The 57671-nt window shown below is 43.7% G+C and carries 60 protein-coding genes (1 of these 60 only partly in view); 5 read left to right on the forward strand and 55 right to left on the reverse strand.

Annotation, left to right across the window (positions count from 1 at the left end; genetic code table 11):
* A protein-coding gene (locus ACFOZY_RS09395) for a YecA family protein (protein ID WP_378154674.1) crosses the window boundary here: on the reverse strand, nucleotides 1-424 show its 5' end (the start). It extends 587 nt beyond the left edge of the window; only the first 424 of its 1011 coding nucleotides appear in the window; the start codon lies at nucleotides 422-424; the stop codon falls past the left edge of the window.
* Between the two features lie 214 nt (nucleotides 425-638).
* Between ACFOZY_RS09395 and ACFOZY_RS09400 the strand changes: the two genes are divergently transcribed.
* Complete coding sequence (locus ACFOZY_RS09400) at nucleotides 639-1379, forward strand: SDR family NAD(P)-dependent oxidoreductase (protein ID WP_378154676.1); 741 nt, start codon at nucleotides 639-641, stop codon at nucleotides 1377-1379.
* 119 nt (nucleotides 1380-1498) lie between these two features.
* On the opposite strand, the gene ACFOZY_RS09405 is transcribed toward ACFOZY_RS09400, so the two are convergent.
* From ACFOZY_RS09405 to ACFOZY_RS09475, 15 genes are all read right to left on the reverse strand, one after another.
* Entirely contained in the window at nucleotides 1499-1948 is a 450-nt protein-coding gene (locus ACFOZY_RS09405) for a general stress protein (protein ID WP_378154678.1), read from the reverse strand.
* Between the two features lie 355 nt (nucleotides 1949-2303).
* Entirely contained in the window at nucleotides 2304-3209 is a 906-nt protein-coding gene (locus tag ACFOZY_RS09410; RefSeq protein WP_378154680.1) for a nuclease-related domain-containing protein, read from the reverse strand.
* Between the two features lie 461 nt (nucleotides 3210-3670).
* Nucleotides 3671-4564 carry a DMT family transporter gene (locus tag ACFOZY_RS09415; protein ID WP_378154682.1) on the reverse strand — a complete coding sequence of 298 codons (894 nt, stop codon included), beginning with the start codon at nucleotides 4562-4564 and terminating at the stop codon, nucleotides 3671-3673.
* Nucleotides 4565-5446: a ribokinase gene (gene rbsK / locus ACFOZY_RS09420; protein ID WP_378154685.1), complete on the reverse strand. Its 882-nt coding sequence runs from the start codon at nucleotides 5444-5446 to the stop codon at nucleotides 4565-4567.
* 14 nt (nucleotides 5447-5460) lie between these two features.
* A complete protein-coding gene (locus tag ACFOZY_RS09425) occupies nucleotides 5461-6273 on the reverse strand; it encodes an energy-coupling factor ABC transporter ATP-binding protein (protein ID WP_378154687.1) in 813 nt (270 codons plus the stop codon).
* On the reverse strand, nucleotides 6266-7129 hold the full coding sequence (locus tag ACFOZY_RS09430) for an energy-coupling factor ABC transporter ATP-binding protein (RefSeq protein WP_378154689.1): 864 nt from the start codon (nucleotides 7127-7129) through the stop codon (nucleotides 6266-6268). Before ACFOZY_RS09430 ends, ACFOZY_RS09425 begins: the two co-directional genes overlap by 8 nt.
* Nucleotides 7126-7875 carry an energy-coupling factor transporter transmembrane component T gene (locus ACFOZY_RS09435; protein ID WP_378154691.1) on the reverse strand — a complete coding sequence of 250 codons (750 nt, stop codon included), beginning with the start codon at nucleotides 7873-7875 and terminating at the stop codon, nucleotides 7126-7128. Before ACFOZY_RS09435 ends, ACFOZY_RS09430 begins: the two co-directional genes overlap by 4 nt.
* 108 nt (nucleotides 7876-7983) lie before the next feature.
* On the reverse strand, nucleotides 7984-8583 hold the full coding sequence (locus ACFOZY_RS09440) for an ECF transporter S component (protein ID WP_378154694.1): 600 nt from the start codon (nucleotides 8581-8583) through the stop codon (nucleotides 7984-7986).
* A 22-nt stretch (nucleotides 8584-8605) separates the two neighbouring features.
* On the reverse strand, nucleotides 8606-9568 hold the full coding sequence (locus ACFOZY_RS09445) for a nucleoside hydrolase (RefSeq protein WP_378154696.1): 963 nt from the start codon (nucleotides 9566-9568) through the stop codon (nucleotides 8606-8608).
* On the reverse strand, nucleotides 9565-10578 hold the full coding sequence (locus ACFOZY_RS09450; RefSeq protein WP_378154698.1) for a LacI family DNA-binding transcriptional regulator: 1014 nt from the start codon (nucleotides 10576-10578) through the stop codon (nucleotides 9565-9567). The genes ACFOZY_RS09445 and ACFOZY_RS09450 overlap by 4 nt, the downstream gene beginning before the upstream one ends.
* Nucleotides 10579-11553: 975 nt before the next feature.
* Complete coding sequence (locus tag ACFOZY_RS09455; RefSeq protein ID WP_378154701.1) at nucleotides 11554-12837, reverse strand: HlyD family secretion protein; 1284 nt, start codon at nucleotides 12835-12837, stop codon at nucleotides 11554-11556.
* On the reverse strand, nucleotides 12830-13624 hold the full coding sequence (locus ACFOZY_RS09460; protein WP_378154703.1) for a hypothetical protein: 795 nt from the start codon (nucleotides 13622-13624) through the stop codon (nucleotides 12830-12832). Before ACFOZY_RS09460 ends, ACFOZY_RS09455 begins: the two co-directional genes overlap by 8 nt.
* Before the next feature lie 680 nt (nucleotides 13625-14304).
* The gene (locus ACFOZY_RS09465) at nucleotides 14305-17007 is read right to left on the reverse strand and encodes a DUF6359 domain-containing protein (RefSeq protein WP_378154705.1); all 2703 of its coding nucleotides are present in this window, start codon (nucleotides 17005-17007) and stop codon (nucleotides 14305-14307) included.
* Nucleotides 17008-17200: 193 nt separating this feature from the next.
* Entirely contained in the window at nucleotides 17201-17674 is a 474-nt protein-coding gene (locus ACFOZY_RS09470) for a hypothetical protein (RefSeq protein ID WP_378154707.1), read from the reverse strand.
* Between the two features lie 149 nt (nucleotides 17675-17823).
* The gene (locus ACFOZY_RS09475; protein ID WP_378154709.1) at nucleotides 17824-18177 is read right to left on the reverse strand and encodes a hypothetical protein; all 354 of its coding nucleotides are present in this window, start codon (nucleotides 18175-18177) and stop codon (nucleotides 17824-17826) included.
* Between the two features lie 206 nt (nucleotides 18178-18383).
* On the opposite strand from ACFOZY_RS09475, the gene ACFOZY_RS09480 reads away from it, so the two are divergent.
* The 3 genes from ACFOZY_RS09480 (at nucleotide 18384) to ACFOZY_RS09490 (ending at nucleotide 23253) form a co-directional block, all read left to right on the forward strand.
* Entirely contained in the window at nucleotides 18384-18818 is a 435-nt protein-coding gene (locus ACFOZY_RS09480; RefSeq protein ID WP_378154711.1) for a helix-turn-helix domain-containing protein, read from the forward strand.
* A gap of 77 nt (nucleotides 18819-18895) precedes the next feature.
* On the forward strand, nucleotides 18896-20479 hold the full coding sequence (locus tag ACFOZY_RS09485) for a hypothetical protein (RefSeq protein ID WP_378154713.1): 1584 nt from the start codon (nucleotides 18896-18898) through the stop codon (nucleotides 20477-20479).
* A 14-nt stretch (nucleotides 20480-20493) separates the two neighbouring features.
* Nucleotides 20494-23253, forward strand: coding sequence for a DEAD/DEAH box helicase (locus ACFOZY_RS09490; RefSeq protein ID WP_378154715.1), 2760 nt, complete (start codon nucleotides 20494-20496; stop codon nucleotides 23251-23253).
* Nucleotides 23254-23369: 116 nt separating this feature from the next.
* Here ACFOZY_RS09490 and ACFOZY_RS09495 read toward each other — a convergent pair whose 3' ends face one another.
* The gene (locus ACFOZY_RS09495) at nucleotides 23370-23534 is read right to left on the reverse strand and encodes a hypothetical protein (protein ID WP_378154717.1); all 165 of its coding nucleotides are present in this window, start codon (nucleotides 23532-23534) and stop codon (nucleotides 23370-23372) included.
* A 75-nt stretch (nucleotides 23535-23609) separates the two neighbouring features.
* Nucleotides 23610-24023: a single-stranded DNA-binding protein gene (locus ACFOZY_RS09500; RefSeq protein ID WP_378154719.1), complete on the reverse strand. Its 414-nt coding sequence runs from the start codon at nucleotides 24021-24023 to the stop codon at nucleotides 23610-23612.
* A 254-nt stretch (nucleotides 24024-24277) separates the two neighbouring features.
* Here ACFOZY_RS09500 and ACFOZY_RS09505 point away from each other — a divergent pair, with 254 nt between their 5' ends.
* A complete protein-coding gene (locus tag ACFOZY_RS09505) occupies nucleotides 24278-24709 on the forward strand; it encodes a YwpF family protein (protein WP_378154721.1) in 432 nt (143 codons plus the stop codon).
* 127 nt (nucleotides 24710-24836) lie between these two features.
* Here ACFOZY_RS09505 and ACFOZY_RS09510 read toward each other — a convergent pair whose 3' ends face one another.
* The 37 genes from ACFOZY_RS09510 to rpmE all read right to left on the reverse strand — a co-directional run bounded on the left by ACFOZY_RS09510 (nucleotide 24837) and on the right by rpmE (nucleotide 57451).
* Nucleotides 24837-25184, reverse strand: coding sequence for a hypothetical protein (locus tag ACFOZY_RS09510; RefSeq protein WP_378154724.1), 348 nt, complete (start codon nucleotides 25182-25184; stop codon nucleotides 24837-24839).
* Nucleotides 25185-25274: 90 nt separating this feature from the next.
* Nucleotides 25275-25664 carry a hypothetical protein gene (locus ACFOZY_RS09515; RefSeq protein WP_378154726.1) on the reverse strand — a complete coding sequence of 130 codons (390 nt, stop codon included), beginning with the start codon at nucleotides 25662-25664 and terminating at the stop codon, nucleotides 25275-25277.
* 92 nt (nucleotides 25665-25756) lie between these two features.
* Nucleotides 25757-26194, reverse strand: coding sequence for a 3-hydroxyacyl-ACP dehydratase FabZ (gene fabZ / locus ACFOZY_RS09520; protein ID WP_378154728.1), 438 nt, complete (start codon nucleotides 26192-26194; stop codon nucleotides 25757-25759).
* 265 nt (nucleotides 26195-26459) lie between these two features.
* Entirely contained in the window at nucleotides 26460-26792 is a 333-nt protein-coding gene (locus ACFOZY_RS09525; RefSeq protein WP_378154730.1) for a DNA-directed RNA polymerase subunit beta, read from the reverse strand.
* A 14-nt stretch (nucleotides 26793-26806) separates the two neighbouring features.
* Complete coding sequence (locus ACFOZY_RS09530; protein ID WP_378154732.1) at nucleotides 26807-27646, reverse strand: flagellar hook-basal body protein; 840 nt, start codon at nucleotides 27644-27646, stop codon at nucleotides 26807-26809.
* 22 nt (nucleotides 27647-27668) lie between these two features.
* A complete protein-coding gene (locus tag ACFOZY_RS09535; RefSeq protein WP_378154734.1) occupies nucleotides 27669-28508 on the reverse strand; it encodes a flagellar hook-basal body protein in 840 nt (279 codons plus the stop codon).
* 18 nt (nucleotides 28509-28526) lie between these two features.
* Complete coding sequence (mreB, locus tag ACFOZY_RS09540; protein ID WP_378154736.1) at nucleotides 28527-29513, reverse strand: rod shape-determining protein; 987 nt, start codon at nucleotides 29511-29513, stop codon at nucleotides 28527-28529.
* A gap of 215 nt (nucleotides 29514-29728) precedes the next feature.
* Nucleotides 29729-31357 carry a M20/M25/M40 family metallo-hydrolase gene (locus tag ACFOZY_RS09545; RefSeq protein ID WP_378154738.1) on the reverse strand — a complete coding sequence of 543 codons (1629 nt, stop codon included), beginning with the start codon at nucleotides 31355-31357 and terminating at the stop codon, nucleotides 29729-29731.
* Nucleotides 31358-31496: 139 nt separating this feature from the next.
* Complete coding sequence (locus ACFOZY_RS09550; protein ID WP_378154740.1) at nucleotides 31497-31790, reverse strand: sporulation transcriptional regulator SpoIIID; 294 nt, start codon at nucleotides 31788-31790, stop codon at nucleotides 31497-31499.
* Nucleotides 31791-31863: 73 nt separating this feature from the next.
* Nucleotides 31864-32517, reverse strand: a complete 654-nt coding sequence (locus ACFOZY_RS09555; RefSeq protein ID WP_378154742.1) for a peptidoglycan DD-metalloendopeptidase family protein — start codon at nucleotides 32515-32517, stop codon at nucleotides 31864-31866.
* Nucleotides 32518-32547: 30 nt separating this feature from the next.
* Entirely contained in the window at nucleotides 32548-33561 is a 1014-nt protein-coding gene (gene spoIID, locus ACFOZY_RS09560) for a stage II sporulation protein D (protein ID WP_378154744.1), read from the reverse strand.
* Between the two features lie 120 nt (nucleotides 33562-33681).
* Nucleotides 33682-34980 carry a UDP-N-acetylglucosamine 1-carboxyvinyltransferase gene (gene murA, locus ACFOZY_RS09565; RefSeq protein WP_378154746.1) on the reverse strand — a complete coding sequence of 433 codons (1299 nt, stop codon included), beginning with the start codon at nucleotides 34978-34980 and terminating at the stop codon, nucleotides 33682-33684.
* Between the two features lie 349 nt (nucleotides 34981-35329).
* Nucleotides 35330-35566, reverse strand: a complete 237-nt coding sequence (locus ACFOZY_RS09570) for a DUF1146 family protein (protein WP_378154749.1) — start codon at nucleotides 35564-35566, stop codon at nucleotides 35330-35332.
* Between the two features lie 86 nt (nucleotides 35567-35652).
* Nucleotides 35653-36060, reverse strand: a complete 408-nt coding sequence (locus tag ACFOZY_RS09575; RefSeq protein ID WP_378154751.1) for a F0F1 ATP synthase subunit epsilon — start codon at nucleotides 36058-36060, stop codon at nucleotides 35653-35655.
* Between the two features lie 24 nt (nucleotides 36061-36084).
* Nucleotides 36085-37500 carry a F0F1 ATP synthase subunit beta gene (gene atpD / locus ACFOZY_RS09580; protein ID WP_378154753.1) on the reverse strand — a complete coding sequence of 472 codons (1416 nt, stop codon included), beginning with the start codon at nucleotides 37498-37500 and terminating at the stop codon, nucleotides 36085-36087.
* Between the two features lie 34 nt (nucleotides 37501-37534).
* On the reverse strand, nucleotides 37535-38392 hold the full coding sequence (gene atpG / locus ACFOZY_RS09585; protein WP_378154755.1) for an ATP synthase F1 subunit gamma: 858 nt from the start codon (nucleotides 38390-38392) through the stop codon (nucleotides 37535-37537).
* 42 nt (nucleotides 38393-38434) lie between these two features.
* The gene (gene atpA / locus ACFOZY_RS09590) at nucleotides 38435-39943 is read right to left on the reverse strand and encodes a F0F1 ATP synthase subunit alpha (RefSeq protein ID WP_378154758.1); all 1509 of its coding nucleotides are present in this window, start codon (nucleotides 39941-39943) and stop codon (nucleotides 38435-38437) included.
* A 27-nt stretch (nucleotides 39944-39970) separates the two neighbouring features.
* Nucleotides 39971-40507 (reverse strand): F0F1 ATP synthase subunit delta, encoded by a 537-nt coding sequence (locus ACFOZY_RS09595; RefSeq protein ID WP_378154760.1) that lies wholly within the window; start codon nucleotides 40505-40507, stop codon nucleotides 39971-39973.
* Complete coding sequence (gene atpF / locus ACFOZY_RS09600; protein ID WP_378154762.1) at nucleotides 40504-41037, reverse strand: F0F1 ATP synthase subunit B; 534 nt, start codon at nucleotides 41035-41037, stop codon at nucleotides 40504-40506. Before atpF ends, ACFOZY_RS09595 begins: the two co-directional genes overlap by 4 nt.
* Nucleotides 41038-41168: 131 nt before the next feature.
* On the reverse strand, nucleotides 41169-41393 hold the full coding sequence (atpE, locus tag ACFOZY_RS09605) for a F0F1 ATP synthase subunit C (RefSeq protein ID WP_378154765.1): 225 nt from the start codon (nucleotides 41391-41393) through the stop codon (nucleotides 41169-41171).
* Nucleotides 41394-41455: 62 nt separating this feature from the next.
* Complete coding sequence (gene atpB / locus ACFOZY_RS09610; protein WP_378154767.1) at nucleotides 41456-42175, reverse strand: F0F1 ATP synthase subunit A; 720 nt, start codon at nucleotides 42173-42175, stop codon at nucleotides 41456-41458.
* Between the two features lie 30 nt (nucleotides 42176-42205).
* On the reverse strand, nucleotides 42206-42616 hold the full coding sequence (locus tag ACFOZY_RS09615; protein WP_378154770.1) for an ATP synthase subunit I: 411 nt from the start codon (nucleotides 42614-42616) through the stop codon (nucleotides 42206-42208).
* 526 nt (nucleotides 42617-43142) lie between these two features.
* Entirely contained in the window at nucleotides 43143-44243 is a 1101-nt protein-coding gene (gene wecB, locus ACFOZY_RS09620; protein ID WP_378156125.1) for a non-hydrolyzing UDP-N-acetylglucosamine 2-epimerase, read from the reverse strand.
* Between the two features lie 35 nt (nucleotides 44244-44278).
* Nucleotides 44279-44908 (reverse strand): uracil phosphoribosyltransferase, encoded by a 630-nt coding sequence (upp, locus tag ACFOZY_RS09625; protein WP_378154772.1) that lies wholly within the window; start codon nucleotides 44906-44908, stop codon nucleotides 44279-44281.
* Nucleotides 44909-45073: 165 nt separating this feature from the next.
* On the reverse strand, nucleotides 45074-47272 hold the full coding sequence (locus tag ACFOZY_RS09630; RefSeq protein WP_378154775.1) for an EAL domain-containing protein: 2199 nt from the start codon (nucleotides 47270-47272) through the stop codon (nucleotides 45074-45076).
* 115 nt (nucleotides 47273-47387) lie between these two features.
* Complete coding sequence (gene glyA / locus ACFOZY_RS09635; protein ID WP_378154777.1) at nucleotides 47388-48623, reverse strand: serine hydroxymethyltransferase; 1236 nt, start codon at nucleotides 48621-48623, stop codon at nucleotides 47388-47390.
* The gene (locus ACFOZY_RS09640; protein ID WP_378154779.1) at nucleotides 48610-49191 is read right to left on the reverse strand and encodes a TIGR01440 family protein; all 582 of its coding nucleotides are present in this window, start codon (nucleotides 49189-49191) and stop codon (nucleotides 48610-48612) included. The genes glyA and ACFOZY_RS09640 overlap by 14 nt, the downstream gene beginning before the upstream one ends.
* Nucleotides 49192-49208: 17 nt before the next feature.
* Entirely contained in the window at nucleotides 49209-49646 is a 438-nt protein-coding gene (gene rpiB / locus ACFOZY_RS09645; protein WP_378154781.1) for a ribose 5-phosphate isomerase B, read from the reverse strand.
* Nucleotides 49647-50285: 639 nt separating this feature from the next.
* Entirely contained in the window at nucleotides 50286-51587 is a 1302-nt protein-coding gene (locus tag ACFOZY_RS09650; RefSeq protein WP_378154783.1) for a methyl-accepting chemotaxis protein, read from the reverse strand.
* Nucleotides 51588-51589: 2 nt separating this feature from the next.
* The gene (locus ACFOZY_RS09655; protein ID WP_378154785.1) at nucleotides 51590-52030 is read right to left on the reverse strand and encodes a low molecular weight protein arginine phosphatase; all 441 of its coding nucleotides are present in this window, start codon (nucleotides 52028-52030) and stop codon (nucleotides 51590-51592) included.
* Between the two features lie 57 nt (nucleotides 52031-52087).
* Nucleotides 52088-52588 (reverse strand): manganese efflux pump, encoded by a 501-nt coding sequence (locus ACFOZY_RS09660; RefSeq protein WP_378154788.1) that lies wholly within the window; start codon nucleotides 52586-52588, stop codon nucleotides 52088-52090.
* Nucleotides 52589-52681: 93 nt separating this feature from the next.
* A complete protein-coding gene (locus tag ACFOZY_RS09665) occupies nucleotides 52682-53713 on the reverse strand; it encodes an L-threonylcarbamoyladenylate synthase (protein ID WP_378154791.1) in 1032 nt (343 codons plus the stop codon).
* A 15-nt stretch (nucleotides 53714-53728) separates the two neighbouring features.
* Nucleotides 53729-54304: a stage II sporulation protein R gene (locus tag ACFOZY_RS09670; protein WP_378154793.1), complete on the reverse strand. Its 576-nt coding sequence runs from the start codon at nucleotides 54302-54304 to the stop codon at nucleotides 53729-53731.
* A gap of 49 nt (nucleotides 54305-54353) precedes the next feature.
* Entirely contained in the window at nucleotides 54354-55208 is an 855-nt protein-coding gene (prmC, locus tag ACFOZY_RS09675; RefSeq protein WP_378154796.1) for a peptide chain release factor N(5)-glutamine methyltransferase, read from the reverse strand.
* Nucleotides 55201-56277 carry a peptide chain release factor 1 gene (prfA, locus tag ACFOZY_RS09680; protein ID WP_378154798.1) on the reverse strand — a complete coding sequence of 359 codons (1077 nt, stop codon included), beginning with the start codon at nucleotides 56275-56277 and terminating at the stop codon, nucleotides 55201-55203. The genes prmC and prfA overlap by 8 nt, the downstream gene beginning before the upstream one ends.
* 133 nt (nucleotides 56278-56410) lie before the next feature.
* Nucleotides 56411-57028: a thymidine kinase gene (locus tag ACFOZY_RS09685; RefSeq protein WP_378154800.1), complete on the reverse strand. Its 618-nt coding sequence runs from the start codon at nucleotides 57026-57028 to the stop codon at nucleotides 56411-56413.
* Between the two features lie 207 nt (nucleotides 57029-57235).
* Complete coding sequence (gene rpmE, locus ACFOZY_RS09690; RefSeq protein WP_378154802.1) at nucleotides 57236-57451, reverse strand: 50S ribosomal protein L31; 216 nt, start codon at nucleotides 57449-57451, stop codon at nucleotides 57236-57238.
* Nucleotides 57452-57671 lie beyond the last annotated feature (220 nt).

Raw genomic sequence — 57671 nt, forward strand, 5'->3', positions numbered from 1 at the left:
CGACATCTTTCAGGGTAAGGAATTCCTGTTCCACTGCAGTCACTTCAGCAATTGTAATTTGAGGAGTTGTCCAATGCGCCAACACTTCTTTGATGATCGGACGGTTAGATTGTTGGATTTCCTTCTCGATATAGTCATTCCAAGATTCCTGCTGTTGGATGAATAAATAATATGTAATGGGCAGCGACTCGGTAGCTTCATCTTCCCAAAGCCCTTCCAACTTACTTTTCCACTCTGCAACAATTTGTTGCAGTTCTTGGACATCCCGTTCACCTGCATATCCAAATAGATAGCGTTCCATGATTGCGGATAATTCATCATCAATCACTGCATCGACCGAAGCCGTATTTTCTCTTCCATGGCATTTCTTAAACTTCTTCCCACTGCCGCACGGACATGGGTCATTCCTTTCGGCAATATACATACAATTCACTCCTAATACAGTTTGGTCCATCTTGCATTATAGGGGAGGAATCGCAAGAGTAAAAGAACAATAGGTGGGATAGATGGATTGAAATGTAAAAAATGATTCTAAAGTATAATAAATAGTTTTAATTCGAGACATTTTATTTGAAATTACCTAAAAAGAGGCATAGCATTGTCAGTAGCAACACAAATCCCATTTAGGAGGCATCATAATGAACTTACAAGATAAAGTAGCAGTTGTAACAGGTGGCGCATCGGGAATCGGTTTAGCGACAGCAAAAGCATTTTTGGATAAAGGTGCCAAAGTGGTAATTGCTGATTACAATGAAGAAGCTGGCAACGCCGTTGAAAAACAACTAAAAGAAACTTACGAAAACGTGAAGTTCGTACAAACGAACGTTGCAGATGAGCAAGCTGTTGAAAACGCTGTAAAAACGGCGGTTGATACATTTGGTCAATTAGATGTCATTTTCAACAATGCCGGGATTGGTATTCAAAAACCTACTCATGAACTTACAGACGAAGAATACAAACGTGTCATCGCTGTGAACCAAGACGGCGTGTTCTATGGCATTAAATATGCACTACGTGAAATGCTGAAAACAGGTGGCGGTGCGATCATCAACACATCCTCCATTTTAGGAACTGTTGGTGAACCAAATTCCATCCCTTATGCAGCAAGTAAAGGTGCCGTTAATTTAATTACAAAATCCGTTGCATTGGAATATGCGGACCGCAACATCCGTGTGAACGCTGTTGCTCCTGGCTTCATCGAATCCGGTTTGGTCAACAAAGAAGCATTAGGTGATTTCTACGATGGATTAGTGGCAAAACACCCAATCGGTCGACTCGGCGCTCCGGAAGAAATTGCTCATGCCGTTGTGTTCCTTGCTGAAAACGATTTTTTCACAGGTACAACAATCCACGTGGATGGCGGTTATACTGCGAAATAATCATAACAAAAGCTTATTGAGAGAGAGGAATCTTCTGCAGATTCCTCTTTTTCTTTGAAGAATCCATTAAGAAAGCCATCCCGCGGTCCTCGGGATGGCTACTTTTGATTGATTTCTACTTACAATACTGGTCCTCGCGTATCTTCATCTACAAGCACTAAAATCTTGCCAGCTTCGAAGTACTCATTGTAACGTTTTGCTTCATCTTCTGGAACACCCATACCGATCAATGCACCGGCTAAGCCACCTACACCTGCTCCAGCAGCTGCACCAGTTAGACCCGCAACAATCGGTCCTGCTGCGACGACCGGTCCAATACCCGGAATCGCCAATGCGCCAAGTCCAGCTAACACACCGCCAATACCGCCGAGTGCACCACCTGTAGCCGCTCCCGTAACCGCGCCTTCCGCAACATTCGTACCCGTTTCATCCGTTACCGTTGCTGCTTCCTCGCTGCTTTTACTAATTACCGAGATGTCTTCCGAGCGATACCCTTGACGCTTTAAATCCTCAATCGCTTCAATTGCTGCTGTTTCCGTGTCATAATAACCTACTACTACTTTTGCCATTCTTAAAACCTCCCAAATTTGATAATACCTTTTCGAGATATTTATAAATTACCCGTGAGAAGGATTCATAAACATCGGGAGAAGTTGTTGGTCTATTCAAGGATGGTTGGATTTTTTGGGATGGTTGGAATCTTTTGTGGAATGGTTGGAATCTTTGAGTACTTGGTTGGACTCTTTTTGAAATGGTTGGAATCTTTGAGTACTTGGTTGGAATCTTTTGTGAAATGGTTGGAATCTTTTATGAAATGGTTGGAATCTTTTATGAAATGGTTGGAATCTTTTATGAAATGGTTGTAAAGTTTTCACTTATTGTTGGAAACCATCATAAAAAAACCATTTTGCAGTGGCAAAATGGTTATCTTAATGAAAATTTACTACTAAATTGATATTTTCTTGCCTTACTATTGCCAATGGCCTCTAACTTTGATTTTTTCAAAAGATAATTAGCAGCATATTTATCTTTCAGTCCAAGCCATTTTCGACACTCTTCATTTGAGATTGTGGTTTTCATTAGAATAAGCCAATCTTCAATTGCTCGTACTGAAGCTTTCTCAACGATAATTAAGCATGAATTACACCACCACGTCGCTTGACTTTGTTTTTGTAAATGAGACCCGCATTTTCTACAAATAACACCTGTTCGGATTAAGTTAGGGTCCAATCTATAGTACTCACATAAGGGAAAAGCCATATAGGGATCATTTGATGCTTTTAGTAAGTTAGCTAAAAGCTTTACATTCTCATCACTTATTACAGCCGGATAGTTCTTGTTCAATTCCCGAATTCGAAAGGGAACTTCTTCTGCTTGAATAAGTTTAATTAGTTTCGGCGCAGTTCTAACTTGAGCTGTTGGAAATCCTAACACTATGTTTGCGTATACCGGTAAATTGAAACCATGACGGTTCAACCATTCCTTTATTCCTTCTATATAACTTCGAGCTTGAAGTTGAGGGCATCTTCGAACAAAGGAATCCTCGTCATTAATCTGAATGAGAGTGTAGGGATCTTCTTCAAAATGTAAAATTCCTCTATATGATTTTATTTCTAATATGAGAATGTAGCGATTTGTAATGATTAAAGTATCAATTTGGATAAACCATTGGGGATTTATTTGGATGTTAATGTCTTGAAGAACAATTAACTGTGGAGTGGGGGAAATTTTTGAAAGATGGCGGTCTACATTGGATTCACCGTTGTAGCCTGCCCTTATTGAATCGTATCTTCTAAAGACATTTTGATACTCACTTGATGTCGGATTCAAGCGAAGAAGTAATCTCTGAGTTGCTGGCAAAATAATAGGTTCTCGCCGCAGTGTAACGAAATCTATTACCTCCTTATGTTCAATTACTTAAACCATAGCAAAGATTGGCATACTATTCAATTGGATTTTGAATTATTTGATAGTTGACTGCTGGTGGTTGGAAAGTTTGAGGCTTTAGTTGGAATCTATATGCACTTCGTTGGAAACTTTCTGAAATGGTTGGAATCTATGAGCACTTCGTTGGAATGTTTGAAGAAATGGTTGGAATCTTCCCCATTAATAAAACCCCGGCATAGCGCCGGGGTACCACTTTGAATTAATAGATAGTTGACTGCTGGTGGTTGGAAAGTTTGAGGCTTTGGTTGGAATCTATATGCACTTCGTTGGAAACTTTCTGAAATGGTTGGAATCTATGAGCACTTCGTTGGAAACTTTCTGAAATGGTTGTAATCCTCCCCCCATCATATCCCTCTCCCAGCAAGCCTCCGCGCCTTAATCGTCTCCAAATTCATAAACACCAAACTCAACACCATCAAACACAAGCCCACTCCAATTCCCCAGTGCAGTGGTTCACCTAAGATCAGCACTCCTAATGTAATCGTCACGAATGGGGCCATGAAGGTGACCATGAGTGCAACTAATGGTCCGCCATTGGATGTGATCCAGTAGAAGATCATGTAGCCCAATCCTGAGCAGAGGCAGCCTAATACTAAAATTGGTCCTAACACGCTCATATCAGCGAGTTCCAAAATGGCTCCAGGCTGGACGATCAAACTCAATACTCCATTCAAGATCATCGACACGAGCATGGTCCAGAATCCTAACACGACGGATGGGACGTCTTTATAATTCCGGCCGACCAACAATGAATTCATTGCGTAACACACTGTCACAAAGAGCATTAGCAATGCATGACCAAAGGAAAAGCCGCCGCTACTGGAGCCGCTCGACGTGACAAGCAAAATCACAACAGCCACAAAGCCTATTCCTAAGCTCATCATTTGTGACCAGACTGGTTTCATTTTAAATACAAATACTGAAAACACAACAGCGAATAGTGGTGTCGTTGCGTTCAAGACTCCACTCACGGTCGTATCAATCCCTTGCAGCGCCATAGCCAGTATCGTCCATGGAATAGCCGCGCCCAACGACACTGCACCGACAAATTTCCACCCTGGCCGCCAGTTGAATTTGCCCGGCATCCGCAATACCAACGGGAGCAAAATCAGTAGCCCAAATATACATCGTATGAAGACAATTGACGGCGGATCAAATACATCTAACAGGCCTTTGATCCATAGGAATGAAGATCCCCATAGTAAACTTAGCAATAAAAGCATTAAGACAGGTTTCATTTAGAAACCTGCCTTCAATTCTGGTTGTGCGCCCATTTTCGTGACGACAAATCCGGCCACCTGGTTTGCGTATTTCACTGCTTCGCTAATTGAATCACCACGGCAGAGTGCTACAGCCAATGCTCCGTTAAATGCATCTCCTGCACCTGTCGTGTCAACCGGCTCCACTTCTACAGCATCAATCCAGCCAAATTCTGTTTCATCTTGATAAAACGCACCTTTGGAACCTAATGTCACGACGACCGCTCCGACTCCTTTAGCCAACATGACGTCGCACGCCTTTCGAAGCTCCACCTCATCAACCGGATCGATTCCTGTCAATTGCTTCAATTCCGTTTCGTTTGGCGTCAAGATGGTGACGTTCCGTAATAGTTCGTCTGGCAGTTCACGAGCGGGTGCGGGATTCAATATAACCGTTTTCCCAGCACGTGCCGCGATGCCCGCAGCCTTTGTTACACTTTCAAGTGGAATCTCCAGTTGCAATAACAACGCATCGCTCGTCCGAAGTACGTCCATTTCCTGTTCCACTTGGTTCGGCGTCACGAGGAAATTGGCGCCTGGGAATAAAACAATGGAGTTCTCACCGGAATCGGATACTTGAATGATGGCCTGCCCGGTCGAGCCTTGGCGACCCACTAAATCCGTTCGCACATTTTTAGACTCCATGTTTTCGATTGCCTGCTCCCCGAAAGCGTCCGCTCCTACCTTGCCGATGAACCGGACGTTTGCACCTAACTGGCCGGCAGTAACCGCTTGGTTTGAACCTTTTCCTCCGAAATGAATCGAGTGAGAGGTACTATGAAGCGTTTCCCCCTCCCTTACGATATGTGGGACCCGATAAACGAGGTCGATATTTATGCTTCCAACTACTGTGATGTTCACGTTCTCTCGCCCCTTCACGGATGTATGTTCTTGAGTATGGCTGTAATGAGCTGCGGCTTTGTGAGCAACCCTCCATCAATGCCTAACAGTGAAGCCATATTAGCGACTGCCGGGGGCTTCAGCATACTTTCGTCCAACACTTCCGCGTTGTAGAAAACTGTATCAGCAGACTCGTCCGCAATTAGTCGACGGTTCGCCATGACGACAATTCGTTCGAAGTGCTCCGTAACGAACTCCATGTCATGCGTGATCGTAATGACCGTCTTGCCGCGCTTCTCCAATTCCTCCAACATATTTGCCAATAGATTAAGGCCAGTCTTGTCTTGACCTGCAGTTGGTTCATCTAAAATGATGACGTCCGAATCCATCGCCAATACAGAAGCAATTGTGACGAATTTCCTTGTCGAGTATGGAAGGTTGTATGGATTCTCTTCACGTTCATCGAAGACGCCGCAAAGTTTCATTGCCCATTCTGATAATTCGTCGACACGATCCTCGTCATATCCCATATTCTTCGGACCAAAACGGACTTCTGATTCCACATCATTATGGAATATTTGGTCGTCCGGATTTTGGAAAACGTAGCCGACTTTCCGTGATACTTGCGCAGTTGTATGCTCTTTCGTATTCCAGTCTCCAACATAGACGTCGCCTTCAGTTGGTTTCAATAACCCATTCATTAACTTTACCGCAGTTGTTTTTCCTGCACCGTTCTGTCCGACGATGGCGACACGCTGGCCAGCTGGAACAGATAGAGTTAAATTATCAACCGCCTTCGTCCCATCCGGATAAGTGAAACTAACATGATCTAACCGGATTTCAGCCATTGTGCACACCTTCTTTCTTCCATGTGATGCTGTCTGCGAGCTCTTCGTCGCGGATTGGTACATAGTTCAACGGAACGCCTGCTTCCTGCAGCTTCAGCGCCACTTCCGTTACATGAGGATATTGAACGTTGTACTCTGCATACTTAGGATTGCCGAACACTTCACGTGCCGGTCCATGCAACACGACTTCCCCGTCATGTAACACAATCAAATCATCTGCGTACTCAGCGATCAAATCCATCTTATGTTCCACTAAAATAATGGTCTTCCCGCGCTCTTTCATGAGACGGATAATATCGAAGACGTGCTCTGTACCAATCGGGTCGAGCTGTGATGTCGGTTCGTCAATCACTAAAATATCCGGGTCCATGACAATGATCGATGCAAGTGCTACACGCTGACGCTGCCCACCGGATAGCTCATTCGGGTTTTTATTCCGAAGATGTGTAATTTTAACGAGTTCCAGCATCTCATCTACGCGTCCACGGATTTCCCCGACATCGACGCCCAAATTCTCAAGCCCGTATGCCACTTCGTCAAATACCGTGTCCTTAATTCCCGAGATTTGAATGAATGGATTTTGGAACACGTAACCGATTTTTTCACCTAAATGCCCAAGCTGGTATTCGAGCATATTCTTCCCGTCGATGACAACTTCCCCTTCTAAATCGCCCTTATAGAAGTGAGGTATGAACCCGCGCACCGTATTGCACAATGTCGTTTTCCCAGATCCATTATTGCCGACAATTGCCGTAAAACTTCCCTTCTCAATGGAAAGGTTGATGTTCTTCAACACATTCTCGTCGCCAACTGGATAGCGATACGAAACGTTTTTCATTTCAATAATCGGATTCATGACATCACCCTCCAGACGATGAGTAGGATTAAGATGATTAAAAAAGCTATTGGCAAGATGCGGTCTGCAGAACCTTTTGTCAACTTATGGAGGCTTGTCTTTTTCACTGGAGCAGAAAATGCACGCGATTCCAATGTGATGGCACGCTCTTCCGTACTTGCAATCGATGACAAGATTAACGGTGTCAATGTTGGAATAAAAGCCTTCGCACGAACCATGAGCGAACCTTCCGTTTCCACTCCACGCGTTTTTTGCGCTTCCATGATCGTGTTCATTTGTTTTTTCATTTCCGGAATGATCGTCAATGTCGATAGCACAACGTATGCGCCCATTGGCGGTAAGCCGATATCTTCAAGCGATTTGACGAAGTCTTTCACTTCTGTCACACGGAAAAAGAGAATGAACGCCGCCCCGATCGCTAATATTTTCGAAGTTAAACTTAAGCCGTAAAGTAGACCCTCTTCGGTCCACTGGAAAATCCACCATTCACCTAATACGTTTTCTCCAGGATAGAAGAATAATTGCATCAGGAACACGATGATCAGTAAAATGACAAGAGCCTTCAGTGTCAGGCTAATAAATTCTTTAAACGCTTCGCTTCCAGCGAGCAATGCTAAAAGTGTCAGCACCGGGAACCACGCATAAGCAAAACCATAATGTGGGATGATGAAAACGGAAATCCCGACGAATAAAACGAAAAACAGTTTGGTCATAGGGTGTAAGCTTAGTATAAAGTTCTGTTTCACCACGAAACCTCCTTTAACCGGGTCATCCCGATTTAATGGATAAGAATCTGCCCGCGTTCCCGAAGGTGCTGCACAGATTCTTATCATCGGGCAAGCGCCCGTTAGGTATTATTTGTTGCCACGTTTCATGTATAGGTAACCGTAGTTCATCTTAGATAGGTAACGGTCAGACATTTGCTTAACAATAAAGAACACAATGAGAACAGATACAATTTTGTCGATAATTTCACTAATGAATGAAGATGAGAACACCGCTGTCCAAATTTCCTGTCCGGAAGCAAGGAACGCAGCTGTAATAATGGAAGATGAAGAACCTGATGCTCCTCCGAATACTAAAACAGTGATTGGTGCAGATACGATCACGCCGATTAATGTAATGATCAAACCAGAAACTAACACTTTCGGAATAGATTTAAAGAATCCACCTTTCGACAAGAAACCAGCTGCAAGACCGATTGCCGCAGAAGTAATCGCGTAAGGAATGAATCCAGGATTGAAAATACCATTAATCAAGTTCGTCACAACACCTGTCAGCAAACCGACCCAAGGACCAGCAATAACCCCTACTAAAATCGTTCCGATCGTATCAAGGAAAATCGGGATACGTAATGTGTTCGTTAGTGTGAATCCAACGATGTTAATTGCAACCCCGATCGGAATCAAAAGCATTGCCATCATATTAAAATCATCTTTAAAACTACGTTTCATTTCAATTTCTCCCCTTTGTGTTTTATTGACCGAGTTGACGGTCCATTTTCTTTATTGCATTAAAGAATTGATTTCTGAACGCATCTCGATCAACCGTGTGAAGAACCTTCACATTTTTTGGTAAGCCGGTACGCTCCATATAATCCACCACTGTTGTACCTGCAGTAAGTCGCCCCTCAGTTTCGACTTCTACATGGTAATCATCCCCTTTGAACAATTCAGGTGTGATGACATACGATACGGCACAGAGATCATGAATACGGATATTCGTTTCAAAGTTCTCTTCGTGGAATGGCGTTTGTTTAGTATTATGAATATAAAATTTCATCAGTGAACTCATATGTTGTGCCAGCTCTGTTCCAAGCTCTTCGATTTCTGCGATTTCGTCTACAGTAACATATGATTTATGTGTCAAATCTAGTCCGCTCATGACGATTGGAACACCTGACCGGAAGACGATATCAGCTGCATGCGGGTCAACAAATACGTTGAATTCGGTTGTTGGCGTAGTATTACCACCGACTGCCGCTCCGCCCATGTAGGAAATATAGCTGATTTTCTCTTTCACTTCCGGATGCGCTAAGAACAAAGCCCCGACATTCGTTAATGGACCGGTTGCAATCAGCACGATCGGTTCCGGGCTGTTCATCAGGACGTCTTTCATCGCGTCGATAGCAGTACGGCTGCTTTCCTGGATTGTCGGTTCTGGAAGAGTAATATCCCCAAGCCCGCTTTCCCCGTGAACGTCCGCAGCTACTTCAAGACGTCTGAAGAATGGTTCGTTTAAACCTCTCGCAATTTCAATGTCCTGTTTCATGTAACTCGTAAATGCCCGCGCGTTATAGATTGTCTTATCTTGTGTCTGATTTCCCGGTTCTGTCGTGATGAGCTTAATATCAAGCTCATCCGATGAAAACGCCAAAAGCAATGCCATGACATCGTCAATACCAGGGTCACAGTCGATGATGACCGGAATCTTGTTCATTTGATCGTCTCCTCTCCTGTCTTTACATATGCTGTACTTTCTCTAACGACAAGTGTTGGTGAAAAAATAGTAAAATCCGTTTTGCCGTGTTCAATTTGCTGAATGAGCAATTCGGCTGACTTCCTGCCCATCATGTACGTATCTTGACGAATCGTCGTCAATTTAGGAATGAGTGCAGAAATGAGCGGAATGTCATCAAAACCTATAACTGAAATATCTTGCGGAATCCCGACTCCCATTTCATGAGCCGCCCGGTAAACACCGCAAGCCATCAGATCATTGCAAGTAAAGATGGCTGAAACATTTTCGTTTTCGAGAATCTCTTTCGCATGCGAGTAACCTGATTCGAGAGAAAAATCCCCTTCCCGGATGATTGTCGGTTCAAGTCCAACTTCTTTCAGCGCCCGCTTGAAACCTTTCAACCGATCCCGTGAGTTTTTGATTGACTCCGGACCGGTGATGCAAGCCATTTTTTTGTGGCCCAATTGAATCAAATGCTGCCCCGCTAAATAGCCGCCTTCTTCATTTTCAAGAAAGACCCCCGGCACTTTCTCTCTTTCCATCCGGTCAAGCAGGACATAGTGCAAATTCTTCGAGTGCCTGTCCAAACTCGCTGAAGAAAGACCGGACTGGCTCGACAGAATAATTCCATCCACTTGCTGTTCTTTCAGAATCTTGATGTATCGTTCTTCTTTTTCTGCAGATGCATCGGAATTACAGATGACTAAGCTGTATCCGTATTTATTCGCTTCGTCCTCCGCACCCCTGCAAAGCTCCGGAAAAAATGGATTGGAAATGGTCGGTACAATAAGACCGATCAACTTGGATTGTTTCGTCACCAATCCCCTTGCCAGCCGGTTAGGCTGATATTCCAACTCTTCGATGACCCGAAGCACCTTTTCCCGGGTCTGTGCAGACATCCCCTCTTCCTTGCGATTTAGTACCCTTGACACAGTAGTAATCGATACACCGGCCTTCTTCGCAATGTCTTTTATCGTCCATTTTGCCATGGGCTCTCCACCTTTGTAGAGACTAATAGGAAAACGTTTTACGAAAACGTTTTCTCTATATTTCTTTTAATGTATTGCAACCGTTTTCAGAAGTCAATATCAAAAAATGGAAGAATCGAAATATTTTTGATTAGTTGATTTCTTGTAGGAGGGGGAATGGAGGTTGGTTGGTTGGTTGGAAAGTTTTGAATGTTGGTTGGAAAGTTTGGAGCATTGGTTGGAAACTTTTGTACTTTAGTTGGAAAGTTCTGAGCAATGGTTGGAAACTTTTGTGCAATGGTTGTAGACTTCGGGAATTTGGTTGTAAAGCAATTTTAGTAGATGAAAATCCCCACGCAGGCTTTAGTAAATAAACTTTGTTGTACACTTGGGTGATTTGATTGTAGACTTTCCTCCTATTGTAGTAGACTTCCTCTGCATGGTTGTAAACCTCAACACATTGGTTGTAGACATTGAGCATTTGGTTGTAAAGCAATTTTATTAGATAAAAATCCCACGCAAACCTTTAGTAAATAAACTAAGTGGTATACTCGGAAGATTAGATTGTACACTTTGCTCCTATTGTTGTAGACTTCCTCGGCATGGTTGTAAACTTCAACACATTGGTTGTAGACTTCGGGAATTTGGTTGTAAAGCAGTATATTAGATGAAATTCCCACGCAAACCTTTAGTAAATAGACTTTGGTGTACACTTGGTTGATTTGATTGTTGACTTTCCTCCTATTGTTGGAAACTTCAACACAATGGTTGTAGGCTTCGATCATTTGGTTGTAAACCTCTTATTAGAGGGAAACCTCAAAAATGAACTAAGTGGTATACTCGGAAGATTAGATTGTACACTTTGCTCCTATTGTTGTAGACTTCCTCCTCTTTGTTGTAAACCTCGACACATTGGTTGTAGACTTTCCCCATTTGGTAATAAACCCTCCCCAAAACATAAAAAAGGACAACCCCACAGCAGGATTGCCCTCTCTATTAATACCATAAATATTTAAAATAATTTTCCCAGCCGAATGATTTCCAAGATGACCACTCCGGCATTTCGGATGGCATCGGGAAGAAGACAGCGGGTGCATATGTGTAATCGTCAACTTGGTCATGATCTATCGCAAGATCCCCAAGTTCCAATCCTTCGACAATGACAGCCCGGTCTTTATAGTCGAATGGAGATAATACGCCTTTTCGCACTGCATACCCGTCTTCATTTACAATTGTAGCAACGGCAGACTCTTTAAACCGATCATCGAGCCATTCTGCTTTGACGCTTATTGCATCTTCGGCTTCGTTCACGATGATGGAGACATTTGCATTATTGGCGAATGGTAATGCTTCAATCGACTCGTTAGGTAAAACTCTCACTTCGTAATAGGCAAGTGGATTTTCTTCCTGATCCTTCGCTATCTTTTGATAGGCTGCTACCCATTCGTCGTCAGTCGAAGGTACTTGGGAAACGGATTGAACTGTTCCTTCGACCACCTTTTCCATTCCATCAGCCTGAATCAATACACGGGATTGTGGCTTAATATCCTGCCATTGTTCCCCGACCGCAAACGTAAGAATGTTCCGCTCCGTGCTGAAGATTTCAACTGCTAACTGCTCTCCAAGTGGATGGATTTTCGCTACGACACCGTCGACGGGGCTCAATACAGCAGAGTTCGACTCATCTTGTTGTAATTGTGCATCGAGAACTGCAATCTGGCGTTGCACATGGCCGAGTTCCTTTTCGAGCTCGGAAATCGCCGCGGCATATGCACCTTCGTCTGCGACGTTCACATCTACATCTACGTTCACGTCTGTCTGAGCATCACCTGTTCCGACACTTTCAGTCGTGTCAGCGGATGTCCGATTGTTTGAGGCAGCTCGTGAACGATCCGATTCCAGTCCACTTATTTGGCTTTCCAAGTCGTTTTCCTGTGACATCAGTGCTTGACGGTCTGCCTCCCAAACAGCTCGCTGCTCATCCGAACGTGCTGTGTTCAATGAAGCAATTTCCTGCCCCATCGTTACAGCATCCCCTTCTTTAACAAGCCACTCTTCCACATTTTCATCATCTGCTACATAGACAAAGTAGCTGTTAAGCGGGGCGACTAATCCTTCTTTCGGAAGCTCTTCCGTATAGTTTCCGGCAGTTAGTCGTTCATAGTCGTCTACGTACACTGTTTTAGTAATGACACTTTTCTCGCTGAATAGGAGAATTGCATTCGCTGCGATGAAACAAGTGATGAGAATCGCCACCGCAATATTGCCTAACTTACTCATTAGAGGCACCCCCTTCTACGACTTGAGCAAACCATGTATCAAATGGAACATAGCCCATAGCTGCCGTAAGAAGTGCCATCACCACGTGCAGGCCGATCAGCCCGAGGAGTAAATTCCTCGAATTCAGCTGAGGAGCAAATGCACGAATGAATCGGAACTGCAGTCCGATAATCAGTGCCGTGACAATGGATAATTGATTGAAGAAGAAGATGAAAAATGGTTGATCCATAAATGTCGCTGCAAGCGGCCCGAATGACAATAGGGATACAGGCGTTGTATAGCCGACAAGTGCAAAGATAATAAAAACGACTGCTTTCTCCATCAGTAACAACGCAGTAACAAATAGTTGCAAGATTAATAGATTCCGATAAGGAATGGATGTGAGTTTATGTAGTAAGTATGCGATTCCAAAGAAGTGGAATGCCATGTAGATCAAGGACCAGAGGATCGCTCCGATCAATGACACGATCCTTGCCAAACTGTATGTATCCAAACTTCCTTCAGATAGCAGCGGTGTCAGTTGCTCCGTGTTCATTCCCCAAAGTTCACGGAGTACGAATAATAGAACACCCAGAAGTCCGACCATAAGAACTCTTTTGTTGAATCCTCTCAGTTCTGTCTGATCGAACTGATTGATCGGCTGGGGTCCGGTCAAAAAATGCCAAAACCGAAATTCCGAGAACATAGATTCAATTCCACTCCATTTCAATATATATACAAGTTCTATGTCCACTCTATCAAATTCGACATTAAAAGTAACGTAATAGGATAGTAGTGTTTCTTTCATTTCCCACTTTTAGTTAATTAGTAATAGATCCCACTGAAAATTTGAACCTTTTAGCTTGTTCTAATTTGACGCTTGTTTCATATATCATATTAGATAAGGTTGGTGGACAGGTTTAATCCTTGAAATCGATACGTTATTACATAGAATCGTTAAGTTTTCGCCACTCAACGACGAAGAGTGAGAGTCTCGTATAATCTTTAACACTTTTGTCTACACTCTCTGTAACAAACTTCTGTTTCAAAACTACTAATCGCTATAACAGGCGATATTTCCCGGGAAATTGACAGAAAGGATGTGCTAAGAATGGATTTTGAGCGTTTTCTTAAAAATAATTGGCGAGACTTGGTGTTTGGTATTACTGGGTCGACATTGTTCATTCTTTTCCTATATTACTTCACGTCGATCTGACGGCAGCAACCAACCGGTAGCTGCTTTTTCTTTTGAAATAGAAAGCAATTTCAATGGAGGTTAGATTCCTCCGTTTAATCACCGTTGTTCTTTAATTGAACCCCACCTTCCATTTAAATTAATCTCCCCATAACTACAGCACCTCGAATTAATGGACTCCCCTTACCATAGCCACCATCACAATATCCTAATCTCTTCCTTTCCCCAACTCGACTCCCTTTTAAACCTCCCATATAAAAAACGGCCCTGGTTTCCCAGAGCCGTTCCAATACTTATTTCGTTTTTACAATTGTAATGGCATCCGTATCTTTGACTTTGAATGTCCAAAGACTTCCTTTGTTTGTGACCGGAGCATTTTTCCATTTGCCTTTACCGTCCAAATAGAATGTTTTAACATGTTTATGAACGACGTCGTTTCCGAAGTCCCACATGAACGTCAGCGGTTCATTCCATTTAATATTCGCTGCTTCGCCATCTTCATCAAAGAATCCGACAGAGAATGGTGCGACCATCGATTGGCCTTTACCTTTGTACGAGTAATCTGCATTCGAGTCGTAGACTACTGTCACGGAATCTCCCTCAACATTCACCAGTTTCTGCAATTGTTTTCCATTAAATGTTGCTTCAAAGAGACCGAAGTCGATTACGACACGTTTGCCTGTTTGTGCCCATTCATTTAATAAAGCATCAACTAAGACGACAGAAGTTTCTTCTAAGATTTCTTCCTCAGGCAGGACAAGACGAATTTCATCGTCACCTTCTTCTACTTCCCATTCGCCTTCTTCAATCACACCGTCAGCAGGTTTTTCCAATGATGTCTGGATCAACACCGGATCATGGTCACTCGCACGTCCATGTTCTTCCATGAATACAGAGTTAATGTGAACCATGTCGACTTCTGTACGATCAGCTAAGTTGTTCGACACTAAAATATGGTCAAGCACTTGGGAATTCCCTTGGTATGTGTATGAATATCGATCTTCCAAAGGCACTTCCTCAACCATGTTCGTCAAGATGGAGCCTTTCAACGCTTGTAATGGTGCAGAGAATTCAAAGTCGTTCATATCTCCAGCTACAATCACGTTCAGATTTTCATTTTGCTCCATTCCTTCTGAGATGAAGCTATTGATCATGCGAGCTAATTCAACCCGCTCTGCTTCAGAAGCTAAATATGGAGGCTGGTTTTTCCCGAATAAAGGCTGGTCTCCGCCTTTCGAATTCAAGTGGTTTGCAATCACTACTACTTTTTCACCGTTGAAGACAAATTCGGCAGCCAAAGACTTGCGCGTATCAGGGAATGATTCAGGTGCAATACGGCCAGGGTTTAAAGTCAATGAGCCATCTTCCCACGCAACCGCTTCATTTGTTCCGCCTTTTTCACCTTCGGCCAATTGAACACGGTCAGGATTGTAAATGAATCCTACACGGATATTACCGCCCGGCTGTCCGCCATCTTCTTTGTCAGCTGGCGCGATGTCCGTAAATGCATATTCCGGACCACCTGCTGCAACAATTGCATCTACTAACAACTGATAGCTTGCGGATGCGTCTGTTGTTCCATCATCAGTTGGACCATTGTTATCTTGTACTTCGACAAGTGACAAGATATCTGGCGCTTTCAACTCATTTACAATCGACTCGGCAATGCGTGCCACTTTGTCTTGAGAAGTTTCAGGAGAGAAGTTCTCCATATTATAAGCAGCCACCGTCAATTTCTCCGGATCCTTTTCAATCCAAGTCGTTTCAGGAGCTGTGTCGCCTTCGAAGATCGAAGGTACTTGTCCACCTGTCAATACTTTAAAGTTTGAGAATCCATAGCTTACGACACCAGTTACCGCTCCATTGAATCGGTCGCCAGCTTTTGCAATGAAGTTATTGCTTGTTTCAATAGTCAAACGTTCTGGATTGTAGTCATCTTCAAAGATATTCACACCACCGCCGTTATTGAAGAATGTATCGGTACCGTTTGGAACGACAAATACTTCACCATATTTTTGAGGTGCAACGACTTGAGGACTTTCCAATGTGACTAACATACCTTCTAATGATTCATAGAAATCGATACCATCTTCTTCCGGATCGAATTCTGCGAAGTTGTCGTTATCGATCACTTCCGTTGGAGGAATTAATCCGCCTTCACCAATTAAAACTGGTTCAGGCAATTCTGCTGTATTAATCTTTTCAACTGACACCGCATTTACTTCCGTCATCGCCAAGTCAGTTTCTAATTTCTCTGAGTACCCGTCAAGCACCCATTCTTTAACTTGTCCTTCAACGAGTACTACGTCGCCAACTTTAGCGCCGTGGTTTACTTTGTATACTAATAATCCTTCTGATGTATTCTCATTGTCATCCGGGAATAAATCTTGGATATATAGATTTCTACTATCTATTACAGATGTGACGACGCCAACAACACCTGACACAACCTGCCCTTCATATGGAGATACATGCCCTTCACCCTGAATTTCATGAATTCCGATTTCTCGTACTGTGATTGGATCAATCGGTTCGAATGGAGGCTCTTCTTCCCCACCGCCTGAACCATCAGCCCAAGTCATTACTGTTGGATTTTTAAGTCCTGCATGAGTGAAGTAAGCTTCCAGAGAACCTGTTACTCTTGCTTTCTTACCGATATTATCCGGATTCGTCTTCAATCCGAACTCCGGACGGAAATCTGTAGTTAATTGGACATATAACATGTTATCCGTATTTGTTTCATTTGGAGAATCTGCAATTGCAAAGTTTGTGTCTCCTCCGAAAGGTGGTTCTGTATCTACGCTATTTATCCCAGTTACGTTCCCGACAATATATCCTTCAACCGTCCCATTTCCGGAGTTGTTCGCGATCGCTTCCGCAACCGTTAATACGTCTTCCGCTTTCACACTAACCGGAATTGCTGCAGACAATACTAACACCATGGCCGCTAGTAGAGTGACAAACCGCTGTTTAACTACTTTTGCTTTTTTGTGCATGGTTTCTCTCCTTTGAATATAGTTTGTAGGCATGCCTACACTCCCATTCTACCGGTCCTATCCATAGATTCCCATGACTCCAATTTCTTATTTAGCAATTAATTCCAAGGTCGTGAATATAGACAATTACTTGAAAATGAACGCATAAAAATACCTATTCCGACATTCGAAATAGGCAATCTACACTTTCATTTTATTCAACTTCTATTCCTCCAACATCATGTTCTTTTAAGTAGGCCGTCAATTGCATGAACAATGTACGGTCACCTTCTATTAATGAACGATCTAAAAGCCGTTCAAAGTTCTCTTTTTCCAATTGGACAATCAGATTTTCTGCTTCTTTTGTCCACGTGACATCAGGATCTTTCCAATCCACTTCTATTTGCTGCATGATCGTTTGTAAATGGTTATGAATGTCTGATATGAGCAGCAGCTGATAGAGAGGGAGCCGGATAAACCGATTGCCATTTTGGAAAACGAAAATGTCACCTAAGTTTTCAACTTGATACGTATTCACATTAATCACGATCTCTTTCCCTTCTGCAGGGATGAATTCGAAAACTTCCTCCCCTTTTCGAATCGAGAAATACTCATAGTCAAAAATGAGCTTCATACTGTGATCTTCCTGGGTAATATAGAAAGGCTTCATCATTTCGACTTCCAACATGAGGCTGACCCCCTTTATATTGAAAATTCCGAATTCCGTTTCCATTAGTTTATCATACTCCTAAGAAAAAGTTAATCTTTTGAAATGCAAAGAACCTATCGAACTACTGATAGGTTCCAAATCCGGTATGTATTTACTTCATCCGATCATCAGTCCATCAATCGCTGAATAGGCGAGCAGGTCAGAAATGCAATCCGATCTTGTTTAAATTCCATTAAGTAGTGCGATAGAATCGTGAAGATTTCAGCATAGACCTTTTCGCTAATTTCTTCATGAACCATCAACGTCACGGTCCTACTATGCAGATTTACAATTAGACAATCAACAAATACCATATTGCCAATAGCGACTCTGAACGTGACAGTCGTTTGATCTGCCACAATGACAAGCCACTTTCTCAAATGCTCACGGCGATTTACGTATTGCTTCAGCTGTTTGCTGAAACTATTGATGTCTGATATGCATTGATGCATATTTTTAATTAACAGCTCATAATGATCCACTACCGACAGCCCCCTAATCCCTGACATTGCCGAAGTTTGTCTTTCCATAGCTGAGTATGTCTATTTACCTATAGTTTGCCAGTAAAATCATGGAAATACTTTGAAACTGACAAAACGACAATTTATTTAATTGACATTTTGTCAGTTTTGGAGAAAAAGGCCGAGCTATCCCTTACGTTATAACTAATATAATGGGAGGGATTCAGATGCCATTCGGTGATCATTTAAGAGAATATCGGGAAGAATATTTAAAGATCAAGCAGAAGGAAGCTGCTAACCGATTGGATGTCGATTCGACCGTCCTTTCCAATTACGAGCTGAACAAACGTGAAGTACCGCTCTATCTCCTACCGAAGATTAAGGAAATTTATGAAATCCCCGATGAACTTTTTTTACGGATGGTACTGGACATGCCATTGAAATCAGCAAAACCTCCAGTTGTCCCATTAACTGAACAAGCGAAAGAAATCCATGAGAAATATTTAGACCATTTTGTACGGGACCATGAGGAACTGATTCGCGAATCGAATGAACTTCGGGAACTCATTTCCTATGTTGCACGTTTCGACCAAAAGAAAAGAAGAATTCTTTTGAATGCAATCAAACAAATCATTGACATTTTTCCCGATACTGAAAAATAAGCACTTTCCTTCATTTACGGAACAGCAAGAAAAGCCGTATAATGGAAGGAAAGTGTTTTTTCATGGAGAGATGTTCAATGACAACGACGATGAACCAACTTTCAACGATTTATAGCTCGTCCATTGAGGATATGATGAAAAATATCGGCGAAGACCTTTTTCCTTGGAAAGCGGAAGATGAGGATATGGTGAGGCGTGCGACCTTTTTTGTTCGAAACGGTGCTGTAAAGCTCAATTCCTACGATATCAGAAGACAAATTGTATCGGCGACAGTGGCTGACGTTTCTCCAGCACGTGTCACGATGGATTTCATGGATGAGGAATTGGTATGCAGCTGTCATTCCGAAGGCATTTGCAGGCATATCCTCGCCTTCCTGTTCACCCTTTACATTCAACAGCATTCACTATCTAAATGGGTGACTGAATGGAAGTCAAAGGAAAACGAACAGCTCGCACTCTTTAAAGAAGACCGTTCACCAAAAACATGGGATCTCGTATTAACCCAAACGTTTGAACCAATCCATCATCTCTCAGCAGATACGGGTTACCATGCATTCGTGCAAAAATTATCTGCTTTCTCCCATAAGGCTGAGTCCTATACACCGTTCGAACGGGAATGGCGACCGATGTTCGAGGTCTATGTAAGATTTTATAAAATCCGAGCTGCTTGGCATATAGTAGCACAACATTTAGAAGACCATGACGGCAATCCTTGGGAATATGAACGCTGGTATTTCAACAGTTGGCTGGAAAACGAAACCGGCAAGTTATCCGAGGCACTTTCCCTTCTTGCGGGTAAGCCCCGTCTTTTTGCGACCGATGCTTTTTTTGCCGCCTTGCGGAATGAAGTACGGAACTTCGTCCAAACGGGTGAAGGACTTTTTAATCAGCGAATTTCGATTTACTTGGCATTTTGGGCAAACCTCTTTACCGAGAAAAAATGGCGCGAAGATGAAATGGGACTTCTAAAACAATCCAATTCAATTTCAAAGTCCTTCATGCTTAGTTTTTTCTATGTTTTATTGAAGCAACATGAAGATTTGCAACTGATGGTTAAGGATACGGCTCCAGACAATGTGGTGGAGTGGCTGACACTTGCCGGAATCGCCAATGATATCAATGATCAGGAATCTATCCGGATCATCATGGAAGCAATCTTTCCACATGTTGGGGAATTTCTTCATTCCTATCCCAAACCTGCCGACACCGGTTTTTATGTACAAAAAATGGAGGAACTCTACTCTCGTTCTGGTCTGTCCCCTGAAAAACGGGAACAGATTTACTACGCCTATGGACGACATGGAACTGAAGAATACGCTGAATTCCTATTGGAACAAAAGCGATATGCTGACTGGATTGCGCTTCACCACAGATTCAATACCCCTTATGAAGCGCTCGATTACAGTGGGTTGAAAACAGTCGCTTCAGAAGCGCCCGGCGTTATCCTTCCGCTTCTCCACGTGCATGCGATGAAATGTGTAGAAGAAAAGAATCGGACAAGTTACAAACAAGCGGTTCGGATTTGGAAACGGATGAAGACTGCCGCCCGGAAAAGTGGCAAGGCTGACTTTTATAACCGCTACATCTCGACGGTCGGCGAAAAGTATAAGCGGCTGCGCGCTTTGCGCGAAGAGATGGAGAAAGGGAATCTGACGTTATGACAAGTAGTTTTTCTATGAAAATGCAATTACAGGTATCCATTCGCCGGCTTCCTGATGGCCGGTTTTCTTTGAATGGAATCCATCAAGGCAGGCTGTTACCGATTGAACAACTCGTACACCTTCTCTATTTTTATGATGTGGACTCATTGTTCGGATTAGAACTGGAAACTCATGAAGATGGACTGGTCATTGATGGTTCAGAATTGCTGTCCATGATGGACCCGATGAATCGGCAGCCATTTATTGAGCTGATAGGCGCTGATGATTCAGCTGAAGAACTCCTTGAGACAGCTGAGGAAATCTCTCGGAACTGGAATGATATTGGTATTTGGCAGGCTGTAACCGTGCAAGAAGGACGGCTGATGATTGATTCTAAAAGAATTGCAGAATTATTCATTGGCGAAACCAACGCTCCTCTCACTGAACAGCTTCTTCATAATGCCATTGCCAATAAACTACAAACTTTAGGAGTGCACCCCGACCAACTGTCCTCTATGCTGGGCTATTTGCGTACGTATGGATGGCCGAGCCGTAATGAAAGTAATGAGAGCAACCTGCATGTGGCACTGAGGCTTTCAGAACCGGATGAAGAAGTTGATGAATGGATGCTTGAAACGGTTCTGATTGGGAAAAATGGTGTGGCACATTGGACGCCTTCCAGCCGAAAAAAGAATGCACCTATTCAGCTTGCAGTTCCGCCGAAATGGGAGGAATATGTGCCCTTCATCGAAGAGAAACAAGAAAAGATGCTGCGGCTCATCCAGCTTGATGCCGTGCCGGATCATTTGGAAAGCTTCCTGTCGATTCCGCTTACGGATGCAGATGTACGTTCTTTCTTAAAAAATGATTTATCCGCTCTGCAGGCTCTTCGTTTTGATGTCATTTTGCCTGGCTGGCTGAAGGAAGTGACAGAAACGAAGATGAAGGTCAGGTCGAGCGCCTCCACCGGTTCATTCAAATCAGCTGCCGGAATGAATGAAATCTTACAGTTCAATTGGAGTTTTTCATTAAACGGACAAGACATCTCCAAGGATGATTTCCAGCGTCTTGTGGATGAAAAGAGGGAGTTTATCCGAGCCGGGAACGAATGGTTCCGAATCGATGCCGAATGGCTACAGCGCATCCGAGAATTAATGGACCGTGCAGAGACAGAAGAATGGAAAGTGAAAGATCTCGTATTCCATGAGTTGCCGGAGGAAATCAATCTTCAATTGGATGATGATGATGAAGAGGAAATCGATCCTCTGTTCCAATTTGAACTTCAGCAATCTCTTGCTCAATACGCAAAGCAGATCCATAGCAAAAAAGGCTTACCGAAAGTACCACCTTCCCCTTACTTACTAGCTGAACTGCGTCCTTACCAAGTGGAAGGATTGGAGTGGCTTGTATTTATGCGTGAAGCCGGCTTTGGGGCAGTCTTAGCAGATGACATGGGACTTGGAAAAACAGTGCAGCTAATTAGTTACTTATTGCATGTACATCGGTCAAACCATGCCGATCGTCCTTCTCTCATCATCTGCCCAACTTCCGTTTTAGGGAACTGGCAAAAAGAACTCGATCGGTTCGCACCTGAATTAAAAGTGTTCGTCCATTATGGCCAATCCCGGGCAAAAGGTGAGAAATTGGATGAAGTGATTCGGTCATCTGCTCCGGATATCGTTATGACAACGTATGGAACTGCCTCCCAAGACGTTTCGGAATTGACGGAGCAGCACTGGGCAAGCATCACGCTTGATGAAGCGCAAAACATCAAGAACATGCATACGAAGCAATCGAAGGCAATCCGCAAGCTGCATGGTGAACATCATATAGCACTTACTGGGACACCTGTCGAAAACCGGCTTTCAGAGCTTTGGGCAATATTCGACTTTGTTCATCATGGATACCTCGGCAGCTATAATAAATTCGTGGAGAACTTCATTGGCCCGATTGAGCGGGATGATTCGGAAAATCATAAACGGAAGCTGCGTAATAAAATCGGACCGTTCCTGTTAAGACGTTCTAAAACTGATCCTGAACTCCTCCTGAATCTCCCGGAGAAGATGGAACAGTTGGAGTTCTGTCCGCTGACTACAGAGCAGGCTGCCCTGTACGAGAGCTTTTTGGCAGATTCGAAAATGAAATTGGAAACACTTACTGGCTTCGAGAAAAAGGGTCTTATTTTAAAGATGTTAAGTAAACTGAAACAGCTTTGTAACCACCCTGCTCTATATTTGAAAGAGCCGTTTCAACCGGCTGCTGAAATGATGGAGCGTTCAGAGAAATTGAACCGCCTCATTACGTTGGCTGCCGACATCGCTTCAAGCGGGGAGCAGTGCCTGATTTTTACGCAATACATCGGTATGGGGCAACTGATCCAGCACTGCCTGGCAGAATTATACGACATAGATGTGCCGTTCCTAACCGGTAGGATGCCAAAGCATCAACGTGACCAGTTAGTCGAGGCCTTCCAACAACATGAATTCCCGATTTTCATCTTGTCCTTGAAGGCTGGCGGTACAGGTCTTAACCTGACGGCTGCTAACCATGTCCTTCACGCTGACAGATGGTGGAATCCTGCTGTTGAGAATCAGGCAACTGACCGGGCTTATCGAATCGGCCAAACCCGTTTTGTCCATGTCCATAAGTTCGTGACAATCGGTACAATTGAGGAGAAAATTGATAAATTACTCACCGAAAAGCAATTACTTTCTGATGAGTTAATCCAATCCAGTAAATGGCTTACAGAATTGTCCGATGAGGAATTGGAAGATTTGTTGAGGTTTGATGCATAAACCATTTTGAAACCGACCGGTCCCCACCGGTCGGTTTCTCTGCTTTTCATCAGATCCTACATGTTTCTCTCTTACGTTTCACTTTTTGATTCTCCATCATTATTTAATTGTCCACTCTATCGGTTCAACGTTAAATGCATCATCCTCGCTTCCTTGTTCATGCGCTCGGCTTGGCGCTCCATTTCCAAGGCGATGACCCGCTCATTCAACGAAGCGACAATTCGGATGAGCTGTTCAATCTGCCTTTCCATTTTCTTTACTTGATCAGTTTGTTTAGTCATATTTTTCTTCCCTTCTCGGACTTGTATGGTAACGAGATGGTTTTAATGCCATTGGGCGGTCATCCAATGGTTTCCCTAAGCATGTGCGACAACTTCTTCCTCTTTCGGCTGATGGAATTCAGCCGGTGGAGGTGGGAGAGGATCAGTACGCGGACTACTATTGTCCGTCCGTTGTTTCGTTGCGAGGAATCTGACTTCATCCGCTACGACTTCTGTGACGAAGACCCGTGTTCCATCCTCACGCTCGTATGTTCTTGATTGGATTCTGCCGTTCACTCCGACAAGTGAACCTTTACCGCAATACTTTACGGTATTCTCTGCAACTTTGCCCCAAACTGTACAGAGAACAAAATCCGCTTCAACTTCACCCTTCTGGTTTTTAAAGTTCCGGTTAACCGCCAGGATGAAGCTTGACTGGACACGACCTTCGGACAGCTTCTTCAGCTCCAAATCTTTCGTGATCCGTCCTACCATCGCTACTATGTTCAAGTGCTTCCCTCCTTTCCTCTAATTGACCTCATCATAAGCTTGGTGAGTTTTATAAGCAAAAGCGCAAAACATCCTTTTCGTACGGAATGGCCATTCAAAACTCACTTTTCGACAGTCGACTATTTTTCTTTTCTTTCCTAAAGCCCGTTATCTCTACGTGGCGCTCATTTTAGAAAATAAAAATTTGGCATCTCTAAAGAATACACATCACTATGCTATAATAGGGCCAAATAAGTCGGGAAAGGCGGTTCTGTATGAAGTCATTCAAAATGCTCACAATCGGAGTAGTCGAAAACGAAGAGATTGTAGACTATCCTTTACAGGACGGTATTTGCATTAATCAAGAAAATAGTCATCGCTCCTGGATTTTAGAAGCCTATACTGACCGGAAATTCAAAGAAATATTCGAGAAGTATGAGAAATCCCAGGAACCGATCGATGTACGGGTAGTCATTTCTTACCCTGAAAACGAACCAGCCGCCTTTAACGTCGTAGTTTATGCCGTGAAGGAAATTGGTGAAAACATTTCAGTTTTAATGAAGGGAACTTTAAAGAGGATCCGAAGCCAATATGCAGAGCAATTACTGGAACAATTACTTGAAGAAGGACTTTCAGACGGGGAATTGCTTGAAGGTTTTAAAGAAGGCATGAAGTCGCGGCCAAGATTGAAGAAAGACCGGACATAAGAGGAAGACTACGCCGCGTCCTGGCTGCTCCACCGCTTCGCAAAATTGCTGGGCAGTTATTTGGCACGCCTTTGTACCAACAAGAAAAGCTTCCGGTTAAAACCGGAAGCTTTCTTCATAAGTTCCATTATCGCATACCGCCGCCATTACCATTTGGAGCAGCGTTGTTGTTTCCGTTCATATCAGGAGTTCTAAGATCTTTATCATTCAAACGGTCTGTTCCGTTTCCGTTCAGTCCGTCATTTGTTCCAGTACCACCGTTGTTCATCGTGCCATTTCCATTATTATCTTGGAACCCATCGAAGTTGTTCACATCGTTGTTATCCCCAGTGTCAGGCACCCATTGGTTAGTACGGTCGTTGACGTCTTGCATTGGCGTTTCGTTATTATTCGGCAGTGCCCCGTTGTCATTGTTGTTACAAGCAGTAAGCACTAAACCAGTTGCCATTAGCAACGGAATCGACTTTTTCCACATGAAAAATTCCCTCCTTTCGGCTCAATTGTCACATGGTTCACATGCGATAATGTAGGTTGGCCTAAAAAAGAGGGAACTATCCCGAGATTGTTATTCCTGTTTTTGCTTCTCTTTCAAAATTTGCTCCACGTATGAAGCTTCTGCTTTACAAGCATACTCATAGTGCGTATCAAACTTTTCCTGAAGTATTTCAATATCAGCAATTTGCTGTTCGGATGGCGGCTCAGATAAAATTTTTTCAATGGTTTGATTGATCTTTTGTGCCAACTCTTCATGGAATTGCGGGTTTATTTTGACGTCCTCCGGCACGGAATTGTACCAGGATGCTTTTGTCGTTATATATTCTTTCCAGCTGTCAATAAAATCCTTCAAATCGAATTTATCTTCATCCCACTGGATATTTGCCATATACTGCTCGAACGTTGTGGTGATGGATCGAGTAATACTGCTTTTAATATTTCCGGATAAGTCCTTGTACATTTAGATCGTTAACCTCCTACGTTAACAGCTGCCATCATACAAACATATAAACCTCATTTTATCGAAACTTGTCGATTAAGGCAAATCAGCTATTATTCCGCTGCTTTTGGACCAATGGCGAACAAAATGTCCGCTTCACAGGCAATTTCACCATCAACTGTTGCCACAGCATGGCCTTTGCCCATCGTACCTCTCAACCTGACGAATTCCACTTCTAAACGAAGTTGATCACCGGGTTGAACTTGGCGTTTGAAACGTGCATTATCGATTCCTGTCAGGAACGCAAGCCGTCCACGATATTCTTCCTTCTGCAACAATGCCACACCGCCAACTTGTGCGAGTGCCTCTATGATCAATACCCCAGGCATGACTGGATAACCCGGAAAATGTCCATTGAAGAAGTCCTCATTGATAGAGACGTTTTTGATGCCCACCGCTCTTTTTCCTTCTTCGATTTCCAAAATACGATCGACGAGTAGGAATGGATAACGGTGAGGTAGGATTGCTTGAATTTCAGTTGCATTTAACATGGCCTTTCCTCCCATTCTTTATGTATAAATCAGGCTTGTTCCGCCTAATGATAACAAAAGCGCTACACGCAAGTTACTTCAAAATTAGAACTACTGGCGGACGCTTTCCGCGGGCTCGCGCCAAGCCTCCTCGGCTGCGCCTGTGGGGTCTTGGACTGTCTCGCTGTCCCGCAGGAGTCGCCGCCTTCCGTTCACCAAATATTAAACCATCATCATTTATCAACATTAATAAATATCTATATGGTAACAATGAAGAAAGAGCCGGTTACGACTCTTTCCCTTGGATAATATTTAAAAGATGTATCCATGTATCCCATTTTAATGCATTTGCCGGTTCCCCGTCGCCTACTATACCGTATCCGACGACAAGTCCGCCTGCCGCTGCTCCAGCTAATAAAAGCAGAACGATCAGAATGCGGACCCAAATTGGAAAGAGCCGAATTTGAACCCAGACTGTCCGCTTTTCTTCTCCATCTTCTTTTTGCTTACGGAAACGTTTAAAAGGATTTGTCTTATTTGCAGGCTTCTCCTCTAACTTCCGTTCTATACGTCGATTGGAAGTAGTACCGGAGGCACTGTCGTTCATTTTTTCAATCATGTTTGACCCCCGAATCAGCGGATTCCATTAATCAGACCAAGCATCTGATCAGCAAGTGTGACGGCTCTCGCATTGAATTGGTAAGACCTTTGCGTATTAATGAGTTCCGTCATTTCCTTTGTCATATCAACATTTGAAGCTTCCAAAGCTCCATTTTGCATCCCGATGTCTGCGCGGTCCGCTCCGACCATTTCAGTCAGTACATCCTCCGGCGCTACGCCTAAATCAGCCATATTTACCGGCAAAGTCATATACGTATCGGATAAATGCTGCATCAGTTGCGGACGCTCAACGACTGTAACACCAAGCTGAATTTGTTCCGTTGTACCATCAGCGTAGCTTACGTTCAGCGTACCGCCATCACCGTGTCCATAGTTTGATGCATTTTCCCCAAACCTAATCGCATCACCATTCGCATCAGCTACCGGATAGCCATCTCCGTTCACCAGCATTAATTGGCCGTTCTCAACAGGTGTTACATAGAATGCCCCTTGTCTTGTATAGACCGTCTGTTGGCTTCCACCTTCTCCTGGCATTAACACATTAAAATACTGTTTTGGTGCAGTAAATGCAAAATCCAAGCCACGGTCCGTCGGCTGTAATGTACCGACTTTCCAGTTCATTTGCACTTGGCTAAGTGCAGCTCCGGCGCCATATCGGATTCCGACAGGTGTTTGCCGTGGTGCGGCGTCTTTCTTATCGTTATTGAACTGCTGATAAAGCAACTCTTGGAATTTTACATCCCTTGCTTTATATCCAGGCGTTGATGTATTTGAAAGGTTATTCCCGATGACATCCATTTGAGATTGCAGCTGGCTCATTGTATTCGTTGCTGTAATCATCGTTCTTAGCATGCCGTTTCCTCCTTACTTATCCTCAATTGACACGACCCACTTCATTCACAGCTTTTTCCATGCTTCGGTCATATGCTTGAAGGATTTTCTGATTCGCTTCAAACGCACGGTAAGCCGTTAGAAGTTCCGTCATCGTTTTGGAAGGATCAACAGTGGAGCCTTCTAAGAACCCTTGTTGCATGGAGAAGGTAACGCCTTCCTCCCCATAAGCGGACGGAAGATTACCATTTTCACCGGTACTGAATAGTCCATTATCCTGTTTCAAAAGAAGTTCTGGATTATTGGCGAATGAGATTCCAATTCTCGCTACTTCCCCATCTTCCTGCATGATCCGTCCATCAGGAGTCACCGAGAAGTTGTCGTTCTGAAGCTGAATCCTCTCACCGGTTTCGGAAAGAACATACAGCCCTTGAGGATTCACTAAGTAACCATCCGCATCAAGCGTCAAGTTCCCATTCCTCGTGTAGAGCTCCTGTCCTTCCCCGTTTTCAAGACGGAAGAAGATCGCTCCAGCGACTCCTGTTGCTGGATCCGCTGGCATTGCTCCATCAACAAGTGCAAGGTCCGTCGTCAATTCTGTTTCCCGAATTTGGCCTTGTATAAATTGAGGAATCGTCTCTTGCAAATAAACGCCTGTATTCACTGCACCAACTTGTTTTGCAGTTTTCAAGTTCAAGTTTTTTTGAACCGGAATGTTCGTGCTACCGATCCGCGATAGCAGCATATCCGGGAATGACCGGACGACAGATTGATCAGCCTTAAAACCTGGAGTGTTCGCATTTGCCATGTTGTTCGTCAGTAATTCAGTTCTCCGTTGCTGGGCCACCATTCCGGATGCCACTGTATAAAATCCGCGGAACATAATTTTTCACCTACTGTTTTATTTTACTTTATCTATATTTTCAAGCATAAGTCCGGTTCCTTTTGCCACACAGTCCATCGGTTCTTCAGCCACAAATACCGGTACTTTCAACTCATCAATGAGAAGTTGATCAAGTCCATGTAGCAAAGCGCCACCACCCGTTAAGATAATTCCACGATCGATAATATCAGCAGACAGCTCAGGCGGCGTGCGTTCCAATACGTTTTTCGTCGCTTGTACAATCAGTGCAATCGGCTCACTTAAAGCCTCTTCCACTTCTTCTGACGTAATGGTAATTGTACGTGGAAGGCCCGTCACCATATCTCGTCCGCGAATATCCATCTCTTCTTTACGTCCGTTCCTAAAGACGGAACCGATTTTGATCTTAATATCTTCTGCTGTGCGATCGCCGATCAACAGCTTATGTTTTTTCTTTATATACTGCAGAATATCGTGATCGAATAAATCTCCCGCCACTTTGATTGATTCAGAAGTTACGATATCGCCCATGGAAAGGATTGCGACATCCGTTGTCCCACCGCCGATGTCGATGACCATATTACCGGAAGGTTGGAAAATATCCATGCCAGCCCCAATTGCAGCCACTTTCGGCTCCTCCTCTAAATAGACCTTCTTCCCTCCGGATTTCTCAGCCGCTTCACGAATCGCTTTTTGCTCTATGCTCGTAATATTCGTCGGACAGCAGATGAGAATTTTCGGTTTAGAAAGGAATCCTTTCACGTTCAATTTATTTATAAAATGCTTAAGCATGGCTTCCGTAACGTCAAAATCGGCAATGACGCCGTCTTTCAATGGACGAATGGCGACAATGTTCCCCGGTGTCCGCCCGACCATTTGACGCGCTTCTTCGCCAACTGCCAACACACGGTTGGTTGACTTATCGATTGCCACAACCGATGGCTCATTCAGTACAATCCCTTTCCCTTTTACATGGATGAGCACATTGGCTGTGCCAAGGTCGATTCCGATATCTTTAGCAAACATTCAGCTGTTTCCCCTTCCAACTGTTGGTTTCACGTTCATCTTATCTTCTAATATACTATTTTAGCATACGTGTAATAGGAATAACATACTGTATTTCCTACGAATTCCCACTTGAATTAATCCTTTTCTCTTACATCGGTAAATATTAGAAATTGTTGAGTAATTATAATAAGGGATGTATAATAGCCATTGGCCACTATACATCCCTCTATCATTCAAGTTTCTATTGAATATAAGCTTTTTATTAATGTTTCTAACATGGCCGGCATTTCTATGAATGCACTATCCACATGAAGCCGCTCCGTTTTCTGATGCGGATCTTTCCCGAAAGGACCTACATTCAGCACAGGACCTCTCAATCTTGCCATATCTTCAAATGGGATGCTGTAGGTTTCTCCCCAAACAGGTGTATTCTTTTCAAAAGCTGTCCATCCGTTTCCTGCATCCTCGTAATTCAAATAACTCAAGTCGCATATACCATTGAAATAGTGTACCTGTGTAATGGTATTGTTGAATGTGAGTGCAGACTTCTTCACCACTTCAATGGCAGCTTTTGCAACAGGATGGGTAGATGTATTCACCGCCGGATAATAAGGCGGGGCAAACAAAATGACAGTTGCAGGTGCCAGCTCCTGACATTGGATCATTAGCTGATCAACAATCCGTAACGATTTTTCACGATCATCCCATTCCTCATTACTTAAAACCACTTGCTTAAGAAGGTTTACCTCTAACTCCCCCAACTTTTTCAGAGCATATGTCAAAAGCTCTTCATAGCGAAGTACTTTGACACTTCCGACTCCACACACCTGCTCACGCTCACAGATTTTTCGGTAATCTTCATTGAGCGCTGCCATCGCATCTTTGGCAACTGATTCAAACAGCTCCATCACTTCAGAAGCTGTGCGTTTGAATAAAAACACATTATAAAGAGCTGCGGCACGATACGGTGTCTGGGTTGAATAGTTAAGCTTCAAATCCTTTTGCTGCAACGAAACAGGAAGAGGAGTGCTTTCACCAAGGTCCGTTTCACGGAAGCAAGCGTTGAACTCCATCCGTTGGGTCAAATAACTTGCGATATAATTCGCTGTCATCCCCTTCATCGGTTCCCCGACATGTGTCTCTTTTCCGTAAAACAGTGCAGCTGGCATTATTTTGCCGATAGAACCGGAATATACGTACTCTTCGATATCTGCCGGATTTTGCGTGAAGCTTGGTTCACTGTTCAAATACAGCACGTAGTTCAAGCCGAACTCTTCCTGGATCTCCACCAATTTCGGTACAACAGCCCGCATTCCTGCCGAATTCACTTCTTCGTCCGGAACAGTCGTTAAAATTAGATTGATTGGCCACTCTTCCGCACTTGCTTTCTCAATAAGCTGCATATGAAGAGCTAAGCCCATTTTCATGTCCATAGTTCCTCTTCCGAATAAATACTTTCCCGATAACAAATCTTCTTTTGCGTTTTCAGGTAAAACGGAAGGATCCTCCATCAACTTTGCAGTTAGTTCTTCCGGCCGGCAAGAAAGCGGTTCAAGCGTTCCATACTCCCCAGTTTCCACCGTATCGAAATGGCTGATCAGGACCACTGTATCGACAGCAGATGGATGTTTATAGATGGCTGTCACGGCACTTCTTTCAGAGTCAGCTTCATGCAGCCTTATATGTGTTGGATTCTCTTTAAAGTAATTGAGCTTTCCCAATCGTTCATGTAGCTTCAAAGCAAATTCCTTTTCGCCATCCGACAACGTTATACTTTTCCAGCTCACCAGCTCATTCAGCAATGCCCTCAGCTTTTCTGGTGTATCCCACAAGAACTGTTCTCTCGTCAATAATTGCTCCATCCCCATTCTCCTTATAAAAGATATCTATCTACTAAGGCATACACATTATTTTCCACTTAACTATTAAGAATATATGCTCTGCAAAGTATGGAGGTCAATAGCTTTAGAGAAAAATAAAAAGAGCTGCCCTTCACCGGAATTACTCCGGTGTTTGGGACAGCTCCTTTTCTTGGCTGATCTCGTCTATTTTCTGCATCCACTTTTGTCTTGTCGCCTCGCCTCCACGTAAATGGCGAATCGATTTGTGGTAAGCTAAAATTTCGCTGACCTCTTTCGATAACGCTTCATTCACGAGAGGGAGACGCTCAGTCAAGTCTTTGTGTACAGTACTTTTCGAATAGCCTGTTGTGTTGGCCAAGGCCCTCACAGTCAAACCCGTTTCCTTCAGCAGTTCTCCAAGCCGCAAACATCGATGCCGGATATGTTCGTGCACATTCTCTTCCTTTCCTAATGTACGAACGTTTTCCTCCAATTTATGCGGGAGAACCTGATTTCAGAACGAATTCTTAGAATGCAAGATAAGACTGTGGGTTTTGGTATACGCCGTCTTGTAATACTTCAAAATGAAGGTGGACTCCAGCAGTTGGATTCCATTCATTTTCAGTAGTTGTTGCAAGAGGATCACCTTGAACTACTTGGTCGCCTTCTTTAACTAAAACACCAGTAACAGAACGATAGACTGTCTTCATGCCATTTGCATGCGATAGGATGACTTCATTGCCCATGAACGGATCGGAAGTCACTTTTTCTACTGTTCCGCTCATAGCTGCCAATACTTCAAATGGCTCGTTATTCATTGAAACTGTAATTCCATTGTTTGTTACATATGTTTGATTGAACACAAGTAACGCACTTTCACGGGACTCCGCATCCGCTTCTACATCATAGAATCTTTGAAGTACCTTCATATTTTCTAAGTTTGCTTCGTCAAATGGATACTTCAGTTTTTCTGCACTGGCGTTTGTTTCAACTGTTACTTGACCGCCCTTGCCACCATCGGCAACTTCACCGGAGTCCTTCGAGGAATCATCCATAAGTGCTGTGTAACCCCAAATCATGCCTACGAATAACACTGCAATTCCACCATAGATTGCTGGCCAGAACCACGCTTTTTTCTGCTTACTAGTTTGAGAAGTTTGTTTCGTTTTGTCTTCTCTCATTTTCATCACCTCAATTGCATTGTCTGCAAGTTAAGATGATTTTAAACATGCTTCTTCCTCAATTGGAAAATTTTTTATTTCAGTATTTTGATAGTAGTAGGTTAAAATGTCCTCCGCCTTCCAATCTTCTCTTGCGAACGCTTCCGCTCCGTATTGGCTCATCCCCACGCCATGTCCATAACCTGTCGTTGTAATATGGACAATTTTGTTTGATAGATCGTACGCAATATCAAAATCAGTAGATGGCAGCTTTAGTTTGTCCCGTACTTCACGACCTGTAAACGTATAGGCTCCGGCGACCATCGTCTGTACCCGCCCAGAAGCATTCCGTATAAGTTTCAAATCTTTGAATAGATCATCATTCCACTCAAAACCGAGTGCTTTGTTCCAATCAAATAAGGGCACCTCAAATGTATTACTGAAGTTTGGAGCGATTTCAGCTTCCTTTGAACTTTCGACACTATTTAAGTAAGGGATTGCATTTCCGCTATAGTTTTTAGCTGTTTCCGTCATTCCGTTGCTCGTAGAAAAGAACATGGCTGTAATTAGCTTGTCCTCATAAAAAATGACTTGGCCCTTTGTAGCTTTTACCGCTTCCCTCACTTTCGTTTCGTTTTCTTTAAATGATTTTCCCCATCTCTCTTTTCGCTCTTTTTCTGAACGATAGACTTGGTGTTCCACCGTAGGCTGAATCGGTTTTTGTCCATTCTCTGTGAGCCGAAGCACGTAAGTTCTCGAAGCAATCGCTTGAGCTTTTAATGCTTCAGGATGGAAAATGGCCGGCATTTCCCCAGCCACTACACCGACCACATACTCTTCAAGTGGGATTTGTCTTGTCTCACCCTCTACGGTGAGCATGATCACACATTCATCCTCTTGAACAATTTCTACGATGGAATTACTACTTTCTGCACGTTCGATTAGTAGAATCGGTGTAAAGAATAGAGATAAGGCGAGCAAGAGGAACGCGGCAGCAATTAAATAAAGCGGATTGAATTTCTTATACTTCCATTTCCATTTGAGTCTTGCTAGTTGTTTTCTCATAGTTCCACTATATGAATTAGTTTTGAAAATATGAAAAACCCATTGGTTTAAGAGAACAGTAATTCTCATAAAACAACGGGCTTTCTCCGGAACCAAGCCTATAGGCCTGGTCCGGTGCGATTATACAGTTTGTACTTCTTTTTCTTCTTTGACTTCTGGTGAAATGCGGATAATATCTGCACCTAATGATGCAAGTTTTAAGTGGAAGTTCACATAACCGCGGTCTAAGTGTTTCAATTCAGTAACACGCGTAATGCCTTCTGCTCGGAGACCTGCCAAGATCAATGCAGCAGCTGCACGCAAGTCTGTTGCAGCAACTTCAGCTCCTTGAAGGTCAGACGGTCCATTCATAATGACAGAACGGCCCTCAATTTTAACAGATGCATTCATTCGCCGGAATTCTTCCACGTGCATGAAACGATTTTCGAATACAGTTTCAGTTAACACACCCGTCCCATTAGCTGTCAACATCAATGCCATTATTTGTGATTGCATGTCAGTTGGGAAGCCTGGATATGGCATTGTTTTAATATCAACAGATTTTAATGGATCATTCGCACATATGCGAAGTCCATCCTGTTCTTCTAAAATCGATACACCCATTTCCTGAAGCTTAGAAATTAAAGCTGCGCTATGTTCAGGCACCGCATTTTCAATAATCACATCTCCACGAGTTATCGCAGCAGCAATCATGAATGTACCCGCTTCAATCCGATCAGGAATAATATGGTGAACAGCACCGGACAGTTTTTGGACGCCTTCGATCCGGATTGTATCCGTACCTGCTCCAATTACACGACCGCCCATTTCGTTGATAAAGTTAGCCAAATCCACAATTTCAGGTTCTTTTGCTGCGTTTTCAATAACTGTTGTACCCACAGCAAGAGCAGCAGCAGTCATAATATTTTCTGTTGCACCAACACTTGGGAAGTCAAGATAGATTTTCGCTCCTTTTAACTTTCCAACTGTTTTCGCTTCAACGTAGCCGTGTCCAAATGAAATGGATGCACCCATTGCTTCGAAGCCTTTTAAATGCTGATCGATCGGACGGGATCCGATTGCACAGCCTCCAGGAAGTGCTACACGGGCAAAGCCGTTTCGTGCCAAAAGTGGTCCCATGACCAATATAGATGCTCTCATTTTCCGAACATATTCAAACTGCGCTTCGCTTGATAAAGGATATTGGGAGTTGATGATGACCTCGTTGCGATCAGGGGAAAACGAAACATCTGCTCCTAAGCTTTTCAATACTTCATTAATTGTATAAACATCCGCTAAGTTTGGTACATCACGAATGACATTTTTACCTTCAGTTGCTAATAATGCAGCAGCCAATACTGGTAGTACAGCATTCTTTGCTCCCTCTACCCGTACTTTCCCATTCAGTTGGCGGCCACCAGTAACCACGATCTTCTCCAAATTAAGTCCCTCCGACTTCTATTGTCAATTCCATAATCTATTTACATTCCAAGTCATATACTTCTTTTTTGAGACAATAAAACAACCTCAATCATACCGATTTTCTTGGCTTAAGACAAGGACCGTTTGTCTTATTTTGTGATAATTTGTCGTACTATAAGATACGTGCCAACCATAATTTTTGTGTCGGTTGATTTCAATTGTTATGTATCAATGGAAGTATTTCTACAGGGTAGTTTCCCGTATTGCGTTTGTTACAAACATATTTCAACAGATTTATAGGTGTTAAGTCATGATCTCCATGAGCCTGCATGCGGTTTTCCGTATACAGGATCATATAGAACAAGTGCTAACCAAAAAGAAATGGGAGTTCTTTTGACCAATAGGATATGTCTAAAAAGAAGTTCGATACTATACTTCCGATGGTTATACTTAGCAAAATATAGAGGAGTTGCGCTTGAAAAACGTGATTTTTTTTAATCCATTTATCAAACATGATGGCCCTTAAGGCATAAAAAGCTAAACCTATGAAGAAGACGTGGGAGATTATTCCTAAGAGAGCTTGTTGCCCAATCATTAAGTTCATCTTCATTTCCTCCGAAAGACTCATAAAAAGTCAATTTGTAGAAAAACGGACAGGAAACATGTTCCCTGTCCGTTCTCTATTATTTATCATTTACCCTCAAATACGTTGATACGGTTCATCGCACGGTTCAAAGCCAACTGGGCACGCTTCATATCGACATCATCCTGTTTAGCCTGTTGTAGGCGTTGCTGGGCACGTTCAGCCGCAGCTTTCGCACGATCGACATCAATATTTGTGGCAGTTTCCGCAGCTTGGGCCAAGATTGTCACCTTATCGGGACGGATTTCAATGAAACCGCCACTTACAGCGACGAGGTCTGCAGCACCGTTGTCTTTGTTCAAGCGCACAGCACCGATTTCAAGTGGTGCAACCGTCGGGATATGTCCCGGAAGTACACCAATTTCACCAGTTGCTGTTCTGGCAATGACCATTTCGACTTCGGAATCGTATACCGGGCCGTCGGGAGTGACAATATTTACTTTAATTGTACTCATTTTTTCCCCTCCTGGTCCCTTTAATTATACTTCTACACCCATGCTTTTCGCTTTTTCAAGCACTTCCTCGATGCGGCCGACCAAGCGGAATGCATCTTCTGGAAGGTGATCATATTTACCATCAAGGATTTCTTTGAAGCCTTTGACCGTTTCTTTTACTGGAACGTAAGATCCCGGTTGACCAGTAAACTGTTCCGCAACGTGGAAGTTTTGGGACAGGAAGAATTGGATACGGCGGGCACGTGCTACGACAAGTTTGTCGTCGTCTCCCAACTCGTCCATACCTAAGATGGCAATGATATCTTGAAGTTCACGGTAACGTTGTAGCGTTTGTTGTACTTGTGTCGCCACTTCGTAATGTTCTTCTCCGACGATTTCAGGAGAAAGCGCACGGGAAGAAGAAGCAAGTGGGTCAACCGCTGGGTAAATACCCATCTCGGAAAGCTTACGCTCAAGGTTTGTCGTTGCATCTAAGTGAGCGAATGTTGTAGCCGGAGCCGGATCCGTATAGTCATCGGCTGGTACGTAAATCGCTTGGATAGATGTAACGGAACCTTTCGTTGTAGAAGTGATCCGTTCTTGCAATTTACCCATTTCAGTAGCCAAAGTCGGTTGGTAACCAACGGCAGATGGCATACGTCCAAGAAGGGCGGATACTTCGGAACCTGCTTGTGTAAAGCGGAAGATGTTGTCGATGAATAGAAGCACGTCAGCGCCTTTTTCATCACGGAAGTATTCAGCCATTGTCAAACCAGTCAAAGCAACACGCATACGCGCACCAGGCGGCTCGTTCATTTGTCCGAATACCATCGCTGTTTTCTTGATAACTCCGGAATCGCTCATTTCGTGGAACAAGTCGTTCCCTTCACGAGTACGTTCACCAACACCTGCGAATACGGAAATACCACCGTGTTCTTGAGCGATGTTGTTGATCAATTCCTGGATAAGAACCGTTTTACCTACACCGGCACCGCCGAAGAGACCGATTTTACCACCTTTGATGTATGGAGCCAAAAGGTCAACTACTTTAATGCCTGTTTCAAGGATTTCAACTTCTGTAGTCAAGTTTTCAAATGTTGGAGCTGCGCGGTGGATCGGATCGCGGCGTTCTGCAGCCGGGATTTCTTCACCCAAGTCGATCACGTCGCCAAGAACGTTAAATACACGTCCAAGAGTTACGTCACCAACTGGTACGGAAATAGGCGCGCCTGTATCCGTAACGTCAGCACCACGTTTCAAACCATCCGTCGAAGACATCGCAATCGTACGGACAGCATCGTCACCGAGGTGAAGTGCGACTTCAAGAGTCAAAACTTCGTTTTCACCATTGGTACGTTCAATTACAACTGTTAACGCGTTATTGATTTCAGGCAATTGGCCGTTGCCGAATTGAACGTCGACAACCGGACCAGTTACTTGAAGAACGTGTCCTTTGTTCATACTATTCCCTCCTGTCTTACTTTTATCAAGCAACCTATTCTAATGCCGCGGCACCGCCGACAATCTCCGTGATTTCCTGGGTGATTGCAGCTTGACGTGCACGGTTATATGAAAGTGTTAATGTACCGATCAATTCGTTCGCATTATCAGTCGCACTCTTCATTGCCGTCATACGGGCAGCATGTTCACTGGCTTTACCATCGAGGAGTGCACCATAGATCAAGCTTTCAGCGTATTGAGGAAGCAAGACTTCCAAAATCGCTTCACCTGAAGGATCGAATTCATAGGATGAAGTCGTTCCTTCTTGTGCTAAATCAGTCAATGGCAATACCTTTTTCTCAGTCACTTCGTGTGAAATGGCACTGATGTAGTGGTTGTAGTACATATAGAGTTCGTCATACGTACCGTCAGTGAACAAATCGACAGCTCGTTGAGTCATCGCTTTGATATCGGCAAAAGAAGGTTGATCAGGTAGACCGATCTTCTTTTGGACCACATTGTATCCCCGTTTTTCGAAGTACTCTGCTCCGACACGGCCGACAGCCAAAATCACAAATTCATCATTGCTCTTATGGCGGTCGCGGATTGCATTGGAAACGGCACGGATTACGTTACTGTTGTAGGCACCTGCAAGTCCGCTGTCAGCCGTGATGACGAAATAACCGGTCTTTTGCACAGGGCGGTTATTTAGCATCGGATGTCCAGCATCAGTTGTACCTGCTGCAATGGAACCGACCACTTCCTGGATTTTCTCCATGTAAGGGACGAACGATTTCGCGTTCAATTCCGCACGGTTCAATTTGGAAGCGGAGACCATTTGCATCGCTTTCGTAATTTGGCTCGTCTTCTTTGTCGAAGTGATCCTATTTTTAATATCACGTAATGAAGCCACTCTCTCACCACCTTATTGTTTTTTCCTCATATCGTCCAAATCTTATTCAGTAACAGCGAATGTCTTTTTGAATTCGTTGATCGCGTTTGCCATCTCTTCATCTGATGGAAGATTTTTTGTCGTACGGATATGATCTAAAACGTTCGTGTGGTTTGTATCTAACCAGCTAAGAAGCTCGGCTTCGAAACGGCGAATATCCCCGACTGGAATATCATCCAAGTAACCGCGTGTTAGTGCATATAGGGATACAACTTGCTTTTCAACCTTCATCGGCTTGTTCAAATCTTGCTTCAAGATTTCAACTGTACGTGCACCGCGCTCAAGTTTAGCAGCAGTCGCTGCATCAAGGTCGGAACCGAATTGAGCGAACGCTTCAAGTTCACGGTATGCTGCAAGGTCAAGACGCAATGTACCGGCAACTTGCTTCATCGCTTTGATTTGTGCGGAACCACCTACACGGGATACAGAAAGACCCGCGTTGATCGCTGGACGTACTCCGGAGAAGAATAGGTCGGATTGTAAGAAGATCTGTCCATCCGTAATCGAGATTACGTTTGTTGGAATGTAAGCGGAGATATCCCCTGCTTGCGTTTCAACGAATGGAAGAGCTGTAATCGAACCTGCACCAAGAGTTTCGTTCAACTTAGCCGCACGCTCCAATAAGCGGGAGTGCAAGTAGAATACATCCCCTGGGAACGCTTCACGACCTGGAGGACGGCGAAGCAATAGGGAAAGCTCACGGTAAGCGGAAGCTTGTTTTGAAAGATCATCGTATACGATCAAGACGTGTTTGCCTTGGAACATGAAATCTTCTGCCATCGATACACCTGCATATGGTGCAAGGTATAGAAGCGGAGCTGGTTCTGATGCAGAAGCGGAAACTACGATTGTGTAGTCAAGAGCTCCATTTTTACGAAGAGTTTCAACAACTCCGCGCACTGTGGATTCTTTTTGCCCGATTGCTACATAGATACAGATCATGTTTTGGTCTGCTTGGTTCAAAATTGTATCGATTGCCACAGATGTTTTACCTGTTTGGCGGTCACCGATGATCAATTCACGTTGACCACGGCCGATCGGTACAAGAGCGTCAATCGCTTTGATCCCTGTTTGCAATGGCTCATGGACGGATTTACGTGCCATTACGCCTTGTGCAGGAGATTCGATTGGACGAGTTTTTGTTGTGTTGATTGGACCTAGTCCATCAATTGGTTGGCCAAGTGGATTGACTACGCGGCCAATCAATTCTTCACCAACAGGTACTTCCATGATACGACCTGTACGACGTACTTCATCGCCTTCTTTGATATCTGTGAATGGACCAAGGATTACGATACCAACGTTGTTGGATTCCAAGTTTTGAGCCATACCCATGACACCGTTAGAGAACTCAAGAAGCTCTCCGGCCATGACGTTGTCGAGGCCATGAGCACGAGCGATACCGTCACCGACGTAGATAACTGTACCGACATCGCTTACTTCCAACTCAGATTGGTAATTCGCAATCTGTTGTTTGATCAACGCGCTGATTTCTTCAGCTTTGATGCCCATGTATGTCACCCCTCAATTAAAGTTGATTTATCCGATCAATTGACGCTTCAAATGGTCAAGTTTTGTACGGATGCTGTTGTCATATATACGGTTGCCGATTTGAAGACGCAATCCGCCGATCAATGACGGCTCGATGACGTTTTCAATCTGCAATGATGTTTTACCGATTTTCGCTGCAAATGCTGTAGAAATCGAATTGCGTTCCTCTTCCGACAAAGGACGTGTTGAGAACACTTTCGCTTCCGCGATGCCGAATGCTTTATTCGCAAGAAGAACGAACTCATCTGCGAAGTCATTCAATTCGCCTAAGCGTTTTGCATCTTGTAAAACATAAAGCGTGTTTAATACAAGTGGGTTTGCTGTTGCAAACAATTCACTTAAAATTCCTTTTTTGCGCTCAGATGAAATCTTCGGCGAAGTCATCAATTGTTTCAGTTCAGGATTTGCCTTTACGACAGCCTGTATTCCCCGGATATCTTCAACAACCGGTTGCAGAATTTGATGTTCTTGTGCCAATTCAAAAAGAGCTACTGCATAACGTTTTGCTACAGCCGATCGGCTCATCGACTTTCGCCTGCCTTCACAATCGCCTCTTCAATCAGAGCACGATTTTCTTCTTCGGAAATTTCCTTCTCCAGAACTTTGGATGCTGCCAAGATGGACATGGAAACGACTTCTTCACGCACAGCACGAAGAGCGTTCGCTTTTTCCGTTTCGATTTCGAGAACAGCGGATTCTTTCAAACGCTGAGCTTCGGCACGTGCAGTCGCAATTATTTCTTCGCGGGATGCATCGCCTTGCTTTCTTGCGTTTTCAACAATCGCTTGTGCTTCGGTACGCGCTTCTTTCAATAATGCACGTTGTTCTTCCAAATATTTTTGGGAATCGATCCGGCTTTTTTCCGCCGCTTCGATTTCTTCTGCAATCAATTCTTCACGTTGCTTCATGATACCCATCAACGGGCCCCATGCGAACTTCTTCAATAGAAGCATCAATAGGATGAAGGTTCCCAACGTCACAAGAATATCACCAGTGTTCAATAAAGCAGGTTCTTCACCGGCCGCAGCCCCCAGTACGAGGTAGTCTAAAAACACGATTGTTTCACTCCCTTCAAGAGCATGAGTTTCTATATCAACTTCAATAGATTAATTTCGTCTTCATAAGTTTGCATAAAGGAATGGCGAAGAATTGTAAAAACGACTCTTCGCCATTTTTTTGATCAAAATTATCCGTTTAGTGTGATGAACGCGATAACTGCTGCGATGATTGGAAGGGCCTCAACTAGTGCTACCCCGATGAACATTGTAGTTTGAAGCATACCACGAGCTTCTGGTTGACGAGCAATACCTTCAACTGTTTTAGAAACGATCAAACCGTTACCGATACCAGCACCAAGTGCACCCAAACCGATTGCGATTGCTGCTGCTAATAGACCTACTGAACCTGTCATTGTTATATTCCTCCTAAGGATTGTTGTAGTTTTTTTGTCCCGGAAACCGGGGATTTATATTATTAATGGTCGTGGCTCACTTTGTGAGACATATAAACCATCGTTAACATAACAAAGATATAAGCTTGGATTCCCCCGATAAAGATCGAGAATCCTTGCCACGCCATACCTGGGATGACCATTCCGATAAATCCTAATCCGAGTGCTGCAGTACCTGCCTTCGCGATTAAGCCTAACAGAATTTCCCCTGCATAGATGTTACCGAAAAGACGAAGACCGAGTGTCAACGTATTTGCGAATTCCTCAATGATTTTTAAAGGGAACAAGAATTTCATCGGCTTTCCGAAGTCAGCCAAATATCCTTTGAAACCTTTCGCCTTTACGCCGTAATAGTTAGTCAAGACGATAATCATGACTGCAAGCGTCATTGTGACGGACGCATCGGCAGTTGGCGATTTCCACCACAAGTAGTCTTTAATTACGATTGCAAATGGAAGACCTAAAACGTTCGCAACGAAAATGAACATGATGAGTGTAATACCAAGAACATGGAAACTACCACCCGTCTTCCAGTCCATATTGCTTTTGATGATCCCTTTGACGAAATCCATGATCCATTCCATGAAGTTCTGCATGCCGGTCGGTTTCAAACTCAGGTTCCTTGTTGCTATGAAGGCAATCAGGAATACGATTACGGCAGTTACAAGCAACATGAATACGGTCGATAGGTTGAATGTAAGACCAAAGATTGGATCTGTCACTAGAGGATTCTTATGATGCACGTTTCATTCACCTCTCTTTCGCAGTTGCATTTAATGGTTTTTGACATGAAATACGATTCTTTCTACCAACAGTAGAATGTACGGAATCATCAGTCCAATGACCGTGGCGGCCAAGTTGAAGTACTCCGGCAGCGAAATGGCGATTGCCGCCGCTGCCACACCCGATGCGAACCGCATGCCGGTGCCAAGGGAAGCTCTTTTCCCTTCATCCATTGCACGATCGAATTTATCCATTCTACGGATTAGGAGCCAAAAGTTATACAACCCGAATAGCGAGCCCAATGCAATTCCCAGGAACACATCCTGAAACGGGGTGAACCCCCAACCCAAAGCACAAATTGCGAGCAAAAAAAATATGTATTTCCTTTGCATAGCAAAGACTTGCTTCAGCTCCGGCATAATGGTTTCGTCTCCTGAAATATTTAGAATGGATTGCATCATAGCTGCCCAACAACTCAGCCAACAGACAGATCATAAAAGTGGGGCTGTCCATATTCCAGCTGAATAACGGAACAGTTTCGATGCGGAGAACGTCGTAATAAGTCGATTTACATAAAAAATGCCGATTCGGAACAAGTTCTCCTGATCGGTTTTTTTGCAAATCCCTACTTCCAACGAGTATGATAGAAAGCATATAAACAGTGTTTTTACGTCTATGTAGTTACGAAGAAAACCCTGTCATAGTTACCCTTGTAAGCATACAATAGCAAAAAAATGATGTCAATTAAATGTAGTGAAAATCTTCACAAGGTCATGTCGATTGTCATATTGTCGACAAATTTATGAACTGAAGTTCACATTTCTGATTTCAGAATTCAAGATTCATAGTAATAGAAAGGAGACAGTGTGTTTAACTGTCTCTTTTAGGATAGCACGAGGCGGGTCAAGGATGCGTTGCCGCAGGACGCGGCGAACTTAGCATCCCATCGGGCCCGCACGACGCGGCGAACTTAGGATTCCATCCTCTTTACTTCTCTTTATTCAAATACTCCAACAAAGCTGCAACAATTCGCTCGGAAGCTTTTCCATCTCCGTAAGGGTTGGACGCTTTTGACATTGCGCTGTATGCTACCTCATCCGTTAAAAGCTCTTTTGAAAGAGAGTAAATCGTTTCTTCGTCTGTGCCTGCTAATTTAAGAGTGCCCGCTTTGATTCCTTCCGGACGTTCAGTTGTATCGCGAAGCACGATCACCGGCTTGCCTAAAGACGGTGCCTCTTCCTGAATACCGCCTGAATCTGTGAGGATGATAAAGGACCTTGCAGCGAAGTTATGGAAATCCAATACTTCCAACGGCTCAATCAGGTGAATGCGAGGGTCGTTGCCAAGAACATCGTTTGCAACCTCTCTAACTGCCGGGTTCATATGAACGGGATACACCACTTGGACATCATCATGTTCTTCGACAAGCCGTTTGATTGCCTTGAACATGTTACGCATTGGTTCACCCAAGTTTTCACGACGGTGTGCAGTTAATAGAATCATGCGATCGGTGCCGATTTTCTCCAATACTGGATGAGAATAATCGTCACGTACAGTCGTCTTTAATGCATCTATTGCCGTATTACCTGTGATGACGATGCTTTCTTCTTTTTTCCCTTCCTCACGCAGGTTGCCTGCTGACACTTCTGTCGGTGAAAAATGAAGGTCAGCTAAAACACCTGTCAACTGACGGTTCATTTCTTCCGGATAAGGAGAGTATTTATTCCACGTCCGTAGCCCTGCTTCCACATGACCAATCGCAATCTGATTGTAAAATGCTGCGAGGCTCGCAACAAACGTTGTCGATGTATCCCCATGGACAAGCACGATATCCGGTTTGGCTTCCTTCATGACTTGGTCGAGCCCTTCCAACGCACGTGTCGTCACATCGATTAACGTTTGACGGTCTTTCATGATATTCAGGTCGTAATCCGGTTTAATCGAAAACGTATCAAGGACTTGGTCAAGCATTTGGCGGTGCTGTGCAGTGACCGTAACAATAGACTCGATTTCGTCTTCATGTTTTTCAAGTTCAAGGACTAATGGTGCCATTTTAATGGCTTCAGGTCGTGTCCCGAAAATCGTCATTACTTTCCACTTTCTACTCACACGAACTCCACCTTTCATTTTGTTCCGAACAAGCGGTCCCCTGCATCGCCAAGTCCTGGAACGATATAGCCATGTTCATCTAATTTTTCATCGAGCGCTGCTATGTAGATATCTACATCCGGATGCGCATCTTGTAATACCTTAACCCCTTCAGGCGCAGCAATCAGGCACATGAATTTGATATGTTTTGCACCGCGCTTCTTTAAGGAATTGACTGCTTCCACTGCGGAACCGCCAGTAGCAAGCATCGGGTCTACTAAGATGAATTCTCGTTCTTCCACATCAGAAGGAAGTTTCACGTAATATTCAACCGGCTGTAATGTTTGTGGATCACGGTAAAGTCCGACGTGTCCAACTTTTGCCGCTGGAATCAACTTTAGGATGCCGTCCATCATGCCAAGTCCTGCACGTAATATCGGGACAATCCCTAACTTTTTCCCTGATAGGATATTGCATGTTGCTTTGCTTACGGGCGTTTCGATAATTGTTTCTTCAAGCGTAAGTTCTCTTGTGATTTCATAAGCCATCAATGTTCCTACTTCGTCAACAAGCTCCCGGAATTCTTTTGTACCAGTGTTTTTGTCGCGAATGAAGCTCAATTTGTGCTGGATGAGCGGATGATCGAATACGTATACTTTTCCCATGAAAGTCGCTCCTTTTATTAATATCTTGTCCATTATAGCAGAAATCTGTCGCTACACTACGTGTCATCCCTTTTAGGTAAAAACTACTTATTTCTCTTTTTCAGTTTGAATATGAAAAGTAAAAAGCCAGCCCTATATTGATTGGACTGGCAGTGGTATTTCCGATTAATTGATTTGCTCCAATAGTTTATTAGCTGAAGCGATGTCCATCGGTTTGTGGAAGTAATAGCCTTGGCCATAATTACAGCCCATTGCCCGTAAAATCGCAATTTGCTCTTCTTCTTCAATCCCTTCTGCAATGGCCGTCATGTCCAAGTTTCCGGAAAGCTGAATAATCGTCTGGACCGTAGCGGCATTACCTGGATCATTAATATTCAAAAGAAAGCTTCGATCGATTTTTAATTCACTCACCGGAAGCTGATGCAAATAGCTCAGAGATGAGAAACCTACCCCAAAGTCATCGATGGAACTGTGAATTCCGGCTTTCAACAATGCATTGAATTTTTTCTTCGCTTCTTCAAAGTCAACGAGGCCGATGCTCTCTGTTAACTCAAGACGAATATATTTTGGATCAATGCCGGATTTACTTACAAGTGCCAAGACATCATGCACGAAACGTTTCTCAAAGAAGTGCGCTGTAGATATATTGACAGCAACTTGGTATAGTGGGAGCCCTTTTGCTTTCCTATCCTGGTGCCACCTCAATACTTTTCCTAACAACTGTTGATCGAGTTCACAAATTTTCCCCAAGTTCTCAGCCATCGGAATAAACACATCTGGGGGAACAAATCCAAGCTCCGAAGAATTCCACCTTGCCAATGCTTCAAATGCAATGATTTTACCCGTATCCAATTGGACTTTAGGTTGTAAGTATGGCTCGAATTCATCATTTTGAAGGGCACTTGAAATTTGATTAAAGATTTTCATTTCACGTTTCGCTTCTTTATCATGTTCATTACGGAAGATTTCAATTGCATTCCCCGGAGAACGCTTTGAAATCGAAAGTGCCATATCTGCAAATCTGATGAGTTCTTCTGCATCTTCATCTGTTTTCTTCGAGAAAAATGCGACCCCGATTTTAACACTTGTATATACTTTCTCATTGTTCACTAAATAAGGTTCACTGGCGATCTTCAAAAGATTAGGTATGCGCAAGTCTTCCTCTTTTTTGGGTGATAAGCCTGCCAATACAATCGAGGAGCTTGAAAATCTTGCTACTACATCATCGAAACCGTGAAAAGTTTTCTTAACACGATTCGCCATCTGACTGATGAGTTCATCTCCTGCTTCCCTTCCGTAAATGTCGCTGATTTGGCGATACTCATACGCTTCAATAATCGCAACAAACCCATGTTTGCGGTCTGATAATAAATCATGTAATTCATTTATAAAGTAATGACGATTGAATAATCCCGTATCCGTATCCGTGTAAGCCAGTCTTAAAATCTCTTCCTGGCTTTTAGAATATTTGAGTGCAAGGGAAACCAATACAGCCGCTTGGTTGATAAAAAAGATATCGTCATCTGTAGGTTTCAATTTATTGGATGAATAGAAAGCGAATGTACCGAGAAGCTGCTGATCTCCGTTAAAAATCGGCACAGACCAACCCGATTGGAAACCACTTTTACGGATTAAATCGCGTTTGAAATCCCATAAATCTTCTTTCTCAATTTCTTCTGAAATGACTGGCTTTTTTAAGAAAGCAGCTGTCCCGCATATTCCATTATTCAATCCAATTTCAATCCCATCCACTTGTTGTACAAATTCTTGGGAAAGTGACTTCGCTGCTGCAAATCGAAGTTTCTGATCTTCATCCAGCAAAAGAATTGAACTATGTATCTCTTGATTGAAAAAGGTTTCTATTGTGTTGCAAATTTCTTGTAGGATCACTGAGAGCGCATGGCCTTTATCAATTTTTGTATGAATCATATCTTGCATTTTCAAAAGGGATTCATTTCTCTTCCGGTCTGTTCGGTCGAATACGAATGCTACAAAGAATAGAAGCTTTCCTTCTGCATTTTTTAATGGCTCGACGACCATCTCTGTCCAAAAAGGGGAGCCATCTTTTTTATATTTCATCAGTTCCGTATGATAGGATGTTTCTTCAATTAAATGACGTTTTAATTCCTCATGATATTCCACATCTGTTAAAGGACCGGCATATGAATTAAATGGCTTGTCTATGAGATCATCCATCGTAAACCCTGTCATTTCCAAGAATGCCTCATTGGCATAACTGATCGGGAATGTATGTTGAATCGGATCAATGATGATGAAGCCAATATCAAATTGTTCCCCGAAGCGGCAAAACCACGGGTACAAGTCATCTCTTTCCTGTTCAATTTTGTGGTTGCTGTCTTCCACTTGTCATGACCGCCTTTCTCCTTGAACAATTTTAGTAGATTATAAGAGAAAAAGCTATATTTGTTGGAAAACAAATACAGCTTTTTTCATTTATTTGCTAATTATTGTTTTAAGATTAGGAATAAAGCGGGAAGCGATCTGTAATCGCTGCAACTCGTTTTTTCGCCTCTTCTTTCACGGATTCATCTTCGTGGTTCTTTAGAAGTTTCGCGATAATCGATGCGATTTCTTTCATTTCCTCTTCCTTGAAGCCGCGAGATGTGACAGCTGGTGTACCGATACGGACGCCAGAAGTGACGAACGGGCTTTCAGTATCGAATGGAATTGTATTTTTGTTGACCGTTATGCCAACTTCATCTAATACATGCTCTGCCACTTTACCAGTAATGCCAAGAGAACGTAAGTTTAGTAGCATCAAGTGGTTATCAGTACCGCCGGAAACGATGTCAATTCCTTCTGTTTGCAATGCTTCAGCAAGAGTCTTCGCATTTTTCACCACTTGCTGGATATATGTTTTGAACTCAGGTTGCTGCGCTTCGCCAAAAGCTACTGCTTTTGCAGCGATGACATGCATAAGAGGCCCACCTTGGATTCCAGGGAAGATTGATTTGTCAATTTTCTTAGCGAATTCCTCTTTACATAAAATCAGGCCTCCACGAGGTCCACGAAGCGTTTTGTGTGTAGTAGATGTGACAAAGTGAGCATGCGGTACAGGATTTGGATGTTCTCCTGCAGCAACAAGACCAGCGATATGTGCCATGTCTACCATGAAGTAAGCACCGACTTCATCCGCGATTTCACGGAATTTGGCAAAATCGATTTGACGTGGATACGCACTTGCCCCAGCAACAATCAGTTTCGGTTTATGTTCAATTGCCTTATTACGCACATCCTCGTAGTCTATCGTTTCCGATTCTTCGGTAACTCCATATTCTACAAAGTTGTATTGAATCCCACTAAAGTTAACAGGACTGCCGTGAGTCAGGTGACCGCCGTGAGAAAGATTCATCCCGAGAACTGTATCGCCTGTCTCTAAAACTGTGAAATAGACTGCCATATTCGCTTGCGCGCCGGAGTGCGGCTGCACGTTCGCGTGCTCCGCTCCGAAAATTTCTTTTAGGCGATCACGAGCAATATTTTCAACGACATCGACGTATTCACATCCGCCATAGTATCGGCGCCCTGGATAGCCTTCGGCGTATTTATTGGTCAATACTGAACCTTGAGCTTCCATTACTGCTTCAGAAACAAAGTTCTCGGAAGCGATCAATTCGATATTTGCCTGCTGGCGCTTCTTCTCTTTTTCCATCGCTTCAAATACTTCTTGATCTTGAATCTTAATCTTCTCCATCCTCAAATAACTCCCCTTCATCTTTAGTGTAAACTGCTCGAATACCACCTATTAGCTTTGGTCTCGTTGTTGCAGCGGTGAGAATCGCATCCCCAATTTGCTTGATCGAAGTACGGATCGGGATGGCCACCGGTTTCAGATGCATGCCGATCAGTGTTTGTCCAATATCGATTCCTCCGTGTGCAAGGACTGATTCGACAACTACCGGATCTTTTAAATGGGTGTAAGCGACAGCCGACATGGAGCCTCCTGCTTTTTGTACAGGGACCACCGTAACCGGTTCCAAATGATAAAACTCTGCCGCCTTCCGCTCCATTGTCAGCGCCCGGTTGATATGCTCACAACCTTGAAAAGCTAAGAACAACTTATTGCGTTCGGCAAAATCCTTTAACGGTTTATACATCGCCTCCGCAATATCCAGTCCGCCTTTCGTTCCAATCCGGTGACCGGCAATTTCTGATGTCGAACAGCCGATCACGAATAACTGCTTCGGCTGAAACTCAACCTGCTCTTCGATTTCACCTAAACTCTGTTCCAACTGAAGCTGCCATAACCGCTGGGCATCCATCCCGCTCACCCCTCCGCTTATTTTTCGAGATCCATTAACTTTTCAATACGTTTTTCGTGGCGGCCGCCTTCGAATTTCCCTCCAAGCCATGTTTGCACGATTTCTCTTGCAAGGCCTGGACCAATAACGCGTTCGCCCATTGCTAAAACATTGGAATCATTATGCTCGCGAGTAGCTTTCGCACTGAAGACGTCATGGACTAATGCACATCTGATGCCTTTGACCTTATTGGCTGCGATCGACATGCCGATTCCAGTGCCGCAAATGAGGATTCCGCGATCATATTTCCCGCTCGCTACCCCTTCTGCTACATCTTTTGCATAATCTGGATAATCCACAGAATCATCCGACTGTGGCCCATAATCGTCGTATTCCACTTTTAGCTCGGTCAATAAATTCATGATTTCATGGCGCAGACGATTGCCGCCATGGTCAGAAGAAATTGCGACTTTCATAATAGACCCTCTTTTCAACTTATTTTCCCTTCCATCTTACCATTTCCGAACATAAAAAGACACAAACGTGGGAGTGGAAAAAAATGAGTGGGGCGGATCGGAGTATAAGGTATTTCCGGGGTGATTTATTTATAGATTTATTTATTCGAATGAAATTTACAACTAAAACTCCGATGTGTATAACTAAACAGCGCGGGCGTACAACTAAAAGAAAATTAATCCTATGTAGCAGATTCACCTTGTAAGCAGGGGTTTACAACCAAATGCTTTAGATGTACAACCAACTGACCGAAGTGTACAACCAATCAGCGAAAGTGTACAACCATCTGACCGAAGTCTACAACCAAATAAAATGGACCACCAATTATCGGCTAAATTGAATTTTGTAGAGGATTCAACTTTAAAAAGCAGTGGTTTCCAACCAAATCGTGAAAGTTTACAACTAAACCATGAAACTTTCCAACCATCCCTAAGAACTTTCCAACCATTACGGGAAACATTCCAACCATTATGGGAAACTTTCCAACCATCCTCAAAAACTTTCCAACCAACACTAAACAATGGAGGTCCACTCCCGTTTCAAAAGAACAAAAAACATCAAAAAAGCTGCTCCACTTAAAAGCGAAGCAGCTTTCATCCTCATGATTTTGTTAAATCAAATCGGCGGATCACATTATACAATTCTTCTGATTGGGATTTTAATTCTTCCGAAAGCTCTTCAACATGCCCGATGGAACGGACTTGTTCTTCTGTCGAGCTTCGTACTTCCTCAGCACCCGCAGATGTTTCTTCCGCGATGGCTGCCACTTCTTGTGATTGTCTCGCGGTCACCTCAATATGGGCCAGCTGTTTCTCTACTAATCCTGTAATCTCCACAACGGAGTCGGCCATCTGGTGAACTTTCTCGGACATGCCTTCGACAGCGGTATTCGTTTCAGTTACACGTTCCGCTTCCTTCGCGGCATAGTTTACTTGTTCTGTCATTTGGCGGACGACTGTCTTCACATCGGATTGGATGTTTTGAATCAGTCCGGTAATTCCTTGAACAGCTTTCGCACTTTCATCAGCAAGCTGGCGAACTTCTTCCGCTACAACCGCAAACCCTTTGCCATGTTCACCTGCGCGCGCGGCTTCGATGGAAGCATTTAACGCAAGAAGGTTCGTTTGTGCTGCTATGTTACCGACAAGCTGGACAATCTGTTCAATTTGCATCGCATTTTGTTCTAATTGGTGGATGTTCTTTAATGCACTTTCATTTCCGGCGGCCATTGTTTTGATTCCTTCCACCAAAGAGCGGATGGCTTGAGTGGCTTGTCCAAGTTCGGTCAGCATCTCTTTGGAATGAAGGGAAGATCGCTCAGCCCGTTCATTCACTTCTGCCACAAGTGTCCGGATGTCTTCCACCGCTTCAGCTGTTTCCAACACTGCAGCAGCAGAGCCTTCTGCACCTTCAGAAATCTGAGTGATCGTCATTGAAATGGTATCCGCTTGTGTGGAAGCGGTTTGTGCTTCCGAAGAAAGCTTCAATACGGTACTTTTCGTTTGATCGAAATTTGTTTCTATGCTTTCGACCATTTCCCGCAAGTTCGTCAGCATCAACTGGAACGCTGCAGCAACAGAGTGGATTTCATCGGACGAATTCGGCAATTCGACATCGACTCCGATTTGGCCGTCAGCAACCCGATTAGCTGCCGCCTCCAATTTTTGAAGATTGCGGATGATGAAGACACTGAATACTGCACCTAAAATGGCTGTCCACGTAACACCTAATGTATAAGTGATAATTTCAAATAAAAGCCGATTTACATCCGGGAAAAATGCCGGCTGTATGTAATTGATAAAGACCGCTGACGTAGTATAGGTAATGATTGCAAGAACAGTAACGAACAAAACTAATTTCTTCTTCAACCCAAATGCATGTTTCCGTTTCACCTGAGACACAATTATTCCTCCAGTAGTTTTTTCTCTAACTGATCCATAAGTTGCTCTAATTCCGAAAATGTCTGTTGGTATACGGAGAGGTCCCCACCAAAAGGATCCGAAACATCCATTGAGCCATGTGGTGATACATATTCCTTTAGGGTGAAAGTTTTCTCTTTCGCCTCAGGGAATGATCCACACAACGCCTGCTTGTGGGATGCGGTCATTGTTAAGATTAAATCAGCCCATTGCACATCCTGTTTACTAAGTTGTCTGGACATAGGGGAATAGGGAAGTTCGTTTCCAAGAATAAGCGTTTCCGCGTTCGCGGAGATCGAACCGCCATCCATCGCATAAACTCCAGCTGATCTAACGTTAATGCCTTCCAATTGTTTAGCTCTTAATATGGCTTCTGCCATCGGACTTCGGCAAGTATTGCCCGTACACACAAAATAGATATTCATTATTGGCACCTCTATTTGAATTATAAACTGTATAGTAGTTTAGTAGGATATCTAAATTTAACGAAAAAATGACAGTACTCCGATAATTATTAATCCGAGACCAGCTAATGGCTTCAAAAGTCTGCTGCGCAGCAATGGGACAGAAGTCCTCAAATATAGCGCGGCATAAGAAAGTACACATGCTGAGATTCCTGCGCTTAGAACGAATATCGATTTATCTAATTGAAGCATACCAAAAGAAACACTGACTGAAAAGGTGTCCAGGCTGACGAAGAAGGCTAATATGTAAGGCGAAACGAGCGGCTCGGGCTTATTTTCAACATGAAGCATCATATGTAATCCGACGAGCGCTAGTAAAATTCCCGATAGCCACATACTCCATTCCATTAGAAAATGGACTGACCATTCTCCAGCAATAAAACCGGCGAGCGGAATCAAAATATTTAAGATACCCGTCCAAACCGACAGCAGCAGTCTACCTTTCATCTTGGGCAATAATGCATAAATAACTGCTACGTCAATGGCTGTCATGAGACCTGCCACAATTTCCTGCCACATAAAAATCTCCCCAATCTCTCGCATCTATTCAAAATATGCGAAAAGGTTGAGGAGAATACGAGCTTTTTTACAGCTTAAGGAAGTCTGTTCATCTTATTCTTCTGCTAACTTGTACCATTTTCGGTCTGCCGCCTTCTCCAGCCTGTTCATAATGGCGGCACCGACGCCTTCCCTTTTTGTTGCAGTAGCCAGTATGACGTCGGCTTCTGTATCATCGCACGCACGAAGCGCTGCATAGAGGGACTTTGTGAATTCTGACAAGTCCTCCAAACTTCCTGTCGAGAAAAACCAGTCCGCTCCCGTATCCAAAAAGGCATCCGGGCCTATAAACGCCACTTTTTTCCCGTCGTTATGCAACTCGGATATGGCTTGTTCAATGTTTTCGTAATTTTGTTCAATTAAATACACAGGAGAGTCCGGTGCATAATGCTGATATTTCATTCCCGGAGCACGGGGCGCTTCTTTCTCCCCTACACCGAACGGGATCGAGTCTTCTACAGGTCCAATAATTTCTTCGAGCATTTCCTTCGTCACGCCGCCAGGACGCAAAATGACAGGTGTGGCGGTAGTAACATCAAGTACTGTTGACTCCACCCCGATCCCCGTTGCTCCACCGTTAAGAATGAGAGGAATTTTACCCTCCAAGTCATGGTAGACATGCTCGGCTTCAGTCGGACTCGGCTTGCCACTCCGGTTCGCGCTTGGAGCCGCAACCGGTTGTTTGACAGTTTGCAATAACTTTAACGCCACTGGATGATCCGGCATCCTAATACCGACTGTATCCAGTCCCGCTGTTACATTCTCCGCCAACACACCGGGTTTCACTTTCATGATGAGCGTCAGAGGACCTGGCCAAAAATGTTCCATTAAGACCTTGGCATGTGCAGGAACTTCCACTGCGTATTTTTCCACTTCTTCCTTTGAGCCAATATGTACGATGAGCGGGTTGTCAGAAGGCCGTCCCTTCGCCTCGAATATTTTCGTGACCGCTCCCTGATTTGTGGCAACAGCCCCTAATCCATAGACCGTCTCGGTAGGAAACGCGACAACCTCACCATTATTTAAATAGTCTGCAGCTATTTCGTAGCTGCGTTCTTCATTAACTTCCATCATTTTGGTTTGCATGAGAAAACTCCTCAATTATGAAAATACTTTTTGCAGCCATTCCCAGACGAAAAATTTAGGTTTCTCTTTTTCCGCTTGTTGCTCTTCCTTCGGTTCGGGATAACATACATTCGGGAATAAAGCGCACCAGAAATTATCCCCTCTTCCACTGCCGATTGTCATTACATACGCATCATAATAATTTTGCGGATATAACGTCGCTCCCAATAGTTTCGGCGGGAATAATGCCCGCTCCCTTCCAAATGTTACGGTTTCTCCATCAGCTTTCGCAATTGCTGTAGCCTTCTGTAAAAGTTCCTCTTCTATTTCAACTAAACTGCTCTGCATATCTTCCGAATTGATCGCCTGAATCAGTAAAGGTTCAATCCCTGTAAGGATTTCTTCCTTCAACTGCTGGTCAACATCTGAATTACTATTTGCAATTATACGGAATCTCAATGTATCCTCGTCCACTTCTGCTGCGGAGGACGTCATCCAATCCGGCAAAACATATACTAAACACTGAATGAACAAAATCATCAGCACAAATTGTATAAAAGGAATGAAACTCTCTTTCTTTGATTCTCGTTCAATATCGTAATCTACTAACATATCGTTTTCCCTCCTTGCCGACAGTGTGGACAAGGAGGAACAGGTTTATTCATTTAATTTCACAAAAAACCATTCTATTTTTTCCGTTGATGTCTTGGATGACTTCGACCTGTGCAGCCGGAAAGGTCCGTTCGAAGAACCCTTTTACCGCTTCCCCTTGACTATACCCGATTTCAACCCCGATGAGTCCCGGTCTGTTCAGTAGCGCTGGCAACTGTTCAGCCAGCTGCCGGTATAGGATTAACCCTTCCTCTTCTGCAAATAATGCGCTGTGCGGTTCGTGATCCACTACGACATCTGAAAGAGTCTCAGCCTCCTCGTAAGAAATATATGGAGGATTGGACAGGACGATATCCCATGACTGCCCGGCAAGGGGTTCGTTCAAATTCCCTTTGAGGAAGTCGATGTCAGCCTGTAATTGGTCTGCATTCTTTCTTGCGGTTTCAATGGCTTCCTCGGAAATATCGGTAGCGGTAACTTTTAGATTTGGTGCCTCCAATTTCATCGTCACCGCGATGGCCCCTGAACCGGTTCCAATATCGGCCAGTTTCAGACTTCCTCCGTCCGGCCAGATTCGCTTCATTCGATTAAGGGTTTCCAACACGAGTTCTTCGGTTTCCGGGCGAGGGATAAGGACACTTTCGTCGACCTCAAACTGACGTCCGTAAAACCATTCATATCCAATGATGTACTGGACAGGTTTTCCTTCTATATGCTCTTCCACCATGGACCAAAAGGTGCTGAATTTATCCTCCGGCATTTCTTCCCGCATCTCCGATAAGAGTTTAGCATGGGAGTATCCGAGTACGTGCTGCATAAGCAGGCGGGCAATTCCTTCTTCTCTTCCATGTTCCTGTAAATAAGAAGAAGCCCGTTGAAGGGCCTCGTAAATCTTCTTAGTCATTGGCATTCATGCTTTCAAGCTTTCTCGATTGATCCTCCAAAATCAGAGCATCGATCACTTCATCCAATTTGCCTTCCATGATCTGGTCAAGCTTTTGGATTGTCAGCCCAATACGGTGGTCTGTCACACGGTTTTGCGGGTAGTTGTAAGTCCGAATCCGCTCTGAACGGTCACCGGTTCCAACCGCGGACTTCCGCTGTGCATCATACTCTGCTCGAGCTTCTTGCTGGAACTTGTCGTAAACACGGGCACGTAGAATTTTCATCGCCTTTTCACGGTTTTTAATCTGGGATTTTTCATCTTGCATCGAGACCGTAATCCCCGTCGGCAAGTGGGTCATCCGGACTGCTGACATCGTCGTATTAACGGATTGTCCGCCTGCCCCGGATGAAGCGAACGTGTCTACACGGACATCTTTTTCATGGATCTCAATTTCAACTTCTTCCGCTTCCGGAAGAACAGCGACTGTCGACGTCGAAGTGTGAATGCGTCCACCTGATTCCGTTTCCGGTACACGTTGAACGCGATGAGCCCCGTTTTCATATTTCATTTTTGAATAGGCATTGGATCCGTTAATCATGAAAATGATTTCCTTAAAGCCTCCCAGGCCAGTCGGGGATGAATCCATCACATCCACTTTCCAGCCTTGTGTTTCCGCATAGCGGCTGTACATCCTGAACAAATTCCCTGCAAATAGCGCTGCTTCATCCCCGCCAGCAGCTCCGCGGATTTCCATGATGACGTTTTTATCATCGTTCGGATCCTTCGGAATCAATAAAATCCGAAGACGCTCTTCTAAAATCTCCGCTTGTTCTTCAAGGCCGCTGATTTCTTCCTTCACCATATCCCGCATATCAGGATCCAGTTTTTCTTCCAACATCGCTTTGGCATCATCAAGCTGGGATTTCACATCCTTATACTCTCGATACGCTTCCACCGTTTCACGGATATCGGATTGCTCTTTGGAATATTGGTGGAGCTTCTTCGGATCACTTACGATTGTTGGGTCACTCAATAATTCATTTAATTTATCATAACGGTCTTCTACCGCCTGTAATCGATCAAACACGTTTGGTCACCTCGTTTTGAGATTTTCATTCTAATAATGGGGTGCTTCTCTCCCATTCAACTTAGCTTATTATAATGGAAAAAGAGCGGCTTTAGCCACTCTTTCTATTAACGCATTGAATTTATGTAATGGATCAGCACTCGGATGTAGTGACGTCTAACCCGGCTGATACGCCATTTGGCACTTCATGATGATGTCTGCAACGCGGTTCATAAGCTTCTGATGCGCCGACAAGAATAATCGGATCATCGAATGCCGCAGGTTCTCCATTAATGAGACGCTGTGTGCGGCTTGCAGGTGAACCACAAACCGTACAAACTGCTTGGAGTTTTGTTACGTGCTCTGCTATAGCCATCAATTGAGGCATTGGTCCAAAAGGAATCCCGCGGAAATCCTGGTCAAGGCCTGCTACGATGACACGGAATCCGTGATTCGCAAGAGATTGGACTGTATCGATAATTCCCTCATCAAAGAATTGGGCTTCATCGATTCCGATGACATCGTATTCATCTGAAACATGCTCCCAGATGTCCTGAGAAGTTGCAATCGGATTGGCAATGACGGTTGTTCCGTTATGGCTCACAACAGCTTCTTCACTATAACGGTTATCAATGGCAGGTTTAAACACTGCGATTTTTTGCTTAGCGAACTGGGCACGGCGGACACGACGAATCAATTCCTCCGATTTTCCGGAGAACATGCTTCCGCAAATAACCTCAATCCAGCCTTTCTGAGACGACGTTACGTACATGGTGAAACTCCTTTCAAATAACAACAACTGTTTTCTATCATAGCCGATATTTTGTGAGATTTCCTGTCTTTTATTTGGAAGGAAAATGTGGTAAAGGGGTAGATTCTTTTTAGGAGTACCCATTTAAATAATCGGGCAAACGTTGATTTTTGGATTGGAAATAAAACACCCGATCCGGAAATGGATCGGGTGTCGGGATTGCATGTATTATTTTACTTCTTCTTCTTTAAGACCGTATTTTTTGTTGAAGCGATCCACACGGCCATCAGCAGCAGCAAACTTTTGACGTCCAGTGTAGAATGGATGGCATTCGTTGCAAAGCTCGACACGGATGTCTTCTTTAACAGAGCCTGTTTCGAATGTGTTCCCACATGAACATGTTACAGTTGCTACTTTGTAATTTGGATGAATTCCTGCTTTCATCTCATACACTCCTCTCGCCCTGATCCATCTGGAACAGAGTATTATTAGGGACTGATGCCTTACACGGCCCGTGTGTGTCAGCCGAATATGCACAGTTAAAGTTACCTGAATTAGTATAACAAATTATACTGTGTGATGCAAGTAGTTTACTTAGAGACTTTGTGAGGTGTTATTCGAATAGTTTCTAAGACTGGTATCGGTCATATATACTGATAACCAT

This window comes from Chungangia koreensis, assembly GCF_042651785.1.
Taxonomy (GTDB): domain Bacteria; phylum Bacillota; class Bacilli; order Bacillales_A; family Planococcaceae; genus Chungangia; species Chungangia koreensis.

Bases quoted from the DNA above. Each gene is read 5' to 3' on its own strand.
- ACFOZY_RS09400 (WP_378154676.1), top strand. From the start codon at position 639: ATGAACTTACAAGATAAAGTAGCAGTTGTAACAGGTGGCGCATCGGGA.
- ACFOZY_RS09405 (WP_378154678.1), bottom strand. From the start codon at position 1,948: ATGGCAAAAGTAGTAGTAGGTTATTATGACACGGAAACAGCAGCAATT.
- ACFOZY_RS09415 (WP_378154682.1), bottom strand. From the start codon at position 4,564: ATGAAACCTGTCTTAATGCTTTTATTGCTAAGTTTACTATGGGGATCT.
- ACFOZY_RS09425 (WP_378154687.1), bottom strand. From the start codon at position 6,273: ATGGCTGAAATCCGGTTAGATCATGTTAGTTTCACTTATCCGGATGGG.
- ACFOZY_RS09430 (WP_378154689.1), bottom strand. From the start codon at position 7,129: ATGAATCCGATTATTGAAATGAAAAACGTTTCGTATCGCTATCCAGTT.
- ACFOZY_RS09440 (WP_378154694.1), bottom strand. From the start codon at position 8,583: ATGAAACGTAGTTTTAAAGATGATTTTAATATGATGGCAATGCTTTTG.
- ACFOZY_RS09445 (WP_378154696.1), bottom strand. From the start codon at position 9,568: ATGAACAAGATTCCGGTCATCATCGACTGTGACCCTGGTATTGACGAT.
- ACFOZY_RS09450 (WP_378154698.1), bottom strand. From the start codon at position 10,578: ATGGCAAAATGGACGATAAAAGACATTGCGAAGAAGGCCGGTGTATCG.
- ACFOZY_RS09455 (WP_378154701.1), bottom strand. From the start codon at position 12,837: ATGAGTAAGTTAGGCAATATTGCGGTGGCGATTCTCATCACTTGTTTC.
- ACFOZY_RS09460 (WP_378154703.1), bottom strand. From the start codon at position 13,624: ATGAAAGAAACACTACTATCCTATTACGTTACTTTTAATGTCGAATTT.
- ACFOZY_RS09465 (WP_378154705.1), bottom strand. From the start codon at position 17,007: ATGCACAAAAAAGCAAAAGTAGTTAAACAGCGGTTTGTCACTCTACTA.
- ACFOZY_RS09470 (WP_378154707.1), bottom strand. From the start codon at position 17,674: ATGTTGGAAGTCGAAATGATGAAGCCTTTCTATATTACCCAGGAAGAT.
- ACFOZY_RS09480 (WP_378154711.1), top strand. From the start codon at position 18,384: ATGCCATTCGGTGATCATTTAAGAGAATATCGGGAAGAATATTTAAAG.
- ACFOZY_RS09485 (WP_378154713.1), top strand. From the start codon at position 18,896: ATGACAACGACGATGAACCAACTTTCAACGATTTATAGCTCGTCCATT.
- ACFOZY_RS09490 (WP_378154715.1), top strand. From the start codon at position 20,494: ATGAAAATGCAATTACAGGTATCCATTCGCCGGCTTCCTGATGGCCGG.
- ACFOZY_RS09495 (WP_378154717.1), bottom strand. From the start codon at position 23,534: ATGACTAAACAAACTGATCAAGTAAAGAAAATGGAAAGGCAGATTGAA.
- ACFOZY_RS09505 (WP_378154721.1), top strand. From the start codon at position 24,278: ATGAAGTCATTCAAAATGCTCACAATCGGAGTAGTCGAAAACGAAGAG.
- ACFOZY_RS09510 (WP_378154724.1), bottom strand. From the start codon at position 25,184: ATGTGGAAAAAGTCGATTCCGTTGCTAATGGCAACTGGTTTAGTGCTT.
- ACFOZY_RS09515 (WP_378154726.1), bottom strand. From the start codon at position 25,664: ATGTACAAGGACTTATCCGGAAATATTAAAAGCAGTATTACTCGATCC.
- fabZ (WP_378154728.1), bottom strand. From the start codon at position 26,194: ATGTTAAATGCAACTGAAATTCAAGCAATCCTACCTCACCGTTATCCA.
- ACFOZY_RS09525 (WP_378154730.1), bottom strand. From the start codon at position 26,792: ATGATTGAAAAAATGAACGACAGTGCCTCCGGTACTACTTCCAATCGA.
- ACFOZY_RS09530 (WP_378154732.1), bottom strand. From the start codon at position 27,646: ATGCTAAGAACGATGATTACAGCAACGAATACAATGAGCCAGCTGCAA.
- ACFOZY_RS09535 (WP_378154734.1), bottom strand. From the start codon at position 28,508: ATGTTCCGCGGATTTTATACAGTGGCATCCGGAATGGTGGCCCAGCAA.
- mreB (WP_378154736.1), bottom strand. From the start codon at position 29,513: ATGTTTGCTAAAGATATCGGAATCGACCTTGGCACAGCCAATGTGCTC.
- ACFOZY_RS09545 (WP_378154738.1), bottom strand. From the start codon at position 31,357: ATGGAGCAATTATTGACGAGAGAACAGTTCTTGTGGGATACACCAGAA.
- ACFOZY_RS09555 (WP_378154742.1), bottom strand. From the start codon at position 32,517: ATGAGAGAAGACAAAACGAAACAAACTTCTCAAACTAGTAAGCAGAAA.
- spoIID (WP_378154744.1), bottom strand. From the start codon at position 33,561: ATGAGAAAACAACTAGCAAGACTCAAATGGAAATGGAAGTATAAGAAA.
- ACFOZY_RS09570 (WP_378154749.1), bottom strand. From the start codon at position 35,566: ATGAACTTAATGATTGGGCAACAAGCTCTCTTAGGAATAATCTCCCAC.
- ACFOZY_RS09575 (WP_378154751.1), bottom strand. From the start codon at position 36,060: ATGAGTACAATTAAAGTAAATATTGTCACTCCCGACGGCCCGGTATAC.
- atpD (WP_378154753.1), bottom strand. From the start codon at position 37,500: ATGAACAAAGGACACGTTCTTCAAGTAACTGGTCCGGTTGTCGACGTT.
- atpA (WP_378154758.1), bottom strand. From the start codon at position 39,943: ATGGGCATCAAAGCTGAAGAAATCAGCGCGTTGATCAAACAACAGATT.
- ACFOZY_RS09595 (WP_378154760.1), bottom strand. From the start codon at position 40,507: ATGAGCCGATCGGCTGTAGCAAAACGTTATGCAGTAGCTCTTTTTGAA.
- atpE (WP_378154765.1), bottom strand. From the start codon at position 41,393: ATGACAGGTTCAGTAGGTCTATTAGCAGCAGCAATCGCAATCGGTTTG.
- ACFOZY_RS09615 (WP_378154770.1), bottom strand. From the start codon at position 42,616: ATGATGCAATCCATTCTAAATATTTCAGGAGACGAAACCATTATGCCG.
- wecB (WP_378156125.1), bottom strand. From the start codon at position 44,243: ATGACGATTTTCGGGACACGACCTGAAGCCATTAAAATGGCACCATTA.
- upp (WP_378154772.1), bottom strand. From the start codon at position 44,908: ATGGGAAAAGTATACGTATTCGATCATCCGCTCATCCAGCACAAATTG.
- glyA (WP_378154777.1), bottom strand. From the start codon at position 48,623: ATGGAGAAGATTAAGATTCAAGATCAAGAAGTATTTGAAGCGATGGAA.
- ACFOZY_RS09640 (WP_378154779.1), bottom strand. From the start codon at position 49,191: ATGGATGCCCAGCGGTTATGGCAGCTTCAGTTGGAACAGAGTTTAGGT.
- rpiB (WP_378154781.1), bottom strand. From the start codon at position 49,646: ATGAAAGTCGCAATTTCTTCTGACCATGGCGGCAATCGTCTGCGCCAT.
- ACFOZY_RS09655 (WP_378154785.1), bottom strand. From the start codon at position 52,030: ATGAATATCTATTTTGTGTGTACGGGCAATACTTGCCGAAGTCCGATG.
- ACFOZY_RS09660 (WP_378154788.1), bottom strand. From the start codon at position 52,588: ATGTGGCAGGAAATTGTGGCAGGTCTCATGACAGCCATTGACGTAGCA.
- ACFOZY_RS09665 (WP_378154791.1), bottom strand. From the start codon at position 53,713: ATGCAAACCAAAATGATGGAAGTTAATGAAGAACGCAGCTACGAAATA.
- ACFOZY_RS09670 (WP_378154793.1), bottom strand. From the start codon at position 54,304: ATGTTAGTAGATTACGATATTGAACGAGAATCAAAGAAAGAGAGTTTC.
- prmC (WP_378154796.1), bottom strand. From the start codon at position 55,208: ATGACTAAGAAGATTTACGAGGCCCTTCAACGGGCTTCTTCTTATTTA.
- ACFOZY_RS09685 (WP_378154800.1), bottom strand. From the start codon at position 57,028: ATGTACGTAACGTCGTCTCAGAAAGGCTGGATTGAGGTTATTTGCGGA.
- rpmE (WP_378154802.1), bottom strand. From the start codon at position 57,451: ATGAAAGCAGGAATTCATCCAAATTACAAAGTAGCAACTGTAACATGT.